Annotated in this window: 35 protein-coding genes and 3 pseudogenes; 16 read left to right on the forward strand and 22 right to left on the reverse strand. The window is 59.9% G+C overall.

Annotation, left to right across the window (positions count from 1 at the left end):
* Positions 1-559 precede the first annotated feature (559 nt).
* The 4 genes from P3T21_RS34105 to P3T21_RS34120 all read right to left on the reverse strand — a co-directional run bounded on the left by P3T21_RS34105 (position 560) and on the right by P3T21_RS34120 (position 7,288).
* Complete coding sequence (locus P3T21_RS34105; protein ID WP_429260300.1) at positions 560-3,679, reverse strand: efflux RND transporter permease subunit; 3,120 nt, start codon at positions 3,677-3,679, stop codon at positions 560-562.
* Positions 3,676-4,800, reverse strand: coding sequence for an efflux RND transporter periplasmic adaptor subunit (locus P3T21_RS34110; protein WP_429260332.1), 1,125 nt, complete (start codon positions 4,798-4,800; stop codon positions 3,676-3,678). The genes P3T21_RS34105 and P3T21_RS34110 overlap by 4 nt, the downstream gene beginning before the upstream one ends.
* An 83-nt stretch (positions 4,801-4,883) precedes the next feature.
* Complete coding sequence (locus P3T21_RS34115; RefSeq protein ID WP_429260301.1) at positions 4,884-6,497, reverse strand: efflux transporter outer membrane subunit; 1,614 nt, start codon at positions 6,495-6,497, stop codon at positions 4,884-4,886.
* A gap of 113 nt (positions 6,498-6,610) precedes the next feature.
* A complete protein-coding gene (locus P3T21_RS34120; protein ID WP_429260302.1) occupies positions 6,611-7,288 on the reverse strand; it encodes a response regulator transcription factor in 678 nt (225 codons plus the stop codon).
* 171 nt (positions 7,289-7,459) lie between these two features.
* Between P3T21_RS34120 and P3T21_RS34125 the strand changes: the two genes are divergently transcribed.
* The 3 genes from P3T21_RS34125 to ligD all read left to right on the forward strand — a co-directional run bounded on the left by P3T21_RS34125 (position 7,460) and on the right by ligD (position 12,667).
* The gene (locus tag P3T21_RS34125) at positions 7,460-8,143 is read left to right on the forward strand and encodes a response regulator transcription factor (protein ID WP_429260303.1); all 684 of its coding nucleotides are present in this window, start codon (positions 7,460-7,462) and stop codon (positions 8,141-8,143) included.
* A complete protein-coding gene (locus P3T21_RS34130; protein WP_429260304.1) occupies positions 8,130-9,509 on the forward strand; it encodes a sensor histidine kinase in 1,380 nt (459 codons plus the stop codon). Before P3T21_RS34125 ends, P3T21_RS34130 begins: the two co-directional genes overlap by 14 nt.
* Before the next feature lie 899 nt (positions 9,510-10,408).
* Positions 10,409-12,667 carry a DNA ligase D gene (ligD, locus tag P3T21_RS34135; RefSeq protein WP_429260305.1) on the forward strand — a complete coding sequence of 753 codons (2,259 nt, stop codon included), beginning with the start codon at positions 10,409-10,411 and terminating at the stop codon, positions 12,665-12,667.
* Here ligD and P3T21_RS34140 read toward each other — a convergent pair.
* The 4 genes and pseudogenes from P3T21_RS34140 to P3T21_RS34155 all read right to left on the reverse strand — a co-directional run.
* A pseudogene (locus tag P3T21_RS34140) lies at positions 12,596-12,895 on the reverse strand (hypothetical protein); the annotation flags it as partial. The gene ligD and the pseudogene P3T21_RS34140 sit on opposite strands and share 72 nt — an antisense overlap.
* Positions 12,798-13,100: a DUF1330 domain-containing protein gene (locus P3T21_RS34145; RefSeq protein ID WP_429260306.1), complete on the reverse strand. Its 303-nt coding sequence runs from the start codon at positions 13,098-13,100 to the stop codon at positions 12,798-12,800. The gene P3T21_RS34145 and the pseudogene P3T21_RS34140, both read right to left, overlap by 98 nt.
* Before the next feature lie 410 nt (positions 13,101-13,510).
* Entirely contained in the window at positions 13,511-13,930 is a 420-nt protein-coding gene (locus P3T21_RS34150; protein ID WP_429260307.1) for a nuclear transport factor 2 family protein, read from the reverse strand.
* An 857-nt stretch (positions 13,931-14,787) separates the two neighbouring features.
* Positions 14,788-15,125, reverse strand: a pseudogene (locus P3T21_RS34155) (transposase); the annotation flags it as partial.
* Between the two features lie 40 nt (positions 15,126-15,165).
* On the opposite strand from P3T21_RS34155, the gene P3T21_RS34160 reads away from it, so the two are divergent.
* Positions 15,166-15,420 carry a transposase gene (locus P3T21_RS34160; RefSeq protein WP_429260308.1) on the forward strand — a complete coding sequence of 85 codons (255 nt, stop codon included), beginning with the start codon at positions 15,166-15,168 and terminating at the stop codon, positions 15,418-15,420.
* On the opposite strand, the pseudogene P3T21_RS34165 reads toward P3T21_RS34160, so the two are convergent.
* Together P3T21_RS34165 and P3T21_RS34170 are read right to left on the reverse strand one after the other, a co-directional pair.
* Positions 15,330-15,560 (reverse strand): annotated as a pseudogene (locus P3T21_RS34165) (hypothetical protein); the annotation flags it as partial. The gene P3T21_RS34160 and the pseudogene P3T21_RS34165 overlap by 91 nt on opposite strands.
* An 11-nt stretch (positions 15,561-15,571) precedes the next feature.
* Positions 15,572-16,057 carry a MaoC family dehydratase gene (locus P3T21_RS34170; RefSeq protein ID WP_429260309.1) on the reverse strand — a complete coding sequence of 162 codons (486 nt, stop codon included), beginning with the start codon at positions 16,055-16,057 and terminating at the stop codon, positions 15,572-15,574.
* Positions 16,058-16,260: 203 nt separating this feature from the next.
* On the opposite strand from P3T21_RS34170, the gene P3T21_RS34175 reads away from it, so the two are divergent.
* The 6 genes from P3T21_RS34175 to P3T21_RS34200 all read left to right on the forward strand — a co-directional run bounded on the left by P3T21_RS34175 (position 16,261) and on the right by P3T21_RS34200 (position 22,942).
* Positions 16,261-17,190, forward strand: a complete 930-nt coding sequence (locus P3T21_RS34175) for a LysR substrate-binding domain-containing protein (protein ID WP_429260310.1) — start codon at positions 16,261-16,263, stop codon at positions 17,188-17,190.
* 218 nt (positions 17,191-17,408) lie between these two features.
* Entirely contained in the window at positions 17,409-18,635 is a 1,227-nt protein-coding gene (locus P3T21_RS34180; protein WP_429260311.1) for a CaiB/BaiF CoA transferase family protein, read from the forward strand.
* 17 nt (positions 18,636-18,652) lie between these two features.
* Positions 18,653-19,432 carry an enoyl-CoA hydratase gene (locus P3T21_RS34185; protein ID WP_429260312.1) on the forward strand — a complete coding sequence of 260 codons (780 nt, stop codon included), beginning with the start codon at positions 18,653-18,655 and terminating at the stop codon, positions 19,430-19,432.
* A 163-nt stretch (positions 19,433-19,595) separates the two neighbouring features.
* Positions 19,596-20,474 carry a 3-hydroxyisobutyrate dehydrogenase gene (gene mmsB, locus P3T21_RS34190; RefSeq protein WP_429260313.1) on the forward strand — a complete coding sequence of 293 codons (879 nt, stop codon included), beginning with the start codon at positions 19,596-19,598 and terminating at the stop codon, positions 20,472-20,474.
* A gap of 212 nt (positions 20,475-20,686) precedes the next feature.
* Entirely contained in the window at positions 20,687-22,087 is a 1,401-nt protein-coding gene (locus tag P3T21_RS34195; RefSeq protein WP_429260314.1) for a GntP family permease, read from the forward strand.
* Positions 22,088-22,255: 168 nt separating this feature from the next.
* Positions 22,256-22,942, forward strand: a complete 687-nt coding sequence (locus P3T21_RS34200) for an SDR family NAD(P)-dependent oxidoreductase (RefSeq protein WP_429260315.1) — start codon at positions 22,256-22,258, stop codon at positions 22,940-22,942.
* Between the two features lie 224 nt (positions 22,943-23,166).
* On the opposite strand, the gene P3T21_RS34205 is transcribed toward P3T21_RS34200, so the two are convergent.
* Positions 23,167-23,889 carry an SDR family oxidoreductase gene (locus P3T21_RS34205; RefSeq protein WP_429260316.1) on the reverse strand — a complete coding sequence of 241 codons (723 nt, stop codon included), beginning with the start codon at positions 23,887-23,889 and terminating at the stop codon, positions 23,167-23,169.
* Between the two features lie 488 nt (positions 23,890-24,377).
* On the opposite strand from P3T21_RS34205, the gene P3T21_RS34210 reads away from it, so the two are divergent.
* The 4 genes from P3T21_RS34210 (at position 24,378) to P3T21_RS34225 (ending at position 28,380) form a co-directional block, all read left to right on the forward strand.
* Positions 24,378-25,814 carry an NAD-dependent succinate-semialdehyde dehydrogenase gene (locus P3T21_RS34210; protein ID WP_429260317.1) on the forward strand — a complete coding sequence of 479 codons (1,437 nt, stop codon included), beginning with the start codon at positions 24,378-24,380 and terminating at the stop codon, positions 25,812-25,814.
* A 257-nt stretch (positions 25,815-26,071) separates the two neighbouring features.
* Positions 26,072-27,580: a CoA transferase gene (locus tag P3T21_RS34215; RefSeq protein ID WP_429260318.1), complete on the forward strand. Its 1,509-nt coding sequence runs from the start codon at positions 26,072-26,074 to the stop codon at positions 27,578-27,580.
* A gap of 312 nt (positions 27,581-27,892) precedes the next feature.
* On the forward strand, positions 27,893-28,042 hold the full coding sequence (locus tag P3T21_RS34220; RefSeq protein ID WP_429260319.1) for a hypothetical protein: 150 nt from the start codon (positions 27,893-27,895) through the stop codon (positions 28,040-28,042).
* Positions 28,043-28,146: 104 nt separating this feature from the next.
* Positions 28,147-28,380: a hypothetical protein gene (locus P3T21_RS34225; protein ID WP_429260320.1), complete on the forward strand. Its 234-nt coding sequence runs from the start codon at positions 28,147-28,149 to the stop codon at positions 28,378-28,380.
* Between the two features lie 314 nt (positions 28,381-28,694).
* Here the strand turns inward: P3T21_RS34225 and P3T21_RS34230 are convergent, their stop codons facing one another.
* The 9 genes from P3T21_RS34230 to P3T21_RS34270 form a co-directional block, all read right to left on the reverse strand.
* Entirely contained in the window at positions 28,695-29,807 is a 1,113-nt protein-coding gene (locus tag P3T21_RS34230; RefSeq protein WP_429260321.1) for an NADH:flavin oxidoreductase/NADH oxidase, read from the reverse strand.
* A 139-nt stretch (positions 29,808-29,946) separates the two neighbouring features.
* Positions 29,947-30,693: an SDR family NAD(P)-dependent oxidoreductase gene (locus P3T21_RS34235; RefSeq protein WP_429260322.1), complete on the reverse strand. Its 747-nt coding sequence runs from the start codon at positions 30,691-30,693 to the stop codon at positions 29,947-29,949.
* Positions 30,694-30,811: 118 nt separating this feature from the next.
* Positions 30,812-31,084, reverse strand: a complete 273-nt coding sequence (locus tag P3T21_RS34240; RefSeq protein ID WP_429260333.1) for a nuclear transport factor 2 family protein — start codon at positions 31,082-31,084, stop codon at positions 30,812-30,814.
* A complete protein-coding gene (locus tag P3T21_RS34245; protein ID WP_429260323.1) occupies positions 31,009-31,194 on the reverse strand; it encodes a hypothetical protein in 186 nt (61 codons plus the stop codon). The genes P3T21_RS34240 and P3T21_RS34245 overlap by 76 nt, the downstream gene beginning before the upstream one ends.
* Positions 31,195-31,224: 30 nt before the next feature.
* The gene (locus P3T21_RS34250) at positions 31,225-32,445 is read right to left on the reverse strand and encodes an MFS transporter (RefSeq protein ID WP_429260324.1); all 1,221 of its coding nucleotides are present in this window, start codon (positions 32,443-32,445) and stop codon (positions 31,225-31,227) included.
* A gap of 54 nt (positions 32,446-32,499) precedes the next feature.
* Positions 32,500-33,147, reverse strand: coding sequence for a glutathione S-transferase family protein (locus P3T21_RS34255; RefSeq protein ID WP_429260325.1), 648 nt, complete (start codon positions 33,145-33,147; stop codon positions 32,500-32,502).
* A gap of 92 nt (positions 33,148-33,239) precedes the next feature.
* On the reverse strand, positions 33,240-33,986 hold the full coding sequence (locus P3T21_RS34260; RefSeq protein ID WP_429260326.1) for an SDR family NAD(P)-dependent oxidoreductase: 747 nt from the start codon (positions 33,984-33,986) through the stop codon (positions 33,240-33,242).
* Positions 33,987-34,027: 41 nt separating this feature from the next.
* Positions 34,028-34,891 carry an alpha/beta fold hydrolase gene (locus P3T21_RS34265; protein ID WP_429260327.1) on the reverse strand — a complete coding sequence of 288 codons (864 nt, stop codon included), beginning with the start codon at positions 34,889-34,891 and terminating at the stop codon, positions 34,028-34,030.
* Between the two features lie 169 nt (positions 34,892-35,060).
* A complete protein-coding gene (locus tag P3T21_RS34270) occupies positions 35,061-35,807 on the reverse strand; it encodes an SDR family NAD(P)-dependent oxidoreductase (protein ID WP_429260328.1) in 747 nt (248 codons plus the stop codon).
* 176 nt (positions 35,808-35,983) lie between these two features.
* Here P3T21_RS34270 and P3T21_RS34275 point away from each other — a divergent pair, with 176 nt between their 5' ends.
* On the forward strand, positions 35,984-36,883 hold the full coding sequence (locus P3T21_RS34275; protein ID WP_429260334.1) for a LysR family transcriptional regulator: 900 nt from the start codon (positions 35,984-35,986) through the stop codon (positions 36,881-36,883).
* Positions 36,884-37,284: 401 nt separating this feature from the next.
* Positions 37,285-37,515 carry a hypothetical protein gene (locus P3T21_RS34280; protein WP_429260329.1) on the forward strand — a complete coding sequence of 77 codons (231 nt, stop codon included), beginning with the start codon at positions 37,285-37,287 and terminating at the stop codon, positions 37,513-37,515.
* A 234-nt stretch (positions 37,516-37,749) separates the two neighbouring features.
* Here P3T21_RS34280 and P3T21_RS34285 read toward each other — a convergent pair whose 3' ends face one another.
* Both P3T21_RS34285 and P3T21_RS34290 read right to left on the reverse strand, forming a co-directional pair.
* Positions 37,750-38,742, reverse strand: coding sequence for a hypothetical protein (locus tag P3T21_RS34285; RefSeq protein WP_429260330.1), 993 nt, complete (start codon positions 38,740-38,742; stop codon positions 37,750-37,752).
* Between the two features lie 450 nt (positions 38,743-39,192).
* Positions 39,193-40,353 carry an IS30 family transposase gene (locus tag P3T21_RS34290; RefSeq protein WP_429260331.1) on the reverse strand — a complete coding sequence of 387 codons (1,161 nt, stop codon included), beginning with the start codon at positions 40,351-40,353 and terminating at the stop codon, positions 39,193-39,195.
* Between the last annotated feature and the right edge of the window lie 125 nt (positions 40,354-40,478).

The following is a 40,478-nucleotide window of genomic DNA, read 5'->3' on the forward strand; positions in this document are numbered from 1 at the left end:
TCTCCCGAATCTATCCGCGAGCCATCGATCACGCGCTACCACTAGCGTGCCACGCGCGCGCGACACATCGCGAACGGTCGACGCGAGGCGCTTACCGCGAATCCTGCGGCAGGCGATCAGTTTCGGTTGCCGCTGGCGGCCTGAAACTGTTGCCTCTTCCGTCCCTGACACAAGCCCACGCGTTCTCCGGAACCGTGGGCTCTTTTTTTTGGAAGGCGCCGACCTAACCCGAATCACGGACGTGACGAGGGCAGAAGTCGGCCATGAAGAGACGAACGAAGATTGCCTTCGAACGTCTCTTCAAGGGCTAGAGCAAGTCGGTCGTTGTCAACGGCATAACCTGCGGTTCGAAAGTCTGAACGATCGATTTATGTGGGCGATCCAGATTGCTCGAGAGCCCGCTGCTGAATGAAACACTATCGACGAACCAGAATTCGCCTATTGGGTGGAAAAAGCCGGTCACGCGATTTTCTGGAGGACGCGAGGAATGCTTTACCTTTAGCCGAGGCTCGAGGTGGGGTTAAAGGCGCGACCCGGGTTTCGCGCCGTCATCCGCGGGTCAAGATTCTGTCTCACTCGCATGTATGAAAGCCGTATTGCCTTCGCGATGGTCCCGTTTAAGTCGATGAGCAAGACGGGCAAACCACAAGTGCACCACCGGTGTCGTGAATAGCGTCAGCATCTGCGACAGCACCAGACCGCCGACAATCGCAATCCCGAGCGGCACGCGTAGCTCCGCCCCCGCGCCGTGACCGAGCGCCAGCGGCAACGCACCGAACAGCGCGGCGAGTGTCGTCATCATGATGGGACGAAAACGCAGCACGCAGGCCTGGCGGATCGCAGCGGTGGGCGAAAGACCCTGCTCGCGCTCCGCGACCAGCGCAAAGTCGATCATCATGATCGCGTTCTTCTTGACGATGCCGATCAGCAGAATGATCCCGATCATGCCCATGATCGACAGATCCTGGCGGAACAACATCAGCGCGCACAGTGCACCCACCCCGGCTGACGGCAGCGTCGAGATGATCGTCAACGGATGAATCGGGCTTTCATAGAGAATGCCCAGCACGAGATACACGACCACCAGCGCCGCCAGAATCAGGTAAGGCTCGCTTTTCAGCGAGGCCTGGAACGCCTGCGCGGTGCCCTGGAACGTGCCCGTCAACGAGTCCGGCTTGCCGGCCGCCGCTTCGGCCGCGCGAATCGCCGTCACCGCGTTGCCGAGCGATTGCCCCGCGGCGAGATTGAACGAGATCGTCACGGCCGGGAACAGGCCCTGGTGGTTCACCGAAATTGGCGACACGTTGTTCTGAACTGTCACCAGCACGTTCAACGGCACGAGTTCATTCGTCAACGGCGAGCGCACGTAGAGATGCGCGAGCGCGTCTTGCGTCATCTGAAACCGCGGATTGACCTCTTCGACCACGTGATACTGGTTCAACTGTGTGAAGAGTGTTGCGATCTGACGCTGGCCGAATGCGTCGTAGAGCGTGTCGTCGATCGCCTGCGCTGTGATGCCGAAACGCGAGGCCGTACTACGATCGATTACCAGTGTCGCGCTCGTCGCCGAAGCTTGCCGGTCCGACGTCACGTCGGTCAATTGCGGCAGCTTCGCAAATCGGTCCGTGAGGAGTTGCGCCCAGTGGTCCAACTCCTGCACATTCGGGTCCTGCAGAGTGTACTGGTACTGCGCGGCACTGATCCGTCCACCCACCTGAATGTCCTGACGCACCTGCATCGACAGTGTGATGCCCATCACCGCCGCGAGCTTCGGCCGCAGACGGTTGACCACCTGCCCCGCGCTCGCCGTGCGCTGATTGAACGGCTTCAGGTTGATCATCATGCGGCCCTGGCTGACGGTCGGATTAGGCCCGATCCAGTAGTAGACGTTGTCGACCGCCGGGTCTGCTTCGACGATGTGAGCCAGTTGCTGCATTTTTGCCGCCATCGATTGAGGCGAGATATCCGGCGCGGCCTGTGCGATGCCCTGGATCAGACCCGAGTCCTCTTGCGGAAAGAAGCCTTTAGGGATCAGCACGAACAGCGCGCCGGTCGCAATCACCGTCGCAATCGTGACGACAAGCATGGTCTTCTGGTGGCGCAGGACCCAATCTAGCCCGTGTTCATAGCGCCGCTCGACCGCAACGAAGACCCCCTCGAGCCATCGCTCCAACTTGCCGAGGCCACCGCGGTTTGCCGCCGGCGTGCGGATCAGCCAGCCGCATAGCATCGGCGTAACGGTCAGCGAGACCAGCGCCGACATCACAATGGCCGCGCTCACCGTCACCGCGAACTCGCGGAACAGACGGCCGACGATCCCGCCCATCATCAGGATCGGAATGAACACGGCGATCAGCGATATCGTCATCGAGACGATCGTGAAACGCACTTCGCGCGCACCTAGCAACGCGGCTCGCATGCGCGGCACGCCCTCCTCGATGTGACGCATCACGTTCTCGATCACAACGATCGCGTCGTCGACGACGAAGCCGACCGCAATCGTCAACCCCATCAGAGACAGGTTGTCGAGGCTATAGCCGAGCAGATACATCACGCCGAAGGTCGCGACGAGGGACAGCGGAATCGTCAGGCTCGGAATCACGGTGGCCCAGACGTTGCGCAGGAACGAGAAGATCACCATCACGACGAGCGCGATCGTCAGCATCAGGGTGAACTGCACGTCGTGCACCGACGCGTTAATGGTCTGCGTGCGGTCGCCCACTACATGCACGTGCGCCGCCGCGGGTAACGACGCCTCCATCTCCGGCAAATGAGTCGTGATGTTGTGGATAGTGTCGACGACGTTGTAGCCCGGCTGCTTATGAACGTCGAGAATGATCGCGCGTTCACGCTGCAGCCAGGCAGCCTGCTGGGTATCTTCGGCAGCGTCGATCACGGTGCCCAGGTCTTGCAAACGAATCGGCGCGCCGTTCTTGTACGCGACGACAAGGTCGCGATAACCGGCTGCAGTGGTGATCTGGTCGGTTGCGTTGAACACGACCGAACGGTCCGGGCCGTTCAGGCTGCCCTTCGGTGCGTTGACGGTTTGCACACCGACGATCGAGCGCACGTCTTCCAGCGTCAGGCCGCGCGCGGCGAGCTTGTCGGGATCGATGCGGATGCGCACCGCTGGACGCTGCTGGCCGTGAAAATCGACGAGGCCCACGCCCGGCATCTGCGAAATCTGCTGCGCGAGAAAATCTTCGGCGTAGCTGTCGAGCTGCGTCAGTGTGAGCGAGGGCGAAGTCAAGGCGAGCGACAGCAGCGTGAAATCAGCCGGATTGACCTTCTCGTAAGTCGGCGGATTCGGCAGGTTCTTTGGCAACATGCCGCCTGCAGCGTTGATTGCCGTCTGCACGTCCTGGGCCGCCCCGTTGATGTCGCGCGACAGGTCGAACTGGATCGCAATGCTTGTCGTGCCAAGAGAGCTCGACGAGGTCATCTGCGTAATGCCGGAGATGTTCGACAGCTGCCGTTCAAGCGGCGTCGCCACCGAGGTCGCCATCGTATCGGCACTGGCACCCGGCAGATTCGCAATGACCTGGATGGTCGGGAAATCCACTTGCGGCAAAGGTGCGACCGGCAGCAGAAAATACGCCACCATGCCGACCAGCAGGACGGCAATCGCGAGGAAGCTGGTCGCTATCCGTCGCTGGATGAACAGTTCGAGCAGGCTCATGACGGCGAGTCCATATTCGCAGTGGACGCAGACGCGGAGGCGGCTTCCGCGTTCGCGCTGACGATCTTCGCCGCCACCTTCGCGCCCGGATTCAGACGGCTCTGTCCATCGAACACGATCAGGTCGCCCGTCTGGACGCCATGCCTGATCTCTGTCATGCCGTCGACGCTCACACTGGTCTCAACGGCTTTCATCTGCACCTTGCCGTCCGGGCCTATGGCATACACTTGCGTGCCGGCCTGCGTATTGACGATGGCGCGAGTCGGGACGGCGATGCGCTGACGGTCGGTCTGCACGAGCACGCGCGCGGTGACGAGTTCGCCCGGCCACAGCTTGCGATCTGTATTCGTGAACGACGCCTTCAGCTTGATCTGGCCCGTGGCCGGATCGACCTGGCTGTCGATAAAGACGAGCGCGCCTTGCGCGAGCTCGTCGTTGCCGGTACGCGTCTTCACGCTCACCGGCAGCGGCGCCTTCGCCTGATTCGCGAGCAGTTCCGGCAACACGTCTTGCGGCACCGAGAACAGCACTTCGATCGGCTCCATCTGCGTGAGGGTCACAATGCCGGTGGTGTCGGCAGGATGGACGATCGCGCCGACGTCGGCCTCACGTGCGCCCACTCGGCCCGCGAACGGCGCGCTCAGCGTCGTAAAGCTCAGTTGCAGGCGGTCGCTTTCCATCAGCGCCGCGTCCGCGGCGACGGTCGCGGCCAGCGCCTTGACTTGCGCCCGCGCCGTGTCGACGCTCTGCGAGGTCGCCGCGCCAATGCCCGCGAGTTTCGAATAGCGGTCCAGGTCGAGTTGCGCGTTCTCGAGGCTTGCCTGGTCCTTGCGTTGTGCCGCTTCAGCCTGGTGCAATTGCGCGGTGAGCGGCCCTTGATCGAGTTGCGCGAGCAGTTGCCCAGCCTTCACGTCCTGACCTTCCGTGAAAGCGACGCGCTGCAACTGACCGTCGACGCGCACTTTGACGTCGACGGTATTGAGCGCCTGCACGGTGCCCACCGAGGCGACGCGGATCGGGAAGTCTACGGTAACGGCGTGGCCGGCGTTCACCGGAACGGCGGGCACCGGTGCGCTAGCGGGGTGTTTGGGCCATTGCCACCAGGCTAGCAGGGCGAGCATAGCCACGAGGGCCGCGATGACAGGGAGAGGGAAACGGCGCTGCGGCCGGGGCGGTTGCTGAGGAGGCAGATCTGCGGCGTGATTCATGGCGCGACGGGATTTGTTGAAGAGGGGCGCTGCGCGGAGTTGTCTTCGGCGACGGCGGTGGTGGTATCGGCGTGGTAAACAGGGCGGGTTAAGCCGATCGAGCCGCTTGAACCGATGGCCGAGGGTTCGCCGCTCGCGTCGCCGTCACCGTTCTGCGCGGTCACGCCGTAACCGCCGCCGAACGCGCGGAACAGACTGACCGACGCCTGCAAGCGCGCGAGCCGCGCCTGCACGAGCGTGTCCTCGGATTGATAGAGCGTGCGTTGCGTGTCGAGCACTGTCAGGAAATCGATCGTGCCGAGTTTGTATTGCGCGTCAGCGAGCGTGGCGGCCCTAGCGGCAGCATCGGCCGCCGCCTGGTCGGCCGCTTCCACCTGGCGCTGCTGCGCGGCGGCCGACAGCGAATCCTCGACGTCCTGCAGCGCGGTCACGACGGTCTGTCGGTAGCCGGCGATGCTTTTGTCCTCGGCTGCCTCGTTCGCATGCAACTGTCCGCGCAACGCGCCGCCGTCGAAGATCGGCGCCGCCAGCGACGCCGCCAGGCTCGAAAACGGACTTGAAAGAAACTGCGACAGTGAATGGCTACCCAGGCCGCCGTCGGCCGTTAGCACAATGCTTGGGAAAAAGGCCGCGCGCGCCGCGCCCACGCTATAGTTCGCCGCCTGCAACTGCGCTTCCATCGAACGGATATCGGGCCGGGTATCGAGCAGGCTCGACGGCAGGTTCGGCCGCGGCTGCGGCACAGGAATGCTGGCGAGCTTCGCCTCGGGGACGCCAAATCCCTCGGGCGCCGCGCCCGCCAGCGTAGCGAGCAGGTGCACGTTCTGATCGAGTTGCAGTTGCAGCGTCGGAATCGCAGCCTGGAACGTCGCCAGTGCGTTGCGCTGCTGTTGGACCTGCAATTCCGTCACGACGCCGGCCGCCTGCTGAGCCTGCAATAGCGTCAGGATCCTGGCGGCATCGTCCGAGATGGTCTGCGCGAGCACCACGCGTTGACGCAGGCTCTGAATCTGGAACCACGTATCGACCACCGACGCAGTCAGCGTCAGTGCCACCGTAGCGCGGTCGAAACTGCTGGCGCGCGCGAGCATCTGCGCCGAGTTGGCATTGGCGGCGTTGAGCCCCCAGAAGTCCACCTCGTAAGCCGCTTCCGCGAACAGAGTCTGTCCGTGGGTGGAGATGCCCGAACTGCCTCCCGCGCCGCTCTGATGGCCGCGCTCGAAGGTGCCGTTCAGCGTCAGCGACGGATACAGCGGCGCGCCGGCCTTTTCTGCATTGGCGCGCGCCTCGGCGACACTGGCGACCGCCGAGGCCAGCGAGAAATTGTTATGCAGGCTACGCTCGACGAGCGCATCGAGCGCCGGGTCCCGGTACACGCGCCACCAACCACTTTTGACCGGCACCGTATCGGCCAGCGGCGCCTGCGCGGCACTGCTCCAGGCGATCGGCATGGGCACGGCCGGACGCTGATAGGCGGGCACGAGCGAGCAGCCAGGCAACAGCCCAAGCGTCAACACGCACGCGATCAGCGACAGCCGCGACCTGAAAGGCACGCGCAACGTGGGCGGCGCAAGGCGACCGAATGGTGGCGAGCCGTACAACCGGGGCATAAAGGGCATTCCTCGCAACATGGACGACGCGAGGATAGCGAGCCCGTCCTGTCGGGTCGTTCGCTCGATGATTAAAAAGATTTAATGAAGAATGGCGCGAGGCCGCCGCGCGCTCAGCCGTTCGCGCGGAGCACGTAGCCGGCACCGACCACGGTGTGAATCAGCGGCTTGTCGAAGCCGCGATCGACCTTGCCGCGCAGCCGGTGCATGTGCATGTCGATGATGTTGCCGCGCGGGTCGAACTGATAGTTCCACGCGGATTCGAGCAGCATGCTGCGCGTGACGATCTGTCCGGCGTGACGCATCAGGCACTCCAGCAGCAGGAATTCGCGATGCTGCAGATGCAGGTCGCGTCCCGCGCGGCTCGCTCGGCGCCCCCGCTGGTTGAGTACGAGGTCGGCCACCTGCAAGACGTCCTGCAGACGCGCCCGGTCGGTCCGGCGCGCCAGTGCTTCGACGCGGGCAAGCAGTTCGGCAAATGCGTAGGGTTTTGCCAGATAATCGTCACAGCCCGCGCGAATGCCGTCCACCCGGTCGGTCAGCCCGGCGACGGCGGACAGCATCAGGACCGGCGTCGCGTGACCGTGCGCCCGCAGTTGCGTAACGAGTTCGATGCCGTCCAGCGCCGGCAGGCGGCGGTCCGTGACGATAACGTCGTAGATGCCCTCGCGGGCAAGCGCGAGTCCGGTTGCTCCGTCGGCGGCCGTGTCGACGATATGGCCGCTTTCCGTCAGGCCACGTGCGATGAAGTGACTGCCGCGCGCATCGTCTTCCACGATCAGGATTCGCATGCAGGCCAACCGTAAGCTGTCATTTGAACTGGGTTAAATTTTTTTAATGTTGGGGCGAAACAGGTGTTTTCCGCGCCAAGGCATACTGTGAACGCATAGCGTAGCGCAAAGCCGTCTGCCCGAGGGGCACCATGGCGGCGACTCAATGCGCACTTACTCCGGAATCCTTGTATGCCGAACGTTTTGGTCGTCGAGGACGACCGCCAGACACGCGCAGAGATCGTCGACGCACTCACCGATCACGGTTGCCGCGTTGACTCGGCCGAGACCGGCCGTGACGGGCTGATGCTGGCCGTCGCCACCCAGTACGACGCCATCGTGCTCGACCGGATGCTGGCCGGCGGTCTCGAGGGACTTGGCATGCTGGCCGCGTTGCGCAGTGCAGGCGTCGTCACGCCCGTTCTGATCCTGAGTGCGCTTTCGGGTGTCGACGAGCGCGTGCGCGGCCTGCGCGCCGGCGGTGACGATTACCTGACCAAACCATTTGAATTTATCGAACTGACCGCGCGCCTCGACGCGCTGATGCGCCGCCGCCACGTACCGGCCAGCGTCCAGGAGTACCAGGTGGGACCGGTGCGGATGAATCTGCTCACGCGCGAAGTCACCTGCGCCGGACGCCTGATTGCACTGCTACCGCGCGAATACAGGCTGCTCGAATACCTGATGCAGCATGCGGGTCAGACGATCAGCCGCACGATGCTTTTCGAAGCCGTGTGGGATTATCGGCTCCACGAGCGCACCAACGTGATCGACGTTCACATCAGCCGCCTGAGAAAGAAGCTCGATCCCGCGGGCTCGATGCCGATGATCCATACCGTACGCGGCTCGGGATATACGCTCCGTGCGCCTGACTGACCTGCACCGCACCACCAGTTTCCGTCTCGCGACGCTGTTTCTCGCGATGTTCGGTGTCGTCTCGCTGCTCCTGTTTGCTTACCTCTATTTCGAGATCACGGGATTCGAGATCGAGCGCGTCGACGACTGGCTCCAGCGCGAGCATGCGGCGCTGATACGTGAAGGAACCGACGAGCTGGTGGCGCGCTTTAATCATCAGAGCCAGTTCGATCCGCGCCATCAGCGTCCGTTTGCGTTGTTCGACGTGCAGGGCAAACACATCGCGGGCGGCCTTCCCGGCGACCGGCCGGAACTGCCGTACTTCGACCGGCCGTTTTCGATGCGCCTTGAACTGCCTGAGCAAAACGTTCCCGCCCGCTGCATCGCCGCGCGGATCCCAGATGGCCGCACCGCATTGCTGTGCCAGAACACGCGCGAACTCGATCACTTCGATGAAGAGCTGTTGCATGCGTTGGTGTCGGCGGGTGTGCTGATGCTCTTCACCGGACTGATTGGCGCGGCGATAGTTGGGGTCGGGGCGGTGCGGCGGCTGGATGCGGTGACACAATCGATCGAGGAAATCGTGGCGGGCAATCTCAGCCGCCGCTTGCCAGTCCATGCGAAGCAGGACGACATTGACAGGTTGGTGCGCGTCGTCAACGGTATGCTCGACGAGATCGAGCGACTGATGCAGGAGGTCAAGGGCGTGTGCGACGCAATCGCCCACGACTTGCGTACGCCGCTGACGCGGCTCATGGCCGGGCTTGAGCGCGCGCAACGACGTGCCGCTTCCGAAGAGGAGTACCGTGCCGCCACCGAGAACGCGATAGTCGAACTGGGTGGGATTTTGCGCACCTTCAATGCGCTGCTGCGCATTTCCGAAATCGAGAGCAACGCGCGGCACGGTAACTTCGTGACGGTCGACCTGGCCGCAGTCGTCGACGATGTGATCGAGTTCTATGAGCCGACAGCGGAAGAAAAGCGCGTGACGCTCGATTATCGACGCACGGCGTCCGGCTCGATCGAGCTACAAGGCGACCGCAATCTGCTGTTCGAAGCGATCGCCAACGTCGTCGAGAACGCGATCAAGTTCGCGCCGGAGGAAGGTCACGTGTCGGTGGACCTCTTCCGCGGCGCTGCCGGCTTCGGGATCACAATCGCTGACGACGGCCCGGGGATCGCACCTGACGAGCGACAGGCAGTGCTGCGCCGCTTCTATCGCGGCGAGGCGAGTCGACACACTCCCGGCAATGGCCTTGGACTGAGCCTGACGCATGCTGTGGCAGGCATGCATGACATATCGATCCGCTTCAACGATGTGCCAACGGGTTGCAGCGTAACGCTACTCAGGAATGCCCGTCCAGCGATCATCCGAACGGTGGATTGAGCTTCTTGTCCAGCTCGGACAGTGTGGCCACTGAGGTAACGGCCGATTGTTTTTGCTGAACGACGAGTCGGTCCACGGTCGAATGACTTCTCGAACACGAACTTCGGACGTTCAGGGAAGCTTACCGAAGGACGGTCTTGGGTCGATAGCACCCGTCCGCTGTCCAATACTCGCGATTTGTAATGGCGACGCACTGAACACTCATTTCTGTCCAGGATTTCTATAGCAGATCAGTCGTTTGAAACGCCACCGCTCCAGCGGCCATAACAAAAACGAGCACGGACCACACCAGCACGAGCGCTGGCAGCACCTTTGCTCTTTTGGCGGGTTGGGACGCTCGACCGCCGCAGCCGTCGTAGCGGTCGCGGAACAACCCACGTGAGCCTCTTCGGGAACTCAGCCGCTCGATCTCGCAGAGCGGCGACAAGCGATCGTCGCGCGGCGCTCGGCGGCCGATTTACTCCCCGCAGCGCCCGACCACGATATCGGCGAAAGCGATTCCGAGGTGCGCCGAAAGCTCGTGCGTTGTTTAATTAGGTCGCCACGCGCTGAAATATGCGGCCTTGGCCCAAGCGATCTCACGCTGTGTCGCGGTTTCTAGATTCAGGCCTGAATACGCGCAGAAGTGGTCAAAGTCGTCTTGGGCGGTGTGTCCGCGCATATTGTGTGGAGGGGGCCCGGCAGCTTCCATTATGGCGAGCAGTTCGTCGGGTTTGCCATAGCACATGGGACACCTCATTGGTATGCCAGTTCGACGTACGTAGCAGTTTGCAGCGGAGCGGCCATGGCCACCTCAGAGCGACAGATTGGTCCGCGCGATGGAGCAAGATTCCAGCCAGTGAGGTGACGCCGGGCACAATCAACGCGCACGACTCGCGTAACCGGCGCGGAGGGGCAACGTGACTCGTAAGAAAATCAAAGTCGCTGCAACAACCGCTCGTGAACCGGACGCGTTACCTTCTCGCATTCAGCCGCAACTTGCAACCCTCGTGGAGCGGCCGCCGCAGGGAGCACCGTGGTCTTACGAAATCAAATTTGATGGTTATCGGATTCTCTGCCGCATCGAGCGCAACCACGTCACACTTTTCACGCGCAACGGCCACGACTGGACTGACCGCATGCCCACGCTTGCCAAGGCGCTTGCTAGACTTCCCGTCGACGACGCCTGGATCGACGGCGAAGTGGTAATGATGAATGAAGCTGGCACCCCAGACTTCGCCGCGCTTCAGAATGCCTTCGCCCGGCGCCGAACGGCCGGCATCAAGTATTTTGCCTTCGACCTCCTGTTCGTAGATGGGCATGACCTGCGCAGCCAGCCGCTGCGCGAACGTCGGGCCGCGCTTCACGCGACGCTGCGCGACTGCAAGAGCGCGCATGTGCGCTTCAGTGAGGCGTTCGAACAGGATGCGCACTCATTGCTCGCCTCCGCGCGCAGGATGGGTCTGGAAGGGCTGGTAGGGAAGCGGCTGGACCGTCCTTACGTGGAAGGCCGATCAACTGACTGGGTCAAGGTTAAATGTGTCTCACGTCAGGAATTCGTCGTTGGGGGATTTACGCGGTCGAAAGGCGCGAAAAGCGGCGTGCAGTCGCTGTTACTCGGTGTCCATGAGAGCGACGGATCTCTTCGCTATGCCGGTGCGGTCAAATCGCCATCGCGGCCGACTTTGCGGGTTGAAGTGGAGCGTGGCTTGCGACCCGTACGCAGTCCAGCCTTCTTCAATCCGCCGCCGCCAGCGCGCGATCGCGAAATCATCTGGACACGGCCCGAAATGGTTGTCGAAGTCTCTTTTCTCGAATGGACTCCGGCTGGCGAACTTCGTCAGGCAGTTTTCCATGGCCTCCGGGAGGACAAACCCGCCAGCCAGATCGTCGTCGAAAAGCCGAACCGGAAGATCAAAGTCGACGACGAACCGTCCGGGTCGCGGCAGGTGAATGGTCGCGCGAAAGTAGGCAGCAGCGCCATCACGAACCCGCACCGGGTCGTGGACCCAGTTACAGGCGTAACGAAGTTGGATATCGTGCGCTACTACGACGCGATCGCCCCGTGGATGCTTGCGCACATAGCTGACCGGCCATTGATGCTGGTGAGAGCGCCCAACGGACTGCGCGGCGAGATGTTTTATCAGAAGCATGCCGAGGCTCAGCGGCTCAAGGCACTGACAAAGCTGCCCGTGTCGCTGGATCCGCACCACCCACCATTGCTTGTCGCAAACTCCACGGAGGCGCTTGTCGAGCTGGCGCAACTGAATGTCATCGAGGTTCACGCGTGGAACGCAACGGCAGCAAATCTCGATCTGCCGGACCGCTTTATCCTTGATCTTGACCCGGACCCACAACTCAAGTGGAAGACCATGCAGGAAGCGACCATGTTCGCCAAAATCTTGCTGGACGAAATCGGTCTCACATCGTTCTGCAAAACGAGCGGCGGAAAGGGCGTGCACATCGTCGTCCCGATCGAACGCAGCTACACGTGGGATGAAGTAAGGATTTTCACGCATGCAATCGCCCGCCATCTCGCGCGCGTGGTGCCTCAACGCTTTTCTGCCGTCTCCGGACCGAAGAACAGGATCGGGAAGATTTTCGTTGACTACCTCCGCAATGGACGAGGCGCAACGACAGCGACCGCCTTAACGGTTCGCCGCCTTCAGCGCATCAATGATCTTCGCTGGATCGACCATCTGGCCGACGATAGTAGGCAGCAAAGCTGGCGCGTGCTCCCAACCGATCAGGTCGAGGCACTCGAAGGCCTTGTTGATGAAGTCGAGCGAATGACCGGTGCGGCAAACGCCCTTTCGGTCGCGGCCGAGAGCAGGGCATCGGCGAGCACAGCTGGCGAGACACCGGCCGCAATCGCCGTCAGCAGGGTGCGCTCGGCCGCTTCGCGATGGCGCACATTTGTCCAAAGGCGCAGCCAGCGCTTGAGTGCGGCCGGCTCCGGCCGGCTTCCAAGCGGCGCACGTTCCCGCCGCGGCGCCTCGCCGTCACAGTCCGCCGCCACGCGGCGCGCACCGTGGAACAGAGCAAGAATTGGATGCTTCGATGATGACAAGACCGCCTTTGGACGCACGTTGACCGTAATATTCGACCATCATTGCACTTGGGCTGTCGTCTGGGTTGGCCCGCAAGCGTGTTGTTGGCGCGTGGACTGCGCGATGTGACAAGCTGATCGCCCCGAGTTGAACTGGAGAGAAAGCGAAGCCGAAATCGTCACGATATTCGACGGTCACGCTGTCCGAATGCCACGGCTCTAAGGCACTCGGACCTGAGCCGCTTGGAAAGGCTTTTACGCTAGACTCGACCGTGCGACACGCCTTCAACAATAAACACACGATAGTTCGCGCCTGCCCTGCGATGCAGCGCGACCGCCTGGTAGTCGGGACTGTCATACCAGGTGCGAGCCTCAGCAGCGGATGGGAATTCCAGAACCACTGCCCCCTCGAAGTTCGACCCCTCCAGAATGTCGAGTGCTCCGTAGAATACGCGCGGTGTTCCAGGGTGGCCACCGAGGGTGGACGGCGCTAGCTGTGAGTACGTCTTCAATTCCTCTGCGTTCACGGTATTCTCCCGCATGAATATCACATAGGCTGCCATTTTCGAGCTCCTTCGATATAGGTGGGGCGTGTTCGAAACAGAGCGCGGAGCCAATTCATGTAGTGCGTGGCGAGCACGCGAGCTACTGGTCGGCTTTGTCTCCATCCACGAGGTAATGTTGGGTATCGGCGACGAGGCAGGCGCGCGGGCGGAAGTAGGCTTTCTTGACAAGTCGCTTTTTGCAAGCGGCGCTTGGTAGCACAGCCACCCCTCCAGCGGTGATACGCCACCGGACGAGACCGAAACCACCTCGCGGCCCGCTACTTCAGCATCTCGGCAATCCCTCCGATTCGGCTGCAGAACATTGATTTTTTGTGCTGACGCCAACCACAAATCGCATTACAAGGCTCCGAGCACTCCGTGGGTGAAATCTCCTCGCCCATGCCGTCCGCCAGTATCAGGTGCGTGGTTTAGCTGCGCAGCCCGTGGACAACACCTAGCTTGTCCAGCAATGCCTGAGGTTCGAAGTAGGCTACCCAAATGGATGTGGCTTTGTCGCCCTCGACTGTCCAGTGCTCTGAGATTTTGATCGTCGCATCGCTGTCCGTGAGGCCGAAGTTCACAAGCGCGATCACTTTTTCGTGCTCAGCGAAGAGCACGTCATAGCTAAACCTGCTGAAATCGAGGACGTCCGGCAAGTTAGGAAGTACCTCGTCGCGGAAGAACGCAGCGCCTTCGTGCACGCCGCCCCAAGGCAGATAGCTCGGCGCTGTGGTTGAGAAGTCAGGATGCAGGTAAGCGGCGAAATCAGTCAGACGACCCTGTACGCCTGCCTGGTAGTAGGCATCTACGACGGACCGACTCTGTTCGCTGGTGGTTTTGAGGATCATAAAAGTGTTTCCCTGTTTGTTTCCGGTAGCGACGCCTTCTGACAAAGGCGTCAACGAGCAACTCGTCAGCACTCGGCATGCGTTTGCACGATGAGTGAGGCGCGTCTAGATCGATTGGATTGCGGACTCGTCGGCGCTGATAACTTGCCCGGTGACGATGACCTTTCCATCAGTAGGAATCGACCGCCAACGGCGAGATCGGGACCGTTCACCCGCTTCTCCAATCAATACGAGGCAGGTTAGGTGAGTATTGAACAACGGGAAAATACTCAATAAGCTGGACCACATGCTTTCGAGGCATGACCTGGTCGAAGCGACAATATTGCATGGTCATGGGATTGGCGCACCGTCTGCTGGTTCACCGCAATCGCCGAGAGAGGAAGGAGGTGGCGGCGAGATGACGTTTGCGTGCCGCGACCATGGTTGAGTTCGGAGACTCGTAGACTCGAAGGACGGGCTCCCGGGCGAACCGTTTAGCCACTATGCGCGCGGCGCTGCGCTGAGTGACGTGGGCAGAGCCTTCGTCGAACGCGGCTCTCGCTTACTCAAGCCAACACTGATGTTACGGCTAACAGGTTTGACGGCGAAAACGACCGGGAGCGTTTCGCATTCTTCATCTAAGAAATGAACTGCGTACCCAAGACAATGGTCGTTCTTCGAGACGACCCGCACACGCGAATGACCGCTTCTATGGGGACTTGTTTGTCAACCCATTTTGATCACGTGAAGGGCTTGGACATCATGGCGGCACCTGTATGTTGTGTTGAGCAGGTGAAACCTTGGCACGACATGGCCGTTCCCATCGTGATCCGAGGTCGGGGTGTAACGAGCGTTCGAGCCAGTGCCCGAACGAACTTCTAGTAGCGCCACAGTGCGATGGCCAGGCGCCGCGCCAACGCCACGATGCCGACCCGTCGCATGCGCTTGCCGCTGCCCGCAAAGCGCTGGTTAAACCACCGGGTCAAGAGGCTTTCGGGCTGCAGGGTCAGCCTGCGCCAGGCCAGCTCGACCAGCATCGTGCGCGCTTGTTGCCCGCCTTGCTGATGCCTTGCTCGATCTGGCTGCCACCACTGTCGTAGGGCGTCGGCGTGACCCCCAGACAGCCGGCCAGCTCGCGCCGGTTGGCGAAACGTCGTCAGCCAAACACTTCCTTGACCAGCACCCAGGCGCCCTTGTGTCCGATCGCGTGAAGTTGACCCGCGAGAACGGACACCTATTCTTTTGATGAGAAGGTGGTGTCGAAATGGGCAGACATCGTATACCCGGCGGACTTCCGGGCCCAGATAGTCGAACTGGTGAAATCCGGACGTACGCCTGAGGAGCTCGCGCGCGAGTTCGAACCGACCGCACAGACGATCATCAACTGGGTCGCGCAGGCCGATCGTGACGTCGGTGTGCGTCATGACGGACTGACCACGGCCGAACGACAGGAGCTAACGCGGTTACGTCGTGAGAACCAGCAGCTGAAGGAGGCCAGTTCGGTAAAGTGATGCCACGCGGCAAAGCGCTCGGCGACCTGTTTGCGATAGAGCGAGGCACGTAGGATGTGTCGCTTGAGCGCAAAATGCTGGCGGATCGGGCCGAAGCTCGAGAGGAAAGCCTGCGTGCGTTCAGGCAGGCGGATGCCACGCGTGAACAGATTTAGGCGGAACGCTTGCGAAGAAGGTACTTCTGTGTTCCCTCCATCACCTGCTCCCCTCGCTGATTCACAACCGAGGAACCCAGAGTCAGGACGCCGGTGGTGCGTCCAGGGGATAATCCCACAACCTCCATCGACACGTACAACGTGTCGCCCGCAAAGACAGGCCTGAGGAAGCGGCTGCTCTGCTCGATAAACGCCTTTAAAGAGTCTTGGACCATGTGGGGAAACAGTCCAGCGCCGGCGGCGGTTTGGATTGCAATCTGAAACCCGTGGGCCAAAAGCCCCGGCATGCCGTGCGCGCGACAGTATTCGACGTCGTAGTGAACAGGATGGTTGTCGCCGCTTGCCAGCTGAAACGCTGCGAACAGGGCGTCCGTCATCGTCCGTGAGGGAAGGACGAATCGTTCTCCGACGGAAAAGTCTTCGAAGTATCGTTGCGCGCACATTTGGTGGGAGAGGTACGGCGACTCTGCGATTGCGTTCATGAATTGCAGCTCATCGGGATGTTTTGGGGACTCGCAGGGCGGATCCATATCGAAATGGCCCGACGCCAAACCCATTCAGTTCAGCACGAGCCGCCCTATGTTTGAGTATAGGTACCGGGCCGAGGTGTTACAGTTGAATGTTGCGAACACTGGCTTCGGATTTCTGGAACAGCTCGCGATCCAATACATGGCTGGAGACAAAGATGAGATACGAGCTAACTGATCTTCGACTGTTTCTGGCTGTCGCCGAGGCGGGGAGCCTGTCAACGGGGGCACTGAACTTCCATTTGTCGGCTCCGTCGGCCAGCTATAGGCTGAAGAATCTGGAGCAAGCGGTTGGTGCGGCGCTTTTCGTCCGTGGACCAAAGGGCATGGCGTTGACTCGGGCGGGTGAGGCGTTGTTGGGGCACGTGCGAAATGTTTTGTCCGCGATTCAGTTCATGCACGGCGATCTCGCGCGCTTCGCAAATGGTGTGAAAGGTCAGATTCGCGTCGTCGCCAACAGCAGCTGCCTCGCCAGGCTGACAGAGCCGCTCAGTCGCTTCCTCGTCGCTCACCCAAATATCGACGTCGAGCTTGAGGAGCGCCTGAGTGCGGACATCGTTCAGGCTGTAGCCGACCGTGTGGCCGACATTGGCTTGTTGGCAGGTGAGGTTGACATCCAGCAACTTGAGGCCATTCCCTATGCGCAGGATGAACTGATATTTGTCACGGCGATGGAACATCCGCTCGGCGCTTTACGGGAGATCAGTTTCCTTGAAACGTTGGAGGCAGAGTTCGTTGGACTAGGTCGTAAAAGCAGCAATTTTATTTTTCTATCACAAATCGCGGGAAAGCTAGGCCGCAGACTTAATGTCAGAGTCAATGTTCAAAGTTTCCCTATCGTGTTGCAGTTGGTGGAAGAGAACGTTGGGGTTTCGATAGTGCCGCGTAGCATCGCAGTTCCGGCCCTGATGGCCGGCCGCATCGTGGGTGTGCCGCTGGCAGAACCTTGGGCGCTGAGGAACCAGCGAGTGGTTGCCGTCAGCTTCAAAGGCCTTCCTCCGTTCGTTCAAGAGTTTGTTGAGTGCATCTCGCACGAACAGGTGACACCCGAAGCATCGAGTGAGTCGGCTACAGGTCGGTTGACTTGATTCCCGAGCGGCTTGGCCCACCGAAGTGGTCCCGGACGATGTCTTGCCGCTCACGCAGATCGCCGGGCCACTGTTGGCGTTGGCGTGGCAGACGCCGTGCGCGTTTGAGTGTTCAAGTCTTTCGAAGGGTCCATTAAAAACATTCGACTATTCCCTGCCAAGGTCGCCTGAATATACTCCTCCCATGGATTTGAAAATTGCCTGGGAAAGAGGAGACGATGCTAAATCGCGCGTTGGAGGGAGTGTCCGTACTCGACTTGTCGAGAATTCTTGCCGGCCCATGGTGTACCCAGAATCTGGCCGACCTGGGTGCAGATGTCATCAAGGTGGAAAGCCCAAAAGGTGGTGACGACACGCGGAAATGGGGGCCACCGTTTCTCGACATCCCCGGAAGCGACGACAGGTTCTCCGCGTACTTCCTGAGTTGCAATCGGGGAAAGCAGTCAATCGCTATCGATATCTCCCAGGCAGACGGGGCCGCGCTGGTGAGGCAGCTCGCTGCCAAGGCGGATGTACTGGTCGAGAACTTCAAGTCCGGATCTCTGGCCAAGTTTGGCCTCGATTATGAGTCATTGCGCGGGGACAATCCCAGGCTCGTTTACATGTCCATAACGGGATTTGGCCAGGAGGGACCGATGGCCGGGCGACCGGGATACGACTATGTTTTTCAGGGATACGGCGGACTCATGAGCTATACCGGCCGCCCTGATGACGAACCCGGCGGCGGTCCTTTACGTGTTGGCGCCTCGATCATCGACCTCAGCACTGGCATGTACGGGACGACGGCGGTTCTTGCGGCCTTATTTCAAAGAGAGATAAGCGGGAAGGGGCAATACATTGACCTTTCCCTGTCAGATGTCGCAGTCGCTCTAAACGCTAACCAGAACATGAACTACCTTGTATCGGGCCAAGTGCCCGTTAGACGAGGTAACGCTCATCCAAACCTCGCTCCGTATGAAATATTCGCTTGTCAGGATGGACAACATCTGATTCTAGCGATCGGTAACGATCAACAGTTTGTCCGGTTCTGTGAACTGGCCGGAGAACCGTCGCTCGCGACTGACACCCGCTTCGCGACAAATGAGCAGCGTCTCTCCAATCTCACGGAGTTGCGTGGCGCAGTATCCAGATTGCTCCTAGAGCGATCCATGGATGTATGGCGAGATCTCCTGGACAAAGACGGAGTGCCTTGGGGGCCGGTCAATACGCTGGATCAGGTATTCCATGACCCGCAAACGAAATTCAAGAGGATCCGTCAAGACCTGACTCATCCGTTGGCTGGAAAAATTCCGACGGTGAGGAACCCGCTTTCTCACTCGGATATGTCTGAAACAAAGGCGCCGCCCCTGTTGGGGGAGGACACAAACGACGTGCTCGCAGGCCTGGGCATGAGTCCCGAAAACGTCGCACGATTGAAGACTCAAGGCGTGGTCGTGGGCCGTTAATGGGGAGGTCGCGGTACATGTTAAGCGAATCGCATGATCACTATGATGTCGCGCAGGATGGGCGCGGCGTCGTAACGTTGACAATTGCCCGTTCCGGGAAGCTGAATCTGATTTCGTCTTCTGTGACTAAAGCCCTGATCGAGGGATTGAAGCGTCTCGGGCAAGACTCGTCCGTTCGAGCGCTCGTATTAACGGGCGATGGAGACCGGGCGTTTATCGGTGGTGCCGACGTTAAGGAGATGGCCACGCTGAACCCCAAGACCGCCGAAATCTTTATATTGGGCTTGCATGACTTATGCGAGGCCATTCGTGTGTTTCCAGTGCCTGTTATCGCGCGCATACAGGGATGGTGCCTCGGAGGTGGGTTAGAGGTCGCTGCGGCTTGTGACATTCGGGTAGCGGCGAGTACGGCGCAGTTTGGGATGCCAGAGGTAAGAATGGGTATCCCCTCGGTCATTCATGCCGCACTTCTACCACGTTTGATCGGCAGTGGGCGGGCGCGGTGGCTTATGTTGACAGCCAACCTCATTGACACAAGCCGCGCCTTGGAGTGGGGCCTTGTCGACGGTATCGCCGAGAGTCAGCAACTCGACGCCGAGGTCGAGCGTGTCCTCGCCGCGTTATTGGCGTGCGGCCCCCAGGTTATGCGCTCCCAAAAGAGGCTGCTTAACACTTGGGATGACGTTCCATTGAGCGAGGGAGTGAAGGTTAGCATCAAAGAGTTCGGTAACGCCTTTCGAGGCGAGGAGCCTTATTATTTTATGAGCGAGTTCCTGACGCGAAAGCGCGGAACATAACCACTGTCCAACTGGATCCCGGGGCGCGACTGGCCCAAGGCGCAGGTGCGGACGTTGGTTTGCAGACCCATCGGTCCAAAAGCGCATCAGTTACAGGGCACCTTTGATTGGCCGCGGACCATGCGGCGATAGATTGCGCCAGCGGGTTTAAGAGGAGGTCCGCATGAAGATCGGATTTATCGGATTGGGAAAGATGGGCGCACCGATGGTGGCCAATCTGTTGAAGCAGGGCGTCGAGGTTGCTGTCTATGACGTCAACGTCGAGGCGGTCGCGTCAGCAGTCGCCGCCGGTGCGGGTGCCGCTGACTCACCGAAGGCCGTTGCTGTCCAATCTGGCGCGGTCGTCACTGCGCTGCCTTCAGTCCAGCACGTGGCCGACGTTTATCTTTCTGAGGAGGGTATTCTTGCTGGCGCAAGGCCGGGGACACTTCTCGTGGATTGCAGTACGGTATCTCCACAGTTTTCGCGCGAGATGTGGGCTCGCGCTGCGGAAGCGGGTGTTCGTATGGCCGATGCACCCATGTCTGGCGGGACGAAGGGTGCCGGCGCCGGCACTCTGACGTTTTTGGTGGGCGCTGACGACGCACTGCTCGCCGATATTGAGCCGCTTCTGATGAAAATGGGTAAGAAGGTCGTTCATTGTGGCGGACCGGGCAGCGGCCAGGTTGTCAAACTCTGCAACAATCTGTTGCTCGCGAACACAATGATAGCCACGTGCGAAGCGATGTCGCTCGGTGTGAAGCTCGGGGTTGATCCATTGATCCTTGCTACGGCAATCAACAATTCGTCCGGACGTTCGTGGAGCTCTGATACCAACAATCCGTGGCCGGGCGTGGTCCCTGATGCACCGTCCTCCAATGGATATGCCGGAGGAGGCAGCACGGAAACATTGTTGAAAGACATTTGCCTCGCGGTTCAGGCTGCGCAAGACGTAAAACAGACTCTCGTGCTCGGGTTGGTCGCGAAGGAGTTATATCAGAGTTCGGTTAGTCAAGGGTGGGGTGGGAAAGACTTTTCCTCCGTCATCCATCTGTTTGATTAGGTAGGTCTTCACCTGCCCTTCACGGATGCGCTGGCAGACGCGTTGCATGCGGGTTGTTCGCTCGCATTGCCGTGGCCGGACGTCGCTTGAAGGGGATCTGCGGCGTGGTTAGCTGGTGCGTTCTCGAAACTTCCAGCTCTGCTCTGCTTTTGATCTAAGTAAGACGATGGATACATTAAATCTGACAATATATAACTCAGGTCGGAGACAGTATGTCATTCGTAGTGGCGTTGACCGCATTGGCATTTCTAATGCTGGCCGCGTATCGCGGCCATAGCGTTATCCTTTTCGCGCCTCTTGCGTCCCTTTTTGCTGTGTTGCTAGCGGACCCGTCTGCTGTTGCGCCAGTGTTCAGCGGAATCTTCATGGAGAAAATGGTCGGTTTCCTGAAGCTGTATTTTCCGGTCTTTCTTCTCGGTGCCGTGTTCGGGAAGGTCATCGAGCTGTCTGGGTTTTCTGAGTCGATAGTGGCAGCGGCGGTTCGCTACATTGGCAAGTCGCGTGTAAACTTGGTTATCGTCTTCGTGTGCGCGTTGCTGACATATGGGGGAGTGTCACTGTTTGTTGTCGTGTTCGCCGTTTACCCGTTCGCTGCGGAGCTGTATCGCAAAAGTGGGATTCCAAAGCGTCTGTTACCCGGACCTATCGCGTTAGGAGCGTTCACATTTACCATGGACGCGCTCCCGGGGACTCCGCAGATCCAGAACATTATTCCAAGCACGTTTTTCAAGACGACCGGATGGGCCGCCCCGTGGCTTGGGGTCGTCGGAGCGGTGTTTATCGCAGTGGTTGGTCTGATTTTTCTCGAGTGGCGCCGCCGCAAGGTGATGGAGACAGGCGAGGGGTACGGAACATCTCTCCTGAACGAACCCGAAGGAGTAGAGGCGAGCGGCCTCCCAAACCCTTTTCTAGCTGTTGCTCCTTTGATTCTTGTGGGCGTTTCCAACTTTGCGCTGACAAAGTACCTCCCATACTTCTATGGAGCGAACTTCTCGGTGCCGCCTGATGTGCTACCAGGCATTCACGCTCCCATTGCCGTTTCAATCAAAACGGTCACTGCCACTTGGGCCGTTGAGGGAGCGTTACTGGTCGGCATCGTGTTCGTTATGCTCACCGCCTATGGGCGCGTGCGAGCCCGTTTTGCTGCCGGTACCCGGACAGCTGTCGCGGGCGCGCTGCTCGCAGCGATGAACACTGCCTCGGAATACGGATTTGGGGGTGTGATCGCCGCGCTCCCCGGTTTTGTTATTGTTGGAGAAGCGCTTAAAAGTATCCCCAACCCCCTGATTAATTCCGCCGTAACGGTAAGTGCCCTCGCAGGGATTACAGGCTCTGCGTCGGGCGGGATGAGCATCGCGCTGGCCTCGATGTCTGAGACCTTTATAAGGGAAGCCGCAGCCGCGCGCATTCCACTGGACGTGCTGCATCGGGTGGTCGCCATGGCCAGCGGCGGTATGGACTCGCTTCCTCATAATGGCGCAGTGATAACTTTGCTTGCGGTAACCGGATTGACGCACCGTCAGTCATATCGCGAGATCTTCGCTATTACGATTATCAAGACTTTCGCTGTGCTCTTTGTGATCGCGGCGTACTACGCGACGGGTATTGTGTAGCCCAAAGGGGGCTTGCTTGCCAACAGCGCGACCGAAGACGTCGGCGCTGAATGGAGACGATGTTCACCCGCCGCAAACAATTCTCTCGACTCTTACGGGTTTCATGTTGTGTCGATGATCTTGCCGAAAGCAGGCGGATGGATCGGGCACTGAAAAAGGAGGCTTTAGATGACTGGACGGCTAGTTGGTAAGCGCGTAATCGTAACGGACTGCAACGAGTACAACGGCGCGGATATCGTTGAACTCTTCAAGGCAGAGGGTGCGGAGGTGTTCGCGGAGTCGCGCGACCTGACACCGCTGGACGCTGCGGACAACCTGATCCGCGAGGTGGGGCATGTCGATATCCTTATCGCAAACCTAGCGTATCCACACAAGTATGCGCCTGCGACCGAGAAGACCGACGAGGAGATGGACCTGGCGATGCAACGGATCGTATATCCACTGCACCGGCTCACCCGAGCAGTTCTGCCGCAGATGCTTGCACGCAAGCAGGGCAAAATCGTCGTCGTCGGCAGCGCCACTCCGCTACGCGGTCGAAAGGGTGGAGTGTCCATATATGGCGCAGCGCGGGGTGCGCAGTTCGGGTACATGAGAAACGTTGCGATGGAAGTCGCGCCCTACGTACATATCAACGCCACGGCGCAGACCTACGTCGATAATTTGACGTACTGGCCACTTGAATATCGCAAGACTGAAGAATTTCGCGTGCGCCTGGCGGAGTGTCCCGGTGGTCGGCTTGCATCCGGGCGGCAACTGGCTCAGTCCGTTCTCTTCCTGGCTGGACCGGAAAGCGACTTTTCGTACGGTCAGATTCTTTCCTTCGACGGAGGGTGGACGTCGGGCAGCACGATGTAAGTTCCAAGAAGGTTTGCACAATGCCTGGCTGAGCGTCGCCGCCCTGGCGAACCAGTCCGGCCTAAAATCATTGGCTATCGTGTAGCCCAAAGCGGGGCTTGCTTGCGAACATTCGCGCCTTATGCGACCCCTTTGGGCCCCGCGAATGTTGCGCAGGGTAACCGGCGACGGGGCACTTGTTGATGCCGCGCGAAAGCGCTCGGGCCTTTCACGACGGCGCACTATCAGACGAGAGAGCGTCCGACGGATGAACCGCCGTCAACAAACAAGGTCTGCCCGGTTATAAATCCCGCGTCATCGGAGAGCAGGAAGGCAACTGCTGCCCCTATTTCGTCCGGTTTGCCAAGCCGCTTCATCGGGACAATTGATTGGTAAAGTCGTTCACTGTCGCTGCCGGGCGGATTATTTGTCCTGAAGCCCTCGGTCTCGGTCGGGCCGGGAGCCACTGCGTTGACGGTAATGCCGACGTCGGCGAGCTCCAATGCCCACGTTCGAGTGAAGCTGGTTAGGGCGCTTTTTGCGGCCGAGTATGCGGTCAGACCAGGTACGCCGAGCATTACCAGACTCGAAATATTGACGACACGTCCCCATCCGTTCGCCTGCATACCGGGGAGGAGAGCCTGCACCAACTGTACGGCAGGACGGAGGTTAAAGGCGATGCTGCTCGTCAGTTGATCCAGATTGATTTGGCCGAGCCGGTCCGTGTTGACGCGGGCGACGTTGTTGACCACGCCGTCAAAGGCGTAGCGAGTAAGCAGCTCATTCAGGATGGCTTCAGTCGCTCCCTCATTTGCGAGGTCCGCAGTGACGAGGAGGCCTGGGAAACTTCTGTCATCGGCGTGCCGTGCCAGTCCCACGACAGTGTGACCTGCTTTCGCGAGTTGGTTCGAAACGGCGCGACCGATTCCTTTGCTTGCGCCTGTGACCAGAAATGTACGTTGAGGCATGGGTGTCTCCAGAACAGTGGGAACGACGAGAAAACAACGAAATGCGGTCAAGGGGCGATCAAGAACCCCGCGTCAGTGTAAGTGCCGGTGACTTACCGGGACCATTCGAATTGTTCGAAGCCAGGTTTTGGGAAATGTTAAGACACCCTAAGGTAGATCGTTGCCGTGCTGAAAGCCTCCTTTTGTCGGTGCAAGAGCATTCGAGGAGTCCAAACGCTCGCTTAGAAACATTGGAAGGTCACTCGAGAGGTGACTTAGTTATACTTAGGGTATCTCGCTAACTGGTCGATTGAGGCTGAGTTCAATGCGTCCTCAGCATTCGGATTGAACGAACACTGAGAGGCATCCGTGTCAGGGTTGATATTGCTGCGGGCCCGATGTTCGCTATAACCTGGGGAAACTTTGCCATTTCGCCTTGCGAGTCCGTTCAGTCTGCCACAGACTCCGATCGGAAACCTACACCGACTCCTACTAAACGGAAGATCTACATGGACTATCCCGACACCCAGCTATTCATTAACGGCAAATGGCAGGACGCGGCAGAGGGCCGTACCTTGCCTGTGGTCGACCCGTCGACGGGTCGGGAGATTGGCATTGTCGCATGTGCAGGTATTGCCGACTTGGACCGGGCGCTTGCCGCAGCACAGACGGGTTTTGAGGTCTGGCGGGACACGCCCGCCTTTGAGCGCAGTAAGGTCATGCGAAGCGCTGCTGGCCTGCTTCGTGAGCGGCAAGAAGCGATCGCGAGCGTGATTACGCAGGAGCAGGGAAAGCCGCTTGCCGAAGCCAAGGTTGAGGTCACTTTGGCTGCGGGAATCATCGAATGGTTTGCGGAGGAAGGATTTCGCGCATACGGTCGAGTTGTTCCGTCGCGTGATATCAGGGCGCAGCAGTTGGTAGTTAAAGATCCTGTTGGGCCGGTGGCAGCGTTTACGCCTTGGAACTTCCCGGTGAATCAGGTGGTTAGGAAGCTGTCGGCAGCGCTTACAACTGGCTGTTCAATCATCATCAAGGCGCCAGAGGAAACGCCAGCAGGCCCGGCGGCTCTGATCCAGGCGTTTGTGGACGCCGGAATACCCGACGGCGTTATCGGCCTCGTGTTTGGTATTCCCGCTGAGATCTCGAGTTACCTTATCCCGCACCCGGTGATCAAGAAAGTATCCTTTACCGGGGCGACGTCCGTCGGGAAACAGCTGGCGGCACTGGCCGGTAAACACATGAAGCGGACCACCATGGAACTGGGTGGGCATGCGCCGTTTATTATTGCAGAGGACGCCAACGTCGAACTCGCAGTCAGGATCGCAGGAAACTCAAAGTTTCGGAACTGTGGACAGGTTTGTATATCCCCCACACGATTCCTGGTACACGAAAGCGTCAGCCAGGAGTTTACGGCGGGACTGGTGAAACACGCGCGCGAGTTGAAAGTTGGCAATGGCGCTGTCGAGGGCGTGCAGATGGGGCCGTTGGCCAATGTGCGACGGCTTGAAGCAATGACGGAACTGACAAGGGACGCCGTGCGGCATGGGGCGACTGTCGCGGCCGGTGGTGTTCGCATTGGCGAGCAAGGTAACTTCTGGGCTCCAACAGTGTTGACCGATGTTCCATTACAGTCAAAGGTCTTCAACGAGGAGCCGTTCGGCCCGATGGCAGTCGTCCACCGCTACAAGACGATGGAGGAGGCGATCAAGGAGGCCAATCGTCTTGAGTACGGTCTCGCCGGATATGCGTTCACCCGTTCACTGCGCAACGCGCATCTGCTCTCGATGCGACTTGAGGTAGGAATGCTGTGGGTGAACCAGACTTCAGCGCCTTGGCCAGAGCTTCCTTTTGGGGGCGTCAAGGATTCTGGTTACGGCACAGAGGGCGGGCCCGAGGCGCTTGATGCATACCTGAACACAAGGACCGTCTCGATCATGAATGTGTGACGCGGTTATTGTCAACTTGTTGGCCGTCGTGTCTGAGTTCCGTTTGGCTATGCCCCGAAAGCAGAGGCTATGAGCTTATAAAGTCTTGGCGGCGAGCGCAAAGGAAAAATACTATCCCATTCAAGCGCTATAGAGCACGGCGCAGAAACGATTTACGCGTCGTGACCGGGCTCTGAGATTGCAGAATAGGGCATACCTGCAAGGTCAACCTCACACTCCTCGGGCGCGCATAAACCAACGAACCGGAGACAATGGACATGAGAAAAACAGTGGAACACCTCGATCTCGAGGAACGCGTGAAAGCCGCCCTTGCCAATCCCATGACCGATGGGCAATCCATCGACCTGATGCGGGAGTTGACCGAGGTATTGAGCGTCGTTGGACTCGATCCGAGTTCGGCGGGCGGGTCGACAACATTCATCGGCAGCGATCCGATCATCGCGAGCCCACTCGCGCTCGCGACCGTGGCAGGCGTCACCTTGATGGCCAAAGCGGTGGCAGTCGGCGACCTGTGGCGATTCAGAGGTGGCGAGTCGCAGCACCTAAGCGTGAACCTGGGTCAGGTGCTGCATCGCCTTTGCCCCTTCTATGACAAAAAATGGGAGTTGCTTAATGGCTATGCGCCGGGCAATCCCGCCGACCCCGACAGCCCGTTCTTTCCGACGAACATGTACCGGACAGCGGACGATCGCTGGGTACAACTTCTTAACATCTACCCGCGCACAAAAAAGACAGCCTTGGCCTTCTTGGACTGTCACGACGACAAGCGGGCAGTGGCTGAAGCCGTGCGCAAGTGGAACGGTGTTGACCTTGAAGATGCGGCGAGCCGCGCCGGCGTCCAGGCAACGATGGTCCGCACATTTGACGAGTTTGCAAGAGAGCCCCAGTTTCAGTACATCAAGGACATGCCGCTGATCCAGATCGAGAAGATTGGCGAGAGTGACCCTGAGCCGTTCACGTCAAATCCAGAGCATCCTTTGAGCGGCGTTCGGGCCCTCGGACTCGGGCACGTGATTGCTGGTGCGGGGCTGGGAAGGGCGCTGGCGTACCACGGAGCCGATGTCCTGAATGTCTGGAACCCGAACGACTTCGAAATGGACTTCATCTACGCTACGGCGAACGTCGGCATGCGTTCCGCGATGATGGACCTCGGCCGCGCCGACGAACTTCGGCGATTCAAAAACCTGGCCAAAGATTCAGACGTCTTTTTCGCGAATCGCCGACCCGGGTACCTGGAAAAGCATGGGCTGTCTGCACAGAAGCTGGCCGACATCCGCCCTGGGATGATTCATGTCGACATCTCTATCTATGGCCCGCATGGGCCCTGGGCAAACCGGGTCGGTTTCGACCAAACGGCCGGTGGCGTCACTGGAGCGTTGGCGTTGGAGGGGGCACCGGACAACCCTCAGCTACCCGAGATTTTTGTTGTCAACGACTACCTCACATCTTGGATGGCGAGCATCGGAGTCATCGCTGCACTGAAGAGACGGGCCGTGGAAGGCGGTAGCTATCGCATTCGCCTGTCGATGACTCGACTCGCCATCTGGCTGCTGCAGCTCGGCGTTTTCGACAAACAGTACGCCGCGAGGATCGCTGGCACGGCGGGCGGCCACGAATACTTGCCCCCGGAGCTGTTTGAGGCTGATACGCCCCTGGGCCACTACCAAGGCGTGACTGACCAGGTGCAGATGTCAAAGACTCCGGGGCGCTTCAAGTTCCCTCTTGTACCAAGGGCATCGGGCAAGGCGGTCTGGCTGCCGCGTTGATAGAGCGAAGGGGCGTCAGTCTCTCGAATGAACGCTAACGTGCTCGAAGCTGAATCATTCTGGCCAGATCAGATTGTGAGCGCGAGGCCCTTTATAAGGGTCTGGCGCCGCGCTGGACGTCTTTACCCGCTGAACGTGATTGACCCGATGGAAAGCCCAATACAAATTTGGCTGCGAATACTTTGCAGGTGAAGAAACATTTAGGAGATCGGGCATGAATAGACAAACCAACTTTTCACATCTTGGCAAGAGCGCCCCCGAAGACTGGGCAACCATCGAGGCGCTCGGTGAAGACTTGCGAAGGAAACGTACATGATCGCTACAGTCAACCGTCAGGTGCTCTTGACGTCACGCCCGACGGGCATCCCCGAGAGCCGGCATTTCCAGATCGTCGAAAGCGCCCTGCCTACGCCTGCCGGGAACCAGGTGCTTGTGCGCAACCTCTTTGCAGCGTATGTTTAGGCAACCTCATTAAGCAGGGTAACGTGTATGGCGAGAACAGCGCCGAGTATCGCCGATTCGAGGACGACCTGATCAGCGACGCGCGCTGACAGCACAAGGATGCAGTGCTCAAGGACATTGGCGCGCCGGTCCTGCTCACCCCCGTCGAGCAGACGCTCGCGTCTTTCCACGAGGCTATCGAAGCAAAACTGAAGCTCGTCAACCAGCGTATCGACAGCGGCGACAACCAGCATATCAAGATCAGCCGCCGCAAAGACCAGCGTCGCTGGACATTGCTGTATCCCGAAGCGGATGAAACGGTCACCGTCGACCGCGAACTGAGAATCGATGCATGTTGACTCGAAACGGCCCACCGGCTTCGCGGGGAGTGGACGCGCGATTCCGCTGCCACGCTCCCGGATTACGCATCCACGGCGGTGAGGAGATGCTGGCGGCCCTCGTCAAGTATTTCATCCGCGAGCGCCGGCTCAATCTCGGCAAGAGCACGCGAAAGCAGCAGCGTGTCCGCTATTGAATCAGGAAGGGACAACGCAGCGGTACCCGCGCTGTAGCAGGCTCCAAGCAATTGCAGAACCCGGCAAAGGCGGAGCCGGCGGTGTCCCGGCATACCGGTAACCACTAAGCCCGCGGTAGTGCGTTAGTAGAACGATGACTAGCGCGCGCCGTGCACGATGTCGCCGAAGAGCGACGCGTGTTCATGGGGAGGCGCCCGCCAGTATTGCGGCGGCGCGTCGACACGAGCACCGAGTTTAGCTGCCGCGTGCCAGCCCCAGCGCGGGTTGTACAGCATGCCGCGGGCAATCGCGACGAGGTCCGCCTGATCGTTCGCAACCACCTTCTCTGCCTGCTCTGCCTCGGTGATCAGGCCGACGGACATCGTGTTGACCCCCGTGGCTTCCCTGATGGCCTGCGCGAACGGCACCTGATAGCCCGGACCGACGGTGATTTTCTGCAGCGGCGAGATTCCGCCTGATGACACGGCGACCCAGTCGACGCTGCGCAAGTTGAGCTCGCGGGCGAACGCGATGGTCTGCTCCACATCCCAGCCACCTTCGATCCAGTCGGTCGCCGAAACCTTTACGCCGACAGGCTTGTGCGCCGGGATAATCGCGCGGACGATATCGAACACCTCAAGCGGAAAGCGCATGCGGTTTTCCAGTGAGCCACCGTATTCGTCGTCGCGTTGATTGGCGATGGGCGACAGGAATTGATGCAGCAGATAACCATGCGCGCCGTGCAGTTCAATGCCATCGACGCCAAGCCGCTGGGCCCGCCTGGCCGATTCAGCGAACGCATTGCGAACGCGTTCCAGTCCAGCCGCATCGAGCGCGACCGGCGCTGCTTCGCCTTCTTTCTGCGGCAACGCGGAAGGACCGTGCGTGACCCATCCACCGTCGGCTACTGGGATCAACTGCCCACCCTTCCAGGGAACGTGACTCGACGCTTTACGTCCGGCGTGGCCGAGCTGCATTGTGACGGCGATCTTCGAGTGCTGGCGAATCGCCTCGATGATCGGCTTCAGCGCTGCTTCGGTGGCGTCGTCCCAGAGGCCGAGGTCGCCGGGCGTGATACGTCCGTCGGCCTCCACAGCGGTTGCCTCGATGATCAGCATCCCTGCGCCGGACAGCGCCATGCTGCCGAGGTGAATCATGTGCCAGGAATGCGCCTTGCCGTCGATGGCCACGTACTGGCACATCGGTGATACGACGATGCGGTTAGGAAGCGTCACGCCGCGGAGCGTGAACGGAGAAAACAGCGCGCTCATATTTTTTCCTGAACGAGAAGGGACCGGCAATCGCCGGTCCAAAGCCTGTGTCTCAAGCGGTTGTGCCGGAACGCATACGTAACGGCATTGCACTTGCATACCCGGGGGGAACGGCCTGGTGATGGCTAGCCAGCGAGCCTCATGAGGCCGTTTTGCCGCCGTTGACCCTGATGATCTCTCCGGTAAGGAAGCTCGACTTTTCCGACGAGACGAACACTATGGCGTTGGCGATTTCTTCGGGGGTTCCCGCACGCTTGAGCGGAACGTTCGTGAGGAAGGCGGCTTTCCGTTCGGCGGTGCCGGTAAGTCGGTTGAGCATCGCGGTCTCAACCGGACCCGGAGCGATGGCGTTGACGCGCACCCCTGATGCAGCGCCCTCGATAGCCACCGATTTGGTCAGGCCTTCCACCGCGTGCTTACTTGCCACGTAGAGGGACGCGTTCGCCGCGCCGCGGGAGCCCATCGTCGATGAGATATTGACGATGCTGCCGCTGCCCTGCGCAAGCATCACGCGCATCTCATGTTTCATGCTGAGCAGGGTGCCAAGCACGTTGGTCTCAAAGACGGCTGCATAGCTCTCGGGGGTCCGGTCCGTCACCGGGCCGGACTGGCCTTCGGTGCCGGCAGCGTTGACCGCCACGTCAAGCCGACCAAAGTGTGCGATGGTCTGGTCGACGAGATTGCGCACGTCGTCTTCGCGGCTCACGTCGGCGTGGATGAATTCTGCGTCGGTACCAAGCGCGCACAATTCGGCGGCAAGCGCCAGGCCGACTTCGCCGCGACGGCCCGATATGACGACTTGCGCACCTTCGCGTGCGAACGCAAGCGCGGTGGCGCGGCCAATGCCGGTCAGCGCGCCGGTGATGAGAACAACAGGGCGATTCATGGGACGGCTCCTTCTGATTTGCCTGCCGTCGGGGATCGAGCGGCGTGGGCCGTGTGTAAAAATTTGGGCGCCGCGCGCGCCGGGCCGATGTCCAAATGCCGGCGCACGGTGCCGCGCGTCAGGCCGTGAAGCTCCCGCCGAACATCGGCAGGCCGCTGCGCGATTCGGCGCGAGTGGCCTCGTACTGCAGGACGTCCCAGTGTTCGACGAGCACGCCGTCGGCGACGCGCAGAATGTCGGCCGCGATCCAGTTGCGCGGCCTACCGTTGCCCGAAAAACGCCCGTGGATGATGACGAAATCGCCATCGGCCACGATCACGCCGGGCTCGTAGCGCAACGTCGCGGGGACAGTCTTGACCAGATCGAACAGACCATCGCGGCCCGGCGCGATGTGGGCGCTGTGCTGGATGTAGTCGGGCGACCCGAATAGTTGCGCTGGTTGAAAAGCGTGTCGAAGGCTTCGAGCACCAAGGCCTTACGCGCTTTCTTTGTCTGGTTCATGACCATCTCCTGTCTCGCAGTAGCAGTACCTCATGCCGCAATGGCGGTTGCATTCCGCAGCTTTGCCAGACGCCTGCCGATGCTAACCGCCAGGATCAGCGCTGCCGCTTCGCAGGCAGCGGCGGTCCAGCCCAGGTTGCTCACGGACGTGAGGCTCAAGGTAAGCGAGCCGAGCGCGGCACCGAGCGAGAAGCCGAGATACATGAACGAAGCATTCAGCGACAGTGCAGTCGGCGTTCCGCGCAGGCCGGCGATGCTGACCAGTCCTGCTTGCTGCGCAGGGTAGAACGACCAGTGCGCAATGCCCCACGCTATGACGCCGAGCAAGACAGGGATCAGGGCAAGCGTTTTCGGCAGCCAGTGCGCGCTAAGCGATAGCAGCGAGAAAGCCAGGATTGTTACCGCCAGGCAGGGAATGATCACCTGGCGGTAACCAATGCGGTCCACGGCTTTGCCGCCGATGACCACGCCAACGGCGGCCGAAACGCCCCAGGTGAACAATACATAGCCGATTTGCGCGCCCTGCAGTTCCGTGGTTTGGGTTACTAATAGCGCCAGGTAGGTGTAGACCGTGTATGCGCCCATGGCCCACAACGTGGTGACGATCAATGTCATCAGGATCACCGGCTTGCGCGCGGTATGAATGCGCTCGCGCAAGGTAGCGGTCGACAAGCCAGCGCCTATCGTCCGTGGCAGGCCGAACAGCAAGCCTGCGGTGGCCGCGGCCGACAAGGCGGCGACCCCGGCAAACGTCATGCGCCAGCCGAGCCGGTCGCCGACCAGTGCGCCCAGCGGTACCCCGAAGGCAACCGCAATCGAAATACCACCGTTGACGATGGCCAGCGCCGTACCGCGTCGTTCGGGGCCAGCGATGGCACCGGCCAGCGCGTTGGCACCGGGAACGTACAGGCCGGCGGCTGCTGCGAGCAGGATGCGGGCCGCCATCAATTCCCAATAGTTCTGGGCGACCGACGCAATGATGTTCGCCAGGGTGAAGACCGAGAGCGACAGCATCATCAGCGTGCGCCGATCGAAGGCGCCGGTCAGGGCCGTCAGGATCGGCGAGCTGAGCGCGTAGGCCAGGGCAAATACCGTGACCAGCTGGCCAGTGGCGACAATGCTGGTATGCAGGTCGGCGGCCATGTCGGGCAGCAGGCCGGCGATCATGAAGCTTTCCGTGCCGACTGCGAACGTACCTAATGCCAGCCAGTACAGCGGCACAAGGGAAGTGGGCGTGGTGCTGGAGCTCATTGCTGTTCCAATTGATTATGCGGCGATGGCCGCGATTGGGGCTAAGGGCGGGGCTTACGCCTTGGCGCTCGGCCGTGCCGAAACCTTTTCGTGCCAGCGCTTCAGGGCCACCTGCTCGTCGGGGATGGCCAGCTTGAGGCCGCCCGCGGCGAAGTCGATCGTGACCAGCGCCGTGATGTCGGCGACCGAGTAGCGATCACCGGCCACGAACGGGACCTCACTCAGCCGAGCATCAAGATCGGCAAAGAAGTTCTTCACCCGTAGCTTGCTGCGCTCCGTCAGCTCGGGGATCTGCTCGTAGTCATGGGGACCGGCGATCGCGCGCCCCTTGAGGCCTGGCGCGGCGTTGCGGATGGCTTCCATCACCGCAGCGAAACCATCCAGTTCGGCGCGCCGTTCCCACATTGTCACCAGTGCCTTCTCCTTTGCGGTCTCGCCGAGCAACGGGTTCTGCGGATAGGTTGCCTCGATGTAGCGGCAGATGGCCGGCACCTCGCCGATGGCGGTGCCGTCTTCCAGCACCAAGGTCGGGACGACGCGGCGCGGGTTGATGGCCCGATAGGCCTCGAAATGCTGCTCGCCTTTGCCCAGGTCGACCGGGATGAGCGGGATCGACAGTCCCTTTTCAGCGAGGAAGATGCGCACGCGCCGCGAATTGGGCGAGCCTGCAGATTGGTAAAGTTTGATCGTGTCGGAAGCCATTCTGAAATCTCCACATCTGTTGAATTGAGATGCCGGCGCGCCAACCGCGCTGGCAGTGGGCTCGCTGGCAGTGGGCTATATGTCGGCAGGGCTCACAGCTTCGAACCGCCATCGACGTGCAACGTGTCGCCAGTGATCCAACGAGCATCATCGGAAGCGAGGAAGGCGACAGCGGCACCGATGTCGTTCGACTCGGCCATGCGCTTGAGCGCCTGGATGCTCAGTGTGAAATCCCGTCCTGCGTCGGTCCTAGCGAAACTGGACATGTCAGTCGGAACCACGCCTGGCGCCACGGCATTGACTCGGATGCCACGTTCGCCCAGGGCTGAGGCGAAATGCTTGACCAGGGTGTCGATGGCACCTTTGGTGGCCGCATAGGCGGACAGCGTTCCCACGGAGGCGCGTGCAGCGAGCGAGGAAAGCAGCACGACACTGCTGCCCTTGCACATGACCGGGAGCAACTGCTGCACGAGGAAGTATGGAGCGCGCACGTTCACCGCGAAGAGGTTGTCGAACTCCTCGACTGTGGTCTCCTCGATCGTGCCCGCCTTCGCGATAGCAGCGTTGGCGACGAGGATGTCCAATCGGCCGCCGATGATGGTACGCACGTGCTCGGCCAGCGCGTGTGGTCCGTCCGGTGCCCGCAGGTCGGCCGCGATCTTCTCGGCTTTCCCACCTGCTTCGCGGATTTCGGCGACAACCGCGGCCGCTTCCTTTTCTCCGCTGCTGTAGTGGACGAGTACCTGGGTGCCGGCCTTTGCCAGCGCGAGCGCGCAGGCGCGTCCGATGCCGCGTGACGCGCCAGTCACCAGCGCGGTCTTGCCCGAAAGGTTGGTCATGATGTGAATCCCTTACTGTTGATCCAGAGGTCGGCGTGTGCTCACGGCTGCCCGGTGTCTTCGGACAGAAACAGCAATGCGTGGCCGACGAAGCGCTCGGGGTACTGGTACTGCGAGCCGTGGTTGGCGTCCGGATAGAAGATCAACTGCGCATTCGGGAGATGCTGCTGCAGGATTGAGGAGTTCACCGGGTAGATGATCACGTCGTTGTCGCCGTTGATGACCAGCGTCGGCTGTGTAATTGCCTTCAGGTAATCGAAGGGGTTCTCGCGCGGAGCCCCCCACCTGGTCAGCGCTTCGAGCTGCGCGGGTCCGACCCGTTCGCTTACCTCAGGGTCTCGGCATTCCACGCGCTGGCGAAAGCGCTTCAGGTAAGCGCGACCCGCGGCCTGGCTGGCCTCGGAGAGGGTGAAGAACACCCTGAGCCACAGGTGATCGGGCTCGTCGTAGGTCGCGCCGAAGATTTCCTGCGCTTCGGGTGTCAGCGAAACCATGCCTTCGCCGCTGCGCGGACCTGTGCCCAGCAGAACCAGGCGACGAACCAGGGCTGGCTCGGCCAGCGCCAGTTCCTGCGCCACCAGCCCGCCGAGCGAAAAACCGAGCACGTCCACCTGGGCGAGGCCAAGCGCCTTGATGAAGGCGGCAGCATTGGCCGCCATGTCCTCGATCCTCGTCGGCACCTCGCCGGAGCTGCTGGAAATGCCGGCGTTGTTGAACAGGATGACGTCGCGCTGCTGCGCAATCCCGTCCGTTACCGCGGGGTCCCAATGGTCCATCGTGCCGGTGAAATGCATGTTGAAGACGAGCGGTACGCCACCAGTCTTGCCGAAGCGGCGATAGGCAAAGCGGATGCCTTGGGCTTCGACATACTGCGTCGGCGCCGTTTGATGGGTATATGTGGTCATGTCAAGTGTCCTTTTAGGCACGCCGGATTCGGCGCAACGGCGCCTCGCCAGGGCGACGGGTATGAGGTTTAGCGGTTGAGGCCGCGGGCGATCCCTGGCTTGTCCAGGTAGGGGCTTGTTCTATCCGGACTGCCGACCAGGCACGCCAGGAGAGAAGCTCCAACGACGATCAGCCCGCGGTCTTGCCGCCATCGACGGTGATGACCTGGCCGGTCACGAAGGCGGCGCCATCGGATGCCAGGTAGAGCACGGCGCTGGCGATGTCGTCCGGCTTGCCGATGCGCGCCAGCGGAACAGAGGACACCAGCGCGGCCTTGTGCTCCGCCGTGCCGGTGAAGCGGTCGAGCATGCCCGTATCGGTCGGCCCCGGGGCAACGGCATTGACGCGCACACCTGTGGCGGCGACTTCCAGCGCAGCCGACCTGGTGAAGCCCTCGACCGCGTGCTTGCTGCCAGCGTAGACGGAGGCGTAGGCCGCCCCTTCGTGGCCGTAGGTCGATGAGATGTTGATGATGCTGCCGCTCTTCTGAGCGGTCATCACGCGCAACTCGTGCTTCAGGCTCAGCAACGTGCCCAGCACGTTGGTATCGAAGGTCTCGGCGTAGCTCTCGGCGGTCTGGTTGACGACCAGTCCCGGCTGGCCCTCGGTGCCGGCATTATTGACGGCCACGTCAAGGCGGCCGAAGCGGGCTACGGTCTGGTCGACCAAGGCGCGGACTTCGTCGTCGTGGCGCACGTCGGCCTGGTGGAAGGCGGCTTCAGCGCCGAGCTGCTGAAGTTCGGCTTCGAGCGCCTTGCCTTCGGCCTGACGGCGGCCGGAGACGACCAGACGGCCGCCGTTCCTGGCAAAGGCCAGGGCGGTGGCGCGACCGATGCCGGTCAGGGCGCCGGTGATAAGGATGACGGGCTTGCTCATGATTAAACTCCTGCGAGGTATGACTGGGACGTATGGGGTGGCTGACCGGCAACACCGGCTCGAACGCTGGAAACACTCGCCATCACGTCGACACAGGAGGAAATCTAGGGGCTTGTGGCAAGATTGAAAAAGACTTAATAAGCTGGATGGCATACTTCAAAGGCATGGGATCTGCAATGGAACTGCGACATCTACGGTATTTCATCGCCGTCGCCGAGACGGGCAGCCTGACGGAGGCAGCCGAACGGCGGCTGCACACTTCGCAGCCGTCTCTGAGTCGGCAGATCCGGGATTTGGAGGATCAGGTCGGGGTCGAATTGCTGAGCCGCAGCGCGCGGGGCGTGGAGCTGACGCCAGCTGGCAAGGCGTTCATCGATCACGCCCGGCTGGCGCTGACCCAGGTAGATGCTGCAGTCGAATCGGCCCGCAGGGCAGCGCATCCTGCAAAGCAGCGCTTCGCCCTCGGCTTCCTCACCGGGCAGGAAATGACCTGGCTGCCTGAGGCCATGCACATTCTGCGCGGCGAGTTGCCGAACATCGAAGTCACCGTATCCAGCGACTATTCGCCGGACCTCGCCGAAGGACTCGCGCGCGGCAAGCTGGATGTGGCGTTCCTGCGTGCCGAACCGGACTTCGATCTCACCTACCAGGTCGTTGGCCGGGAACCGCTCGTGGTGCTCATGCCGAGTGACCATCCGCTGACGTCCCGCGTTGCAATCCTTCCGCAAGAACTCGTTGGCGAGCCTTTCATCGCTATGGCTTACAAGGCTAAGGTGCTGCGCGCGGTGATCGACGACTACCTGGAACGCTCAGGGGTCCGGATCACGCCGGCACAGAGTGTAGACAACCCTGCGATGGTCATGTCGCTGGTTGCGTCGACGGGAGGCGTGACGCTGATCCCGGCCTATGTCGAGAACCTGATGCCCTGGTCTGTCGTCAGCCGTCCGCTCGAAGGCGAGGTGCCGACGATCGACCTGGTCATCGGCTACAGCAAGGCAAATTCCTCTCCGATTCTGAAGCTGTTCCTTTCGAGAGTGGATGAGCTGATCTCACTCGCCGCGAAGAGATCGTCATGATCCGAGTCCCAGTCAACGGCACGTGTCAACGGCGAAGCAGACGTTCGAATTTCATGCGGGAGCGGCTCGAACGGGTCGAAATGCGTCCGACGGACGACACACAGCTACAGTGCTCAATTGGTGCAATGCAACCAAGAACGCCGGCATCAACCAGCAAATACGGATAGTCTCGAAAACCAGAGAAGCATTGCCATTCACCCATTGCAGCCGACGTGAGTCGGCCCGTTGTCCCCGCCCTGCCGTATTGCGCGGGTCGGCGTGGGCTTGCAGAAGCCTCCGTTCGATGGACACTTCAGGGCTTGTAGTGTCCATATCAACCTACCTGGCGAGCGACACAAGATCGCCGCGAAGCTATTGATTTTTCGGGCGTTCGATGTGTCCATCCACCCGCTAACTTGTTAATGCTCTTCGGCGTGAAGGGAGCGAGTCTGGATCGCCTCAAGATGTACGATTGGATTGCGTCGGCCGATTCAATGGCCTTCGCCTTCGGTGCACGCGTGAAGGCCCGCCAGGGCGGAATCTCCAACTCGATGGTGTACCAATCGGGCGAGATGACGCGGTGGATGCAAAACGCACAGCGTCGCGCGAATCCTGCGGCAGGCGATCAGTTTCGGTTGCCGCTGGCGGCCTGAAACTGTTGCCTCTTCCGTCCCTGACACAAGCCCACGCGTTCTCCGGAACCGTGGGCTCTTTTTTTTGGAAGGCGCCGACCTAACCCGAATCACGGACGTGACGAGGGCAGAAGTCGGCCAAGAGGCGACCATCACGCGTGTCGTCGCTCGGTCGTTAAGAGGTCCAATCCGCTCCCCGAGCGGCCGTTCGATCGAAACAAGATCCAGCTCAAGCACGTCCGGCGGGTCCAGCCATTAGGGCTGTTGAATGTCGTGAATGTCACAAGGCTCAGAAACATGTTTTTGGGCGAACAATGCATCGACGTTGTCGGATCTACCAAAGATACCAATGTCATCTCGGTAAATGGTGCGCCGCATAAAATCGAAGAGGAGCTCGCCGCAATTCCCGATTCGATTGAGCTGCGTGTCAAATCTTACCGTGGGGGCATCCTTATCATGATCGGATCGGAGATTCTCCTGCTCTCCTGCACCAATCGCGCCGCTCAACTGGCCACATTCTGTATCCTGCGCATCTAACGCATGTATATTTTTTTGCCCATACATTGAGTCTAGGCATTTATGGGAAAACTCGATAAGGGTTAAAAGGGTTTTCGTTCGAGCAGTGGCATTGGAGTCCTTATTTGCAGCCCTCTTGCCTTTATCGAGGATGGTGTCGTCAGCGCTCTTTTTCCAACCCCACCATATAATAGCCTCCTCAACCTTAGTGCCGACAAAATCAGTGATTCCCTGCCGACTGAATGTGTATTTTTTCTCCTTTAACCACTGATTGTTAAGGAAGACTTTATCGCGATAGGGGAAAATACTCTCGATTTGCGCTCCTTCATGCGAACCAGCGGCTGCAAAAGAGGCGTAAGCATCCTCAAGCGCAATTCTCTGTGCTCGCAACTGTTCCACTGAGGAATGCGACACATCCCTCAGTGAAGAGTATGAGGTATCAGCCCTCGCGATGTAGAGGTAGAATGAATCAGTTATTTTATCGATTGAATCCAGCGAGCGCTGCACCTCAGTTTCATGCTCACTAACCTCCTGTGCTCGCTCGTCGCGCAGTGCAGAAAATATACCGACAATCACCGTGCCAAAAATAAATGCAGAAATCAATCTTACAAACGGATGAGAAAAAAAATCACTAACGAACTTTATTGACCCTCGCGAAGAAAATTTTTTTCTACGGATTCTAAATTTTCCAAATTTTTGCCTGATGTAACTCCTCCCTTTCGCTTTGCTCATTTTTCTCTCCCGGGGGTGGGATTTTCAGATTTGATATACATGTAGGTGTAAGCCATCTCGCCACATCGACGTGTGAGTATCTCCTTGACGAAAAATGATGCGTTATCCAGATTTGTTTTTAGTTGACGCACGCCTCGAATACAAGTTTTTCCTCGCTCTGAATGTTGATATCACAACATCGCAGTAGCAGTTCGCTTGCGTGACGAGTGAGCAAGTTCCGGAAAACTGAGCAACGCTATTGCACTGTTTTTGCTGTATTTGTTTCGGTTGCCTGACGATTTTCTTTCGGCTCGTTTCGGATTCTATGGAACAGGATTGAACTGTCCACCGAGGTTCAGTAGGCCAGTTGAAGTAGTCGACCTGACTTCACGGTGCGCCCGCTCTCCGGAATTGGCGAACACAAGGCAGTCGACGTCGCACAGTCTTGGATGGCCGCTGCGCCCGGCGGATTCAACCGGTGGATGCAATAGTTCGATGGAATCGTTCAGCCGGTGTTTCGTAATCCAGCGTCTTCCTTGGGCGCTCGTTAAGCCTTCGTGCCACGGCATTGAGTCTGGCCTGTGAGTAGACCGACAGGTCGATGCCTTTCGGGAAGTACTGTCTCAACAGGCCGTTGGTATTTTCGTTCGAGCCGCGTTGCCAGGGGTGTTTCGGATCGCAGAAGTACACGGCAATATCGGTGGCGATGGTGAACCGTTTATGGTCGGCCATCTCTGTTCCCCGATCCCAGGTCAGCGATTTATACAGTTCCTGCGGCAGCTTCCCAGCGTGTTTGATGAGCGCATTGACAACCGACTCGCTGTCCTTGCTTGCGATCCTCACCAGCATGACATAACGTGTCTGACGCTCTACAAGTGTTGCAATCTGGCTACCGCCGCTACCACACAGGAGATCCCCCTCCCAGTGCCCCGGCACCGCACGGTTTTCCACAGTGGCGGGGCGTTCACTGATTGATACCGCGTCGCGGATCCTGCCGTGATCGTCCGTTTTCTGAGTGTGATGGCGCGAGCGACGCATGGCCCGGGTGCGCCGCAAATGCTCCAGCAACTCTTTCTTCAATGCACCCCGTGCCTGAATGAAAAGACTGCGGTAGATGGTCTCGTGGGACACGTGGTAGTCCTCGTTGTCTGGGTACGCGCGCTTGAGCCATCCGGCAATCTGCTGCGGTGACCACTGCAGCTGGAGCTTGCCTGCCACGATGTGCGCCAGCATCCGGTGCTCAACCAGTTTACAGGCTTTGGGACGCTGCGCGCGATCCCACGCAAGCTGATCGGCGTGGCTTGCCCGATAGCCGTCCGGTCCGCTGTTACCTTTGATCTCACGACAGATGGTGGAAGGCGCTCGCGAAAGTCGCATTGCAATTGACTGGATCGAATCATCAGCCACGAGCCCTCGCGATATCTCTTCGCGCTCCTCCAGCGTCAACGCCAATCGCGATCGGTGCCTTTGTGGTGGCTGGATCCCGCCTGTCTCAGCCAGAATTCCTTGGACCGATGAGTGATTCCGATCAAAAAGCTGGGCGATCTTCTGCAGAGATTCGCCCTTGCGCCAACGTTCCCACATCAACGCTTTCTGCGTCTCACTGTAATAAATCCGGCGTCGCTGTTTCATTTGCAACACTCCCACTGCTCACGCAGCTTCTAGATACTATGGAAGGGCCGCAGCAGTAAGGCCCCTGGAGTAAAACGAGGATTCCGACACTCGTTTTTCGAAAGGAGCACGCAAATGGATGCGCC

The organism is Paraburkholderia sp. GAS334, assembly GCF_050436625.1.
Taxonomy (GTDB): Bacteria; Pseudomonadota; Gammaproteobacteria; order Burkholderiales; family Burkholderiaceae; genus Paraburkholderia.

Excerpts from the sequence above, each read along its gene's own strand:
- P3T21_RS34105 (WP_429260300.1), bottom strand. The coding sequence starts at position 3,679 with ATGAGCCTGCTCGAACTGTTCATCCAGCGACGGATAGCGACCAGCTTC.
- P3T21_RS34110 (WP_429260332.1), bottom strand. The coding sequence starts at position 4,800 with ATGCTCGCCCTGCTAGCCTGGTGGCAATGGCCCAAACACCCCGCTAGC.
- P3T21_RS34115 (WP_429260301.1), bottom strand. The coding sequence starts at position 6,497 with ATGCCCCGGTTGTACGGCTCGCCACCATTCGGTCGCCTTGCGCCGCCC.
- P3T21_RS34120 (WP_429260302.1), bottom strand. The coding sequence starts at position 7,288 with ATGCGAATCCTGATCGTGGAAGACGATGCGCGCGGCAGTCACTTCATC.
- P3T21_RS34125 (WP_429260303.1), top strand. The coding sequence starts at position 7,460 with ATGCCGAACGTTTTGGTCGTCGAGGACGACCGCCAGACACGCGCAGAG.
- P3T21_RS34145 (WP_429260306.1), bottom strand. The coding sequence starts at position 13,100 with ATGGCAGCCTATGTGATATTCATGCGGGAGAATACCGTGAACGCAGAG.
- P3T21_RS34150 (WP_429260307.1), bottom strand. The coding sequence starts at position 13,930 with ATGATCCTCAAAACCACCAGCGAACAGAGTCGGTCCGTCGTAGATGCC.
- P3T21_RS34170 (WP_429260309.1), bottom strand. The coding sequence starts at position 16,057 with ATGAACGCAATCGCAGAGTCGCCGTACCTCTCCCACCAAATGTGCGCG.
- P3T21_RS34175 (WP_429260310.1), top strand. The coding sequence starts at position 16,261 with ATGAGATACGAGCTAACTGATCTTCGACTGTTTCTGGCTGTCGCCGAG.
- P3T21_RS34180 (WP_429260311.1), top strand. The coding sequence starts at position 17,409 with ATGCTAAATCGCGCGTTGGAGGGAGTGTCCGTACTCGACTTGTCGAGA.
- P3T21_RS34185 (WP_429260312.1), top strand. The coding sequence starts at position 18,653 with ATGTTAAGCGAATCGCATGATCACTATGATGTCGCGCAGGATGGGCGC.
- mmsB (WP_429260313.1), top strand. The coding sequence starts at position 19,596 with ATGAAGATCGGATTTATCGGATTGGGAAAGATGGGCGCACCGATGGTG.
- P3T21_RS34195 (WP_429260314.1), top strand. The coding sequence starts at position 20,687 with ATGTCATTCGTAGTGGCGTTGACCGCATTGGCATTTCTAATGCTGGCC.
- P3T21_RS34200 (WP_429260315.1), top strand. The coding sequence starts at position 22,256 with ATGACTGGACGGCTAGTTGGTAAGCGCGTAATCGTAACGGACTGCAAC.
- P3T21_RS34205 (WP_429260316.1), bottom strand. The coding sequence starts at position 23,889 with ATGCCTCAACGTACATTTCTGGTCACAGGCGCAAGCAAAGGAATCGGT.
- P3T21_RS34210 (WP_429260317.1), top strand. The coding sequence starts at position 24,378 with ATGGACTATCCCGACACCCAGCTATTCATTAACGGCAAATGGCAGGAC.
- P3T21_RS34215 (WP_429260318.1), top strand. The coding sequence starts at position 26,072 with ATGAGAAAAACAGTGGAACACCTCGATCTCGAGGAACGCGTGAAAGCC.
- P3T21_RS34220 (WP_429260319.1), top strand. The coding sequence starts at position 27,893 with ATGATCGCTACAGTCAACCGTCAGGTGCTCTTGACGTCACGCCCGACG.
- P3T21_RS34230 (WP_429260321.1), bottom strand. The coding sequence starts at position 29,807 with ATGAGCGCGCTGTTTTCTCCGTTCACGCTCCGCGGCGTGACGCTTCCT.
- P3T21_RS34235 (WP_429260322.1), bottom strand. The coding sequence starts at position 30,693 with ATGAATCGCCCTGTTGTTCTCATCACCGGCGCGCTGACCGGCATTGGC.
- P3T21_RS34245 (WP_429260323.1), bottom strand. The coding sequence starts at position 31,194 with ATGAACCAGACAAAGAAAGCGCGTAAGGCCTTGGTGCTCGAAGCCTTC.
- P3T21_RS34250 (WP_429260324.1), bottom strand. The coding sequence starts at position 32,445 with ATGAGCTCCAGCACCACGCCCACTTCCCTTGTGCCGCTGTACTGGCTG.
- P3T21_RS34255 (WP_429260325.1), bottom strand. The coding sequence starts at position 33,147 with ATGGCTTCCGACACGATCAAACTTTACCAATCTGCAGGCTCGCCCAAT.
- P3T21_RS34260 (WP_429260326.1), bottom strand. The coding sequence starts at position 33,986 with ATGACCAACCTTTCGGGCAAGACCGCGCTGGTGACTGGCGCGTCACGC.
- P3T21_RS34265 (WP_429260327.1), bottom strand. The coding sequence starts at position 34,891 with ATGACCACATATACCCATCAAACGGCGCCGACGCAGTATGTCGAAGCC.
- P3T21_RS34270 (WP_429260328.1), bottom strand. The coding sequence starts at position 35,807 with ATGAGCAAGCCCGTCATCCTTATCACCGGCGCCCTGACCGGCATCGGT.
- P3T21_RS34275 (WP_429260334.1), top strand. The coding sequence starts at position 35,984 with ATGGAACTGCGACATCTACGGTATTTCATCGCCGTCGCCGAGACGGGC.
- P3T21_RS34280 (WP_429260329.1), top strand. The coding sequence starts at position 37,285 with ATGCTCTTCGGCGTGAAGGGAGCGAGTCTGGATCGCCTCAAGATGTAC.
- P3T21_RS34285 (WP_429260330.1), bottom strand. The coding sequence starts at position 38,742 with ATGAGCAAAGCGAAAGGGAGGAGTTACATCAGGCAAAAATTTGGAAAA.
- P3T21_RS34290 (WP_429260331.1), bottom strand. The coding sequence starts at position 40,353 with ATGAAACAGCGACGCCGGATTTATTACAGTGAGACGCAGAAAGCGTTG.